Genomic DNA, 57,671 nt, shown 5'->3' with positions numbered 1-57,671 from the left:
CAGGTTCTGCAGCTCCAGCGCTTCGATACGCGCGGTGTTGAAGGCCTGGGACTTGTCGTTGATCTTGACGTTGGCGATACGCTCGCGCAGGCCAGCCAGTTGCTCGATACCCTTCTGCATGTATTCGCCGGTACGGAATACACCGAAGTAGTTCTGCATGCAGCTTTGCAGTTCGCGACGCAGGGTAGCCACGTCTTCGCCGGTGTTGCGCTCGTTGAGCTTGTTCAGACGGCTCAGGGCAACATCGATGTCGGTGTCGCTGGCGTCGAGGTATTCGATACCGTCGCTCAGTGCTTTTTCCAGGTGCAGGCCGGCGGCGCGACCGAAGACCACCAGGTCGAGCAGCGAGTTGCCGCCCAGGCGGTTGGCACCGTGAACCGATACGCACGCCACTTCACCGACCGCGAACAGGCCCGGGATGATGTGGTCGACGCCATCGGCGTCCTGGGTCATGGCCTGGCCATGGATGTTGGTGGCAACGCCGCCCATCATGTAGTGGCAGGTTGGCACAACAGGAACCGGCGCGACCACAGGGTCAACGTGAGCGAAGGTCTTGGACAGCTCACAGATGCCTGGCAGGCGGCTGTGCAGTACTTCTTCACCCAGGTGGTCAAGCTTGAGCATCACGTGGTCGCCGTTAGGGCCACAGCCGTTGCCGGCGATGATCTCTTTAACCATGGAACGGGCCACAACGTCACGACCGGCGAGGTCTTTGGCGTTAGGCGCATAACGTTCCATGAAACGCTCGCCATGCTTGTTGATCAGGTAACCGCCTTCACCGCGGCAACCTTCGGTGACCAGTACACCAGCGCCGGCGATGCCGGTCGGGTGGAACTGCCACATCTCGATGTCCTGCACCGGAACGCCTGCACGCAGAGCCATGCCGATACCGTCACCGGTATTGATCAGGGCGTTGGTGGTGGAGGAGTAGATACGGCCTGCACCGCCGGTGGCCAGAACGGTGGCCTTGGCTTTGATGTACAGGGTTTCGCCGGTTTCGATGCAGATGGCGATCACACCGACGAACGCACCTTCCTGGTTCTTCACCAGGTCAACGGCGTAGTACTCGTTGAGGAAGGTGGTGCCTGCTTTCAGGTTGCCCTGGTACAGGGTGTGCAGCAGCGCGTGACCGGTACGGTCGGAAGCGGCGCAGGTACGGGCGGCCTGGCCACCTTTACCGAAGTCCTTGGACTGACCGCCGAACGGGCGCTGGTAGATACGGCCTTGCTCGGTACGCGAGAACGGCAGACCCATGTGGTCCAGCTCGAACACGGCAGCAGGACCTTCCTGACACATGTATTCGATAGCGTCCTGGTCACCGATATAGTCGGAACCCTTGACGGTATCGTACATGTGCCAGCGCCAGTCATCGTTCGGGTCGGCCGAAGCGATGGCGCAGGTGATGCCACCCTGGGCCGATACAGTGTGCGAACGGGTCGGGAAGACCTTGGTGATCACGGCAGTCTTGTGACCGCCCTGAGCCAGCTGCAGCGCGGCGCGCATGCCGGCACCGCCGCCACCAATGATGATGGCGTCGAATGAAATCGTAGGAATGTTAGCCATGAATCAGATACCCCAGAGAATCTGCACACCCCAGACGAAGTACGCGAACATCGCGACACCACATACCGCCTGGAACAGGAAACGTACGGCAGTCGCCGACTTGCCCAGCGCCATCGGCGTCAGGTAGTCGGTGGCAATGGTCCACATGCCGACCCAGGCGTGAGCGCCCAGGGCCACAAGGGCCAGCAGACTGAAAATACGCATCGCGTTGTTGGAGAACAGAGCGTGCCACTGGGCAAACTCGATGCCCGGGTGCGCGACCAGGTATCCGATCAGGAAAATGAAATAAGCCGCGAGAACGACCGCAGAAACGCGCTGCGCCATCCAGTCATAGAGGCCCGAACGCGAGAGGTTCGTGACGTTGGTTACCATATCCAAACTCCTGCCAGCACAATCACCACCACGGAAACGGCGATGATAATTTTCGAGCCCAGTCGGCCGCCTTCCAGCGTTTCACCGATGCCCATATCCATGATCAAGTGGCGCACACCGGCTACCAAGTGATACAGCAAGGCGGACAGGAGGCCCCATGCCACGAACTTGGCCAGCGGACTGGTCAAGCATGCCTTCACCTCGGCGAAACCTTCCTCCGAACCCAGGGATTTGCCCAATGCATAAAGCATGAAGCCAAGCCCGAGGAAGAGGATGATGCCGGAAACACGGTGAAGAAATGACGTAACGCCGGTAATGGGGAGTTTGATGGTCCTTAGGTCTAGGTTTACAGGTCGTTGGCTTTTCACGGCTTTTTTCACACTGAAGAGCCCCTAGCAAGCAGGGCAAAGTTGTTGGTAAGTGTACTGGTCAGGTACCCACCACCCAGGGAGTGACGACCCCAGCAACACGGGCTTGCAAGCCCCTGGCGGTCGGGGGCCGATTATAGACAGTTAGGCTACTAATGACAACGCAGACACCTAGCCCAAATAGCGCATTGCCTTTAGCGAACAAAAGGCGTAAACGGGCGGTAATTTCGAGGAAAAACAGCGCCCAAAGCCCTTTACAACCGTGCTTTAGGCAAATTGACATTCGAATTTATCTCACTATAGTGGTGCGGGCCCTGCGTGGGGGGTCTGTCTGATGATTTCAAGCATTAATAGGAGGCCACATGGCTGACAAAAAAGCGCAGTTGGTCATCGAGGGCGCAGCCCCCGTCGAGCTGCCCATTTTAACCGGCACCGTTGGTCCCGATGTTATCGACGTTAGAGGGTTGGGGGCCACGGGTCACTTCACTTTCGACCCTGGTTTCATGGCGACCGCATCCTGCGAGTCGAAGATCACTTATATCGACGGCGACAAGGGTATCCTGCTGCACCGCGGCTATCCGATCGAGCAACTGGCCGAAAAATCCGACTACCTCGAGACTTGCTACCTGCTGCTCAACGGCGAACTGCCGAATGCCGAGCAGAAGGCTCAGTTCGTCAGCACCGTGAAGAACCACACCATGGTTCACGAGCAGTTGAAGTCCTTCTTCAACGGCTTCCGCCGCGACGCCCACCCGATGGCCGTCATGTGCGGCGTGGTTGGCGCCCTGTCGGCGTTCTACCATGACTCGCTGGACATCAATAACCCGCAGCACCGCGAAATCTCCGCGGTCCGCCTGGTCGCCAAGATGCCGACCCTGGCAGCGATGGTGTACAAGTACTCCATGGGCCAGCCCATGATGTACCCGCGCAATGACCTGTCGTACGCGGAAAACTTCCTGCACATGATGTTCAACACCCCGTGCGAGATCAAACCGATCAGCCCGGTACTGGCCAAGGCAATGGACCGGATCTTCATCCTCCACGCCGACCACGAGCAGAACGCATCGACCTCCACCGTCCGTCTGGCCGGCTCTTCGGGTGCCAACCCGTTCGCCTGTATCGCTGCCGGCATCGCTGCACTGTGGGGCCCTGCCCACGGCGGCGCCAACGAAGCGGTACTGACCATGCTCGATGAAATCGGCGATGTCTCGAACATCGACACGTTCATCGCCAAGGCCAAGGACAAGAACGATCCGTTCAAGCTGATGGGCTTCGGTCACCGCGTTTACAAAAACCGCGACCCGCGCGCCACCGTGATGAAACAGACCTGCGACGAAGTCCTGCGCGAGCTGGGCATCAAGAACGACCCGCAGCTGGAACTGGCCATGCGCCTGGAAGAGATCGCCCTCACCGATCCTTACTTCATCGAGCGCTCGCTGTACCCGAACGTCGACTTCTACTCGGGGATCATCCTCAAGGCGATCGGCATTCCAACCAGCATGTTCACCGTGATCTTCGCCCTGGCGCGGACCGTCGGCTGGATTTCGCACTGGAAAGAAATGCTCTCCAGCCCTTACAAGATCGGCCGCCCTCGCCAGCTGTACACCGGCTACGAGTCGCGCGACATCGTCAAACTGGAAGACCGCAAGTAAGCCTTTGGGCCGAACACGAAAAAAGGCTGCCCTCGGGCAGCCTTTTTTATTGCGCTCTCATCGCGGGCTGCGGTTCTGTGGGAGCGGGCTTGCCCCGCGATTACCCAACAGTTGCCTCAAGCCAGCCAACTGATGCAACTGTACTTACGGCTTCTCGGCCCGCTCTTTCAACGCCTTCAAGGTATTGAACGGCGCATCGACCACAAACTTGTTCGCCACCATCGACGGCACGCTGCCGCCCGGCTCGGTGTGCACCTGGTAAGTCACTTCGGTGCCGCCGTCTTTTGGCTGCAGCTTCCAGAACCCATCAACCTTGGCCACCCGCACAAAGCCCTTCTCTTCCGGCAGGTACGCGGGCACGCCTTGAAGCTTGCGGGTCAGGCTGCCATCAGCCGCTACGGTAGTAGTGACATGCATGACCGAATCACGCGCAGTGACCGGCCACGGGGTATTGAACTGAGTGTAGGTCCAGCTCTGGTCGCCTTCGGTTTTCAGCAGCTTTTGCGTCTTGCACTCATGAATCCAGGCGCAGGCCCCGGCAACGTCTTCCTGCAGGGCCCTGACCTTGGCCAGTGGCGCCTTGATAAAGGTAACGCCGCGATAGGCCTTGTAGTCGGAACCGGCAACCTCACTGAGATCGACCTTGATTCCGCCTTCGTTCTTGGCCTGCTTCCAGTCCTCGGCATGCGCCAGGGGCACCAGCGCCGCTCCCAGACCCAACACCAGTGCCATGTGCTTAAACGATCCCATGCTTTTGTTCCTTATTGTCGAAGATCCGCGTTTCAAGCTGCCGTCATTTGCTCCAGCCACCCCAGGATCCTGATCGCCTCGTCGCGGTCGTTGCCGCAGATCTCGGCCTCTGCCTTGAAACCACCACACACCGGCGGGCGCTCGGGCTTGCCGAACAAGCCGCAGAGGTTGGCAACCGACAAGTGCAGGCAGCGCTCACCGGCAGGTTTGCCCTTGGGCATCCCCGGTATCGGCGAGCTGATGGAGGGCGCAATGCAGCAGGCGCCACAACCTTCACGGCAATTCATGACAACAGAATCCTCGGAGTAACAAATGATGAATGAACCCGGATAGTAACCGCTTAAACAGGCGTTTGAAATTGCTCGCAGGATGAAATATCAACCTGAAAGGGGTGACTGGACAGTCAGTTTCGCCCTACTGCTTGAACTCGAACTCGATCGCCGCGCCTTCGACATCCTTGCGACTGTCGTTACGCAGTTGCAGCTGCATTTCGTTGCTGATCAGCCGGCCATTGAGCTGAAACGGGCTGTCGGAAGGCGGTTTCTCACCAAACAGGTAGGGCAGCAATGGCTTGGGCAAAGGTGCCTGCTCCTGAGTATCGGGCTTGAGCTCCTTGACCATGCCCGAGGGCAGGCTCAGGTCGAGCTTGGTCTTGGGCAATGGCGCGGGCGCCGCCTTGGCATTTTTGCGTGCGCTGCGCTGGGTGGCTTTGGTGCTTGCCTTTTTACGCACCGGCGGCGCTTTTGCCTGCTTTGGCTTGGCTGCAGGCTTGGCGCTTTTGCTAGTGGAGGTTTTGCCGGCCGGTGCGGTTTCGGCCACTGCTGCCCAGGTGCAAGCCAAGCCACCGAGCAAACACAGGGACAGCCCGATACAACGCAACGCTTTCATAGGCACCGACGATTATCCCTAAAAATGCTTATGCTCCCCGTTCCTGACACGACTGGCAAGTCTAGAAAAAAGCGCCCGAAGCCGATTCCTGGCACAGCTGGCTGGCGAGCATGCCCAGGGTCATCACCGCCCGCTCCGCCTCACGATTCCACGGGATGCCGCAGTTCAGGCGAATGCAGTGGTTGAATTGCTCGGTATTACTGAAGATCAACCCTGGGGCGATACTGATGCCCTGCTGCAGCGCACGCACGTGCAATTCCTGGGTATTGACCCGGCCTGGCAGGCTCACCCAGAGAATGAAGCCGCCGGTGGGCCGGGTCATCTGCGTACCTTCCGGGAAATGCTGTTGCACCGCCAGCTGGTAGGCGCTGAGATTTTTCCGATATTCCTGGCGGATGTAGCGCAAATGACGGTCGTAACCACCGTTCTCCAGATAGGAAGCCACCCCCATCTGCGTCACGCTGCAGGCCGAGTGGGTGGTAAAGGTCTGCAAGCGCTGGATCTCCGCCTGGTACTTGCCGGCAACCATCCAGCCGATACGCACACCGGGCGACAAGGTCTTGGAAAAGCTTGAGCAATAGATCACCCGCCCGAGCCGGTCGAAGGCCTTGAGCGCCTTGGTCTTGCCCTGTTCGAACATCAGCTCACCATAGATATCGTCTTCGATGATCTGGATGTCGAAATCCGACGCCAGGCGCAACAGCTGCTTCTGGCGATCTTCCGGAATGGTGCCGCCCAGCGGATTGCTCAGGCGCGCGGTCAGCACCAGGGCCTTGATCGACCACTGGTTGGCCGCCAACTGCAACGCTTCGAGGCTGACGCCGGTAGACGGATCACTGGGGATCTCGATGACTTTCAGGCCAAGCAGGTCGGCCAGTTGCAGCAAACCGTAGTAGGTCGGTGATTCGGCGGCGATCAGGTCGCCCGGCCGGGTCAGCACCCGCAACGACATCTGCAGGGCATCGACGCAGCCATGGGTGACCACCACTTCGCTGGGGTCGACCACCACGCCGGCATCGCGCATGCGAATGGCGATCTGCCGGCGCAACGGCTCGAAACCCGGGCTGAACATGTAACTGAACGCCCGCGGGCTATGAAAGCGGGTGACCTTGGCCAATTGCTGGTGCAACGCGCGCACCGGCAAATAGTCGACATGCGGCACCGCCGCGCCAAAGGGAAACACCCCGTCGCGCCGGGCTTCGGTCAATACCTGCTGGATGATACTGCTGCGCGTGACCAGCCCCGGGCGCTCGACCCGGGCGATGTCCGGCGTCTGTGCGGTCAACGCAGGGGTCTGGTGCACGTAATAGCCGGACTGCGGCCGCGCGCGAATCAAGCCCTGGTCTTCGAGATTGGCATAGGCCTGCAGCACCGTGGCATGGCTGACATTGAGCTGCGAGCTCATCTTGCGCACCGACGGCACCCGCTCACCTGGCTGGTACACACCGCGGCGAATATCTTCGGCCAGTTGCTGGGCGATGCGCTGGTAGAGCAACAGGTTGGTCATGATCAGTTCTCGACACGCAGGCAATGTAGTTGTTTTTGTACGGCTGTTTTCGGCCAAGAATACCGGAACAGTTGCGAAGTGTACTGGGACAGATTGCAGAATAGTCGACAATACAGTTGTGTGACAGAGGGGGCGATCTGGCATTTGTCACAACCCGGCGACCGCCCATAAAAAAACCCGGAGAGGAACACTCACCGGGTTTCTTCATCTATTACTCAACGCGCCGCGCCAAGCTTGCCCTTGTCGTCGGAAAAGACGATCTCGACCCGACGGTTCTGCGCCCTGCCCCGCTCCGAGGCATTGGCCTCGACCGGATACTGGTCGCCATAGCCCTCGACCTCGATGCGCTTTTCATCGACACCCAGGTCGATCAGCATATCGGCTACCGCCTGAGCCCGATCCCGGGACAATTTGAGGTTATCCTCAGGCGCGCCCGTGCTGTCGGTATAACCCTCGATACGGATAATGCGCTTGGGGTTGAGCTGGAGGAACTGCACCAGCTTGAGCACCGTGCGGCTGGCCGAGTTTTTAAGCTCCGCATGCCCGGTGTCGAACAGCACGTCGCCCAGGGTCATCACCAAGCCACGGTCGCTCTGCTCGGTGGCCAGGCTGACGATCTGCGCTTCCAGCCATTTGCCCTGCTGCTGCACGCTGGCAAGCTTGGCCTCACGCAACGCCAGCTGCAGGCGCTGACGCTCAAGCTCAAGCTTGGCCAGGCGTTCCTGGTTGAGCACCAGATTGCTGTGCTCGCGGGCAATATCGCTGTAGCGCTGGCTCAGGTAGGCGTAATGGCGCACATCGGCGCCGGTCCCCAGGTAACTGGACAGGCGCTCGGCACGGGCCAGCGATTCACCGGCACGAATCACGTCACGCGGCGCGCTGCGCAAAACGTTGGAATCGTCCTTGACCGTCTGGAACTTGGCCGTGGCCTCGTCCAGCGCCGTCTCGCTGCGCTGGCTGGCGCAGCCCTGCAGGCCGACCACGCCGACCAACAACAGTGCTGCCAATGGTTTGATCGAACTCACCGCTGCTCCCCCAACTGTTTACGCAGGCGATTGACCCGCGATTGCAGCAAGTCCAGCTGCTCCTTGCTCTTGACCGTCAGCACCCGCGCCTCGGCCAGGCGCGCGTCCAGCTCGGCCTGCTCGGCGCGCATGCGCGCGTCACGGTAGGATTCGCTGGTCATGTTGACTCGGGCCCGAGCCAGTTTTTCTTCGGCCTGCTTCAGCTCTGCCACTTCGTCGGTGGCACCCACCGCCTTGGCCTGCTCCAGTGCCTGCTCGGACAGGCGCAACTGTTCATTCGGGGCCGGGTCATTGGCACATCCGGCCAGGGCCAGCAGTGCCAGAGCGGCGAATAATGGATGAGTTCTCACGCAATCTTCCTACTGTTTAGGGGCATCCAGCGGCGCCTGCATCTGCGCTTTCCAGCGTTCGACATTACGTTGCAGCACCGCCTGGGACACGCCGGAGGCCGGCAATTCTGTCAGCTTTTTTGCCAGTTGTCCGCGCAACCAGGCGTCATTGCATGCCGAATTATGCGACAGCGCCAGGTACAGGCCCGGGCGATCCAGAGGCAAGCCGCGGGCAATCAGCTCGTTGTTCATGCCCAGGGCCTGAGCCATGGCCATCCCGGCGTAGCGCCCGGCCAGCACATAGTCGACCTGACCGAGCAGCAACTTCTGGAAGGCCTGGGTCAGATTCTGCGAAGGTGCCAGCTGCAACTGGCTCTTGGCGTAGGCAGTAAATTCCGGGGTCATGCGCGCTTTTTCCGAGACGCTGCCGCGATGCTCGTGCAAATCGGCCAGGGTGTTATAGACCAGCGGCGAATCGTGGCGAGTCCACACCACGTATTCGTTGCTCAGCAGCGAGGGATGGACGAAGTCGACCGTAGTCAGCTCGGACACCGCGAAGGGTGAATCGATCAGCAAATCGACACGACCGCTGCGCACCTCTTCCAGGGCCTGGCTGCGGCTGCCGCTGTCGAGGACTTCAACCTTCAGGCCCAGCTCGCTGGCTACCTGCCTGAACAGGTCGACGTTGGCGCCCATCAGGTGCTTGGGATCTTGCGGATCGCGCCACGAGTACGGCGGCGCATCGGGGCTGCCGGTGGCCACCAGCCGCTCGCACTTGCCCACCGCCCACGCTTGCAACGGCATCAGCACCGCAGCGAACACCAGCGCCGTATTTATCCGGCCACGCCATCCCATGCAACCACTCCCTACTTTCTCGCCAGAATGAAAAAGCCCGATCTGCCGGGCTGTGCAAGGCAGGCCTGCACAGCCCGAACGGACCGGGCTCTTTTATAAGTGAAGCGACTGGATTAAACCAGCTTCTCCAGCTCAGGGATGGCTTCGAACAGGTCAGCCACCAGGCCGTAGTCGGCCACCTGGAAGATCGGCGCTTCTTCGTCCTTGTTGATCGCAACGATCACTTTGGAGTCTTTCATGCCGGCCAGGTGCTGGATCGCGCCGGAAATACCGACGGCGATGTACAGCTGTGGTGCAACGATCTTGCCGGTCTGACCGACCTGCATGTCGTTGGGTACGAAACCTGCGTCGACCGCAGCGCGCGAAGCACCGACGGCAGCGCCGAGCTTGTCGGCCAGGGCGTACAGGTGCTTGAAGTTGTCACCGTTCTGCATACCGCGACCGCCGGAAACGACGATCTTGGCAGCGGTCAGCTCAGGGCGGTCGGACTTGGCCAGCTCTTCGCCAACGAAGGCCGATTTGCCTGCGTCGTGGGCAGCAGCGACAGCTTCAACGGCAGCCGAACCACCTTCAGCGGCAACGGCGTCAAAGCCGGTGGCACGGACGGTGATGACTTTGACGGCAGCGTTCGATTGCACGGTGGCAATGGCGTTACCGGCGTAGATCGGACGCTTGAAGGTGTCAGCCGATTCAACCGAGATGATCTCGGAAATCTGGTCGACGTCCAGCAGCGCGGCAACGCGCGGCAGGATGTTCTTGCCGTTGGAGGTGGCAGGAGCCAGCACGTGGCTGTAGCCCTTGCCCAGCTCGGCTACCAGCGGCGCGACGTTTTCTGGCAGCTGGTGAGCGTAGGCGGCGTTGTCGGCAACCAGGACCTTGGCAACGCCAGCGATCTTGGCCGCGGCTTCAGCGACGCCACCGACGTTCTGGCCTGCGACCAGCACATGGATGTCGCCACCGATCTTGGCGGCAGCAGCAACAGTGTTCAGGGTGGCCGGGGCAACGGCACCGTTTTCGTGTTCAGCGATAACCAGGATAGTCATTTAGATTACCTTCGCCTCGTTCTTCAGTTTCTCGACCAGTTCAGCAACCGACTTGACCTTGATACCGGCGCTGCGGGCAGCCGGCGCTTCGACTTTCAGGGTCTTGTTGGTAGAGGCGGTGGAAACGCCCAGCGTGTCTGGAGTAACGGTCTCCAGCGGCTTCTTCTTGGCCTTCATGATGTTCGGCAGCGACGCGTAGCGCGGCTCGTTCAGGCGCAGGTCGGTGGTGACGATGGCTGGCAGGTTCAGAGCAACGGTCTGCAGGCCGCCGTCGATTTCGCGGGTAACGTTGACCTTGTCGCCAGCAACCTCGACCTTGGAGGCGAAGGTGCCCTGGGCGTAACCGCTCAGTGCAGCCAGCATCTGGCCGGTCTGGTTGTTGTCGCTGTCGATGGCTTGCTTGCCAAGGATCACCAGCTGCGGTTGTTCTTTGTCGACCACTGCCTTGAGCAGCTTGGCCACAGCCAGCGAAGTCAGCTCTTCAGCCGATTCGACCAGGATGGCGCGGTCGGCACCCAGTGCCAGGGCAGTACGCAGTTGCTCCTGGGCAGTGGCCGGGCCGACGGTAACGACGACGATCTCGCTCGCAACGCCCTTCTCTTTCAGGCGCACGGCTTCTTCTACGGCAATTTCGCAGAAGGGGTTCATGGACATCTTGACGTTAGCAAGGTCGACGCCGGAGTTGTCCGCCTTGACGCGAACCTTGACGTTATAGTCGACCACTCGTTTGACAGCTACAAGAACCTTCATGGATTCCTCGTTACTCTCCGGTGAAAAGAATGTCGCCTGGGGCAAACCCGGCGATTGCGCGTGGGTACAAGGGCACCTCTAAAAACGATCACAGGTGGACGAATTTAACCCTGACCCAGCGGTCTCGTTTCGGCCTGTCAGTTGCAAAACCCGTGGGTCATTATTTGTCGTGGCGTGTAAACTCCACTACAAAGCGGGTTGTGGCGTAACTGCCCTGCTTTTCGCCTGGTTTTTAGGGGTGCTCCTGCATCCTGCGGTCAGCCTACGGCGAGCGCAAAACCGCTCGTATCTTGACCGTAACGCCCAATCCGGTCAATACGGCAAACCGGTCAGCTTCAAGCCGCGCTTCTTTGATTTTACTGGCCTGCGGCAAATTCAAACAAACGTTTGTATTGGACCCCGCGAGTGGTGTAGATATAATGCGCGGCCAAGAGAAAGCGGTGTAGTCCGTCATCGCTCGAGCTACAGCCCGAGCGTCTGAAAAATGACCGCCTGACACCCGCCAACAAAGAAAAACCGATGAGCCTTGAGTAGGAGAGAACCTGTGGAACGCGAATACATGGAATTCGACGTGGTCATTGTCGGCGCTGGCCCGGCTGGCCTGTCCGCCGCCTGCCGACTGAAGCAGAAGGCCGCCGAAGCCGGTAACGAAATCAGCGTCTGCGTGGTCGAGAAAGGCTCGGAAGTCGGCGCCCACATCCTCTCCGGTGCGGTGTTCGAACCACGCGCCCTGAACGAACTGTTCCCGGACTGGAAAGAGCTCGGCGCCCCGCTCAACACCGAAGTCAAACGCGACGACATCTATGTGCTCAAGGATGCTGGCAGCTCGATCAAGGTCCCTGACCTGTTCGTGCCCAAGACCATGCACAACGAAGGCAACTACATCATCTCTCTGGGTAACCTGTGCCGCTGGCTGGCCCAGCAGGCGGAGAACCTGGGCGTCGAGATCTACCCGGGCTTCGCCGCCCAGGAAGCCCTGTTCGACGAAAACGGCGTGGTCCGCGGGATCATCACCGGCGACCTCGGCGTCGACCGTGAAGGCAACCCGAAAGAAGGCCTGTATACCCCAGGCATGGAGCTGCGCGGCAAGTACACGCTGTTCGCCGAAGGCTGCCGTGGCCACATCGGCAAACAGCTGATCAAGCGTTTCAACCTCGACAGCGAGTCCGACGTCCAGCATTACGGCATCGGCTTGAAAGAAATCTGGGAAATCGATCCGGCCAAGCACGAACAAGGCCTGGTTGTGCACACCGCAGGCTGGCCGCTGGATGTCATGGCCAAGGAAAACACCGGTGGATCGTTCCTCTATCACCTGGAAAACAACCAGGTAGTCGTAGGTTTGATCGTCGACCTGTCCTACTCCAACGCCTACCTGTCGCCGTTTGACGAATTCCAGCGCCTGAAACACCACCCGGTGATCAGCCAGTACCTCGAAGGCGGCAAGCGCATCAGCTACGGCGCCCGCGCCCTGGCCAAAGGTGGCTTGAACTCGCTGCCGAAAATGGTCTTCGCCGGCGGCGCCCTGATCGGTTGCGACCTGGGCACCATGAACGTGGCCAAAATCAAGGGCAGCCACACCGCCATGAAATCCGGCATGCTCGCCGCCGACGCGGTGGCCGAAGCCCTGCTGGCAGGTGGTGAAGGCGGCGATCAACTCAACAGCTACGTTACAGCGTTCAAAGCCAGCTGGCTGTATGACGAGCTGTTCTCCAGCCGTAACTTCGGCCCGGCCATGCACAAGTTCGGCCCGATGCTCGGCGCGGCGTTCAACTACCTCGACCAGAACTGGTTCGGTGGCAAGCTGCCGTTCACCCTGCACGACACCAAGCCGGACTACGCCTGCCTGAAGCTGGCGGCCGACTCGAAAAAAATCGACTATCCAAAACCGGATGGCAAGCTGAGCTTCGACAAGCTGAGCTCGGTGTTCCTCTCCAGCACCAACCATGAAGAAGAGCAGCCGTGCCACCTGAAACTGGCTGACGCGAGCATCCCGATCGGCACCAACCTGCCGCTGTACGACGAACCTGCCCAGCGCTACTGCCCGGCTGGCGTGTACGAAGTAGTCAGCCAGGAAGACGGCAGCAAGCGCTTCCAGATCAACGCCCAGAACTGCGTGCACTGCAAGACCTGTGACATCAAGGACCCTTCGCAGAACATTACCTGGGTCACCCCGGAAGGCGCCGGCGGCCCGACTTACCCGAACATGTAAGTCAGCCGGCCTAAAAAAGCCCCCTCGCCGTTGTGGCCAGGGGGCTTTTTTATCGCTTGTGTCAGGCCGTTCTGACTTCTTCGAACAACTCAGGGTGGCGATCAAGTAGCTTGAGCAATTTGACCAGGGCCAAGGGAGGCTTGGTCTTGCCGTTTTCGTAACGGGAGAATGCATTGACCCCGCCGCCGAATATTTCTGCTGCTTCACGCTGATCAAGTGCCAGCTTCTTGCGTACGGCAGCAATAAATTGCGGGTCGACAGCCGCAGCATTGACCTGCCGATTGAAAGCGAGCATCGCCGCACTGACACGCCGCGACTCTGTATCACTGAGCACCCTCTCAGCGCAGGCAGGGCAGTAATCCCCGACAACATCAGTCACCCGGGTTGTCTCACCTTTGTAGGTGTACGGCAGATCGCGCCTGGCACTGACCAGCTCAGCCGCGCCACAGGCTGGACATTTCATTTTCACAACTCCTTGAAGGACACGATAAGCACAGCATCGATGACCGTCAGTTTCAGGTAGACCCGCCAGCGCCCTGACCGTCGAAAGCCTGCAATGAGGCGTGCCTTTCTCCATGAGCAAATTAACCTAATAGGTTCAATTTGGCAAATAGGTTATTCCATTTGCCCCGCTCTGGAGTCTGCCCGATCAGCGCCCAGGCAGCAGGGAACCATTGTCACAGCAGATGAACTCAGCAGCGCACCGCCTCATCCTCGAAGGGCACCGCTTCGCGTGCGCCAAAGTACAGTGCCGTAAGCAAGCCAACCACACCCATGACCAGGCAGAAGCCCACGCACACCCATGGGCTCCACGGCATCAGGGCGATCAGCAGCAATGGCGTGGTGCTCGCCCACAGGGCGTAGGCAATGTTGTAGGTAAAGGAAATGCCCGAGACGCGAATCTGCGCCGGGAACAAGCCGACCATCACCGATGGCACCACCCCCACCACGCCACAAGACAGGCCAGCAATGGCATAGGCCAGCCCGGTCCAGCCCCAGCCAGCCACCAGGCTGGCGTATAGGCCGGCGATGCCCAAGGGCAGCAGCAGGCTGTAGATCATCAAGGCCCGCCAGGCGCCGATACGGTCCACCAGCAAGCCGGCCAGCACACAACCGATATTGAGAAAAACAATGCCCATGCTGCTCAAGGCGAAGGTGTGCCCGGCACTCATGCCGAAGCGTTGCTGCATTACCGTCGGGGTGATCACCACCAGCACCACCACCGCCGAGGTCAGCACGCAGGTAAGCAGCGCTGCGGGGATCAACGCCCGACGATGCTCACGCAACACGGTGCGCAAGGGGAAAGCCGGCGGCTGCTCACGGCGCTCGCGCAAGGCCAGGAACACCGGTGTCTCGCTCAACCAGCGGCGCAGCCAGACGCCGATCACGCCGAATACGCCGCCGAGCAGGAATGGGTAGCGCCAGGCGTAATCGAGGATTTCCTGCGGGCTGAACAGCTGCGCCAGGGCCGTGGCGGTCAGGGCGCCGAGCAGGTAACCAAAGGTCAGCCCGGCCTGCAAAAAGCCCAGGGCATAGCCGCGGCGTCCGGGCGGGGCGTGCTCGGCGACGAAGGTCCAGGCGCTCGGCACCTCGCCCCCTACCGCGGCCCCCTGAAGGATGCGCAAGGCCAGCAGGATCAGCGGCGCTGCGTAGCCAATCTCGGCGTAGGTGGGCATCACCCCGATCAGCAGGCACGGCAAGGCCATCATCAGGATGCTCAGGCTGAACACCCGTTTGCGCCCCAGGTGGTCGGCAAAATGGGCCATCAGGATGCCGCCCAGCGGCCGCGCCAGATAACCGGTTACAAAAATCCCGAAGCTCTGCAGCAAACGCAGCCATTCGGGCATCTGCGGTGGGAAGAACAACTGGCTAAGGGTCAGGGCGAAGAACACGAATATGATGAAGTCGTAGATCTCCAGCGCCCCGCCCAGGGCCGCCAGGCTCAGGGTCTTGTGGTCGCTGCGCGATAGCTGCAGCGGGCGCGCAGGGTCAGTGGCCGTCATAGGGTTATCCGCAAGTGATCGAGTGCCGGTGCGACAGGCGCACCAGGGCAAACGCAAGAGGATAGCAAAAGCTACCCGGCCACACCCAGCGCGGCTTCAGGACTGGCGGCAAAACGCGGTTTGGGCCAGGTCCATCCGCCGTGGGTTGTACGCCGGCCTGGCGGTGCGCTCGGGGATGCCCGGCAAATGGCCGATCACCTGCGGCGAGTCAATGATATGCATGAAGGACTGGATGGTCTCGTTGTCCGGAACCTTGGACAGGCTGACATTCACCGCGCGGCGCTGGTTGTCGGGAATCGAGGGGATCTTCAAGTGTTGCGATTCGTACAACAAGGCGTGCTGGATCAGCGGGTTGACCCGGCAGAACCGCTCCAGATCAACGCCGGCATGGCTGGCCAGGTCGATGTTGCCCAGCAGCAGGTTGAACGGTTGCAGTGCGCTCTGCACCAGGCGCTGCAGATCCTCGAAGCTCTCGACCGGGGCTATGCGGTAATAGCCCATGCCATTGAGCATCCGTTCCAGTTGCAGCAACTGCATCGGGTGTTCGTCGGCAATCAGGATCCGCAGCGATTTGTTCGGCATCGTCATGACCAAGGCAGAGAGCGTTAGAGACGTTCCTTGACCATACTGCGCCAGATCATCAATTGCAGGCTATTGGCGGGCACTTCGCCAGAGAGAGGGTCTTTACTGATAGTTGTCGGGAAATCGCCATAAATCAAGCAAGGCCATGACGGAATTTTCACATTTTTTCGACGTTGGCCGGTTACTGCGATTCCCACTGACGCATGCGCAGCCGGCAGTGTTTCATGGCGTTAACAATATGTTTCTCCACCACACTGCGCGAGATGCCCAGGCGCTCGGCGATCTGCGGGTGCGACAGGCCGTCGAGCTTGCGCAGCAGAAAACTCTCGCGACAAGGCTGACTGAGCTCGGCCAGCGCGCGCTGCATCAGGTCCAGGCGCTGATTGAGGTCCATGCTTTGGGATGGCGCGGGGGTAAAGAAACGCTCATCGCTGTCGAGCACTTCAAGCGGCTCGGACTGGCGCAGCAAACCACGTCGATGCCCATCGATCACAAGATTCAGAGCGGTGCGATAGAGAAACGCCCGGGGATGCTCGATATCGTCTTCACCGCTGCGCTCGAGCACGCGGATATAGGCATCGTGGGCAACGTCTTCAGCCGCCTGCCGGTTACCCAGGCGGGCACAGAGAAAACTCACCAGTTCGCGATAGTAGTTTTCCAACACAACACCTGGCCGCGACATCTGCGGGGGTTCCCTGACTCGTGGTTGAGCGGATCTGAATGATGGCAGTATGCAATAATACAAATTATAATTATTCTCAGCAAGATCAGACCTTGATCCCGGTAAATTCCACGGCCCCCACCTCGTTTACCTGGGAGCCTCCCGTGTCTGCCGTGCCGCTTCGGCAGTGAGATGTCACGGGCCATTCCATCCGGCTGGAACCCTGCATGAAACGCTCACCGAATACTCGTCGCCTGCTGTTGTGTGGCCTCGGCCTGCTCAGCCTGGGCGCCCTGCTCGCCTGGAAAACCCTGCCCGCCGGTGGCGACCCGTTGAGCACCGTTACCGTGACCCGTACCGACATCGAAAGCAGCGTCACGGCCCTGGGTACCTTGCAGCCGCGGCGTTATGTGGACGTGGGTGCCCAGGCCTCCGGGCAGATCCGCAAACTGCACGTCGAGGTGGGAGATCAGGTCAAGGAAGGTCAGTTGCTGGTTGAGATCGACCCCTCCACGCAGCAGGCAAAGCTTGATGCCGGGCGTTTCTCGATCGACAACCTCAAGGCCCAGCTGGATGAGCAGAAGGCTCAGTACCAACTGGCCGAGCAGCAGTACAAGCGCCAACGCAACCTGGCCGCCGGCGGCGCCACCCGCGAGGAAGACGTGCAAAGCGCCCAGGCCCAGCTGAAGGTCACCCAGGCGCGCATCGACATGTACCGCGCACAGATTCGCCAGGCCCAAGCGAGCCTGCGCAGCGACGAGGCTGAGCTGGGTTACACGCGCATCTATGCACCGATGGCCGGCACCGTGGTCGCCGTCGATGCCCGCGAAGGCCAGACCCTTAACGCCCAACAGCAAACCCCGCTGATCCTGCGTATCGCCAAGTTGTCGCCAATGACCGTCTGGGCCCAGGTGTCCGAGGCCGATATTGGCCATGTCAAACCGGGCATGAGCGCCTACTTCACCACCCTGGCCGGCGGCAAGCGGCGCTGGACCAGCAGTGTGCGGCAAATTCTGCCGGTGCCGCCCAAACCCCTCGATCAATCCAGCCAGGGCGGTGGCAGCCCGGCCAGCGCCAGTGGTAGCGGCGCCAGCAGCAAAGTGGTGCTCTATACCGTACTGCTGGATGTCGATAACCCGGACAACGCCCTGATGGCAGAGATGACCACCCAGGTGTTCTTCGTTGCCGGGCGTGCCAGCAAGGTGCTCACCGTACCGGTGGCAGCCCTGGATGATCATGCCGACGGCAATGACCTGCGCATTGCCCAGGTACTCGACAGCAAGGGCAAGGTCAACCAGCGCCAGGTCCGCACCGGCCTCAGCGACCGCCTGCGGGTGCAAGTGCTCGACGGCCTTGCCGAAGGCGAGCGCCTGCTGATCGGCGCACCTGCCGCAAGCGGGGGTTGAATGTCCACGCCCCTGATCGAACTGCGCGACATCCGCAAATCCTATGGCGGCGTCGATACGCCCAAGGTCGAGGTGGTCCGCGGCATCAGCCTGGCCATCCATCCCGGCGAGTTCGTCGCCATTGTCGGCGCTTCCGGCTCCGGCAAGTCGACGCTGATGAACATCCTCGGCTGCCTTGATCGTCCGACCTCAGGCAACTACTACTTCGCCGGCAAGGACGTCGCCGACCTCGACAGCGACGAGCTGGCCTGGTTGCGCCGTGAAGCCTTCGGCTTCGTGTTCCAGGGCTATCACCTGATCGCCTCGGGTTCGGCCCAGGAAAACGTCGAGATGCCGGCCATCTATGCCGGTACCCCCGCCGCCGAACGCCATGCCCGCGCCGCCGCCTTGCTCGAACGCCTGGGCCTTTCCAGCCGCACCGGCAACCGCCCGCACCAGTTGTCTGGCGGCCAGCAACAGCGGGTGTCGATCGCCCGCGCCTTGATGAACGGCGGACACATCATCCTCGCCGACGAACCGACCGGGGCACTGGACAGCCAGAGCGGCGCCGAAGTCATGGCCCTGCTCGACGAACTGGCCAGCCAGGGCCATGTGGTAATCCTGATTACCCACGACCGCGAAGTCGCGGCGCGGGCCAAGCGGGTCATCGAGATTCGTGACGGCCTGGTGCTCAGTGATTCGGCAGAGCAATCTGCTGCTCCCGCCGCCAGCGCTCCCGGCCTGCAAGCCGAAGACCTGCGCCAGCGCCTGAACCTCGGCGCCACCGCCAGCGGCGCCTGGAAAGGCGAGCTGGTCGAAGCCCTGCAGGCGGCCTGGCGGATCATGTGGATCAACCGTTTCCGCACCGCCCTGACCCTGCTCGGGATCGTCATCGGCGTGGCCTCGGTAGTGGTCATGCTGGCCGTCGGCGAAGGCAGCAAGCGCCAGGTCATGGCGCAGATGGCAGCCTTCGGCTCGAACATCCTGTACCTGAGCGGAAGCGCCCCGACACTGCGTGAACCGGCCGGGGTCATCACCCTCGACGATGTCGCCGCGGTATCCAGCCTGCCGCAGGTGAAGATGATCATGCCGGTGATCGGCAACTCGCTGATGGTGCGCTACGGCAACAATAACCAGCAGTTCTATGTGGGTGGCAACAACACCTACTTCAGCGAAATCTTCAATTGGCCGGTGGTCGAAGGCAGCTTCTTCACCGAGGCCGATGAACAGAGCGCGGCAGCCGTGGCGGTCATCGGCCAGAAGGTGCGGGAGAAACTATTTGGAGCCGGTAACGACCCCATCGGCCAGTACATCCTGGTCGAAAACGTGCCCTTCCAGGTGGTCGGCATTCTCGCCGGCAAAGGCGCAAGCTCGGGCGACCAGGACAGCGACGAGCGCATCGTGGTGCCCTACTCGGCCGCCGCCATCCGCCTGTTCGGCAGCCGCAACCCGGAGTACGTGACCATCGCCGCCGCCGACTCACGGCGCGTGGCCGACACGGAAGCGGCCATCGACCACCTGATGCGCAAGCTTCACAACGGCAAGCACGACTATGAACTGACCAACGACGCGGCGCTGATCCAGGCCGAAGCGCGCACGCAGAATACCCTGTCGCTGATGCTCGGCTCGATCGCCGCGATCTCGCTGCTGGTCGGCGGGATCGGGGTGATGAACATCATGCTGATGACAGTGCGCGAGCGCACCCGCGAGATCGGCATCCGCATGGCCACCGGCGCCCGCCAGCGCGACATCCTGCGCCAGTTCCTCAGTGAGGCGGTGCTGCTGTCGATGGTCGGCGGGGTCACCGGCATTGCCCTGGCCCTGTTGATTGGCGGCGTGTTGCTGCTGGCCGATATTGCCGTGGCCTTCTCCTTGCCTGCCGTGCTTGGCGCCTTTGCCTGCGCGGTGGTCACCGGCGTGGTGTTCGGCTTCATGCCCGCGCGCAAAGCCGCCCGCCTCGACCCGGTCAAAGCCCTTACCAGCGAATAATCCATGAAACTGCCCAGCCGTCTCAGTGTCCTGTCGATCAGTTTGGTGCTTGCCGCCTGTACCTCAACCCCCTCTGCACCTTCGAGTGGCCTGCAGGCGCCAGCGCAGTGGCAGGGCCAGGCAGCCAGCACCCCGCTGCCCCACGAGAACTGGTGGCAGCAGTTCTCCAGCCCCGCGCTCGATCAACTGATCGAACACGCCCGGCGCAACAGCTTCGATCTGGCCGCTGCCGCCGCGCGTATTCGCCAGGCTCAGGCCTCGGCGGTCATTGCCGGCGCGCCGTTGCTGCCTGAACTCAAGTTCGGCCTGGATGCCAGACGCCAACGCCTGCTGCATGGCAACGGCTTCGACCAACTCGATGCCAGCAGCCGCGAACGCACCAGCACCTCGTTCGGCACCCGCTTGAGCGCCAGCTACGAAGTGGATTTCTGGGGCGGTAAAACGGCCGCACGCGACAGCGCCCTGTTCAACCTGGAGGCTAGCCGCTTCGATCGCCAGACCGTCGAGCTGACCTTGCTCAGCGGCGTTGCCAACAGCTACCTGCAGAGCCTGGCCCTGCGTGAGCAGGTGCGTATTGCCCGCCTCAACCTGAGCAACGCCGAGGATGTCCTGCACCTGGTCGAAACCCGCTATCAGTCTGGCTCGGCCACCGCCCTGGAACTGGCCCAGCAACGCAGCCTGGTCGCCGGCCAGCAGCGCCAGGTGCCGTTGTTCGAGCAGCAGTTGCAAGAGGCGCGCATCACCCTGGCAACCTTGCTCGGCGAGCCGGTGCAGGCGCTGCCCGCCCTTGAAGAATCAATTACCCGCCTGAACTGGCCGCAGATCGGCAGCGGCGTGCCCAGCGAGCTGCTCAGCCGCCGTCCCGACATTGCCACCGCCGAAGCCAGCCTGGCCGCCGCCCAGGCAGACGTGCAGGTTGCCCGCGCGGCGATGCTGCCGAGCCTGACCCTGGGCGCCGACCTGGGCTCGGGTGCCGACACCTTTACCCAGGTGCTGCGCAGCCCCTACTACACCCTGAGTGCCGGGCTGGCTGCGCCGATCTTCAACAACGGCCGCCTGCGCGCCGAGCGCGACAAGGCCCGCGCCAAGCAGGACGAACTACTGGAGAATTACCGCAGCAGCATCATCAACGGCTTTGCCGATGTCGAGAAGGCGCTCAATGGCATCAGCGGTGTTGACCAGCAGCGCCAGTCGCAGGATGAGGAAGTGCAGCAGGCGCAGATCGCTTTCACCCTCTCCGAGCGCCGCTACCAGGCCGGTGCCGAGACCCTGCTGACCGTACTGGAAACCCAGCGCACCCTGTACCAGGCGCAAGACCAGCAGGTGCAACTGCGCCTGGCCCGCCTGCAAGGCAGCGTGGCGCTGTACAAGGCATTGGGCGGCGGATGGCAGGTGGTTCGCTAGATCATTGACTGCCTGCACAAAACCCGTGGGGGCCGGCCTTGCCGACAATGGCCCGCACAGCAGGCCCAATACAGCCAATCAGCTCACAATCCCGCGCAACGACAAATGCCGCGCATACCAGGGCCGCTGCGGCACCCGGCGCACCAGGTCGCCGATCTTGTCGTCTTCACCAAAGGTAATGCGCAGAGCCAGCTTCATGATCTCGACATCCATTTCCACCGATTTGCCCGGGAACATCCCCGGCGTGGTGCTGCAGCCATGGGTCACCGGCCCCAGCCACGGGTCGTCGACCTCGACCCAGCGCCCCGGGGCGAACCACTGCACGCCATTGACCTCAAGACGCCGAACCTGCCCCGGGTTGTAGCGCTCATGGGCGCGGTACCAATCCTCGATGCGATCATCGATCCAGCCATGGAACCCCCAGAACACCGGGTTGACGTGAGACGAGAACGGATCGCCGAGAAAGTCGTTTTCCGCCTCGTACCAGCGCCCGGCAAAATCGGCCGGGTCCCGGGCAAACGGCACTGGCGCACCGTTGACCGGATCACGTGGCACCGAGGCCCAGCACATGTGCAGCCAATCGTGCAGGTTCATTTCCAGCTCCGAACCGAACGCACCGAGGGTCAGCTTCGACAGGTACAGCGGGTCCTGGTACTGCGATTCCCAGACCTGGAAATTACTGCAGAAGGTCTCGCCGGCCTTGATCGCCGAGACCCATACGCCATAAGCCTCGTCGCCCGGTGCCCGCCAACCGGGCGGTACACAGTAACCGTCATGGTTGTCGTAATAGCGGGCAAAACCCTGGCGGTCGTGTTCGACGCTGGGTTGCGGCAAAGGGAAATGCGGCCACGACGGCAGGTCCTGCATCGACCGCGCCGTACCGAGCATATGCCGGTGCATGAACAGAAAATCCACCCCCGAACCATTGCGATGCTTGCGCGGGCCGCGGGCATCACGCTCCTTGTCACGCGGGCCGGGTTGCCAGCCCAGGCCACGCAAGGCACCGTGTTTTTCTTCAGACAGCCGATGCCATTTGTCACGGGTCGCGTGCCAGAGCTGATGGAACAAGCGGTGTTCGGCGCTGATCAGCCAGGCTTGCAACTGCGGTGTATAGGGCAGCCGCTCACGGGCTTCAGGAAACAGGCGTTTGACGGCAACGAAGTGACTGTCGGCCAAGGGCAAGGCCATCGAGCGATCCAGCGGTTGCAAGCGGCCACTGAGGGTAGCGCTGCCAGCGTTGCCAAAACTGCCCCAGACTTCATCCAGGCTCGCGGTACATTCATAACCCGGCCCGCCCTGGGTGCTCATCAGCCGCCAGCGCACCGTGGCGGTGGACGCCCCGACCAGGTCGCCAAGCACTCGGTAGGCGGCCGGGGCGTCGCTGCGCAGAACCAGTTCGGTATCGACAAAACCACGCAGGCCACGGCCTTTGGCGGCGACGTCGAGGTACATCTGCAAGCCTTCCACAGGCAGCCCGGCGAGCTCGCCATCGGCACCGCTCAAACGCAAATCCCAGACGCCGCGCAATTGATCGGCCAGGTGCTGGCCAGCGGCATCCGCGAGCTCAACGCTGGCCTCGCCGGGGGTGACGATGTCGTCCTGTGGATCGTGGGTCAGTTGCTTGTGCGCGTAATAGGCGGCTGGCACGGTCGCGCCCGCCACCGCCAGGCCCGCTATGAATCCTCGTCGCGAAATCGTCATCGTCCTACCCGTATCAGCCATGAAGCAGGCTTTATCCAAGCTAGGACGTTTCCTGGAGGGGGAAATTTAACCACTGCCGCCCTGTGCTAATTCGATCGGCGGCTATTTCGTTTTCAAGGAACCTCCCTTGGAAAAGGTACCGCCCATGTCAGCCTCCACCTCCCTGACCAACGCCCTGGGCAACGGTCTGCGCAAGCTGGTCGGCAAACCTGCCAGAACCAGTGCCTACGGAGTGTTCGATGTGCAGCTCAAAGCCATCATTGCCCTCAGCCCGTCCCTCAGCCGCTTCGTGTTCAGCGGTGAGGATGTCGGGCAGATGCGTACCCTGGCTGCCGACCAGCGCATCAAGATCTTCTTTCCCTCTGCCGATGGCCAATACCCGAACCTGCCCAAGCAAGGTTCCTGGCAGCAAGCGCGTCGCGGCCTGAGCGCCGAGCAGAGCCCGCCGATGCGTACCTACACCATCCGCGACCTGCGCCGCGAGGCACTGGAAGTGGATGTCGACTTCGTCCTGCACGGCGTCAACGGCCCGGCATCGACCTGGGCGACCCAGGCACGCATCGGCGATCGCCTGCAGATGGTCGCCCCGAACCTGGCCTTCGACGCCGCCCCCGGCGGCTACGAATGGCGCCCCCCGAAGAACCTGCGCAACCTGCTGCTGATCGGCGATGAAACCGCCCTGCCAGCAATTGCCGGCATCCTCGAGCAGATGGCCGCAGACCTGCCCGAAGTCCCGGTACAGGCGTTCATCGAAGTCCCCTGCGAAGCCGATTGCCTCGACCTGACCTGCAGCCGCGCCACCGAACTGAACTGGCTGCCGCGCGAAGTGCTGCACTGCACCCACGGCGAAGCGATGATCCATGCCATCCGCGAGCTGGCGCGCCTGCCGGCAGCCGCAGCGGGCACAGGTGCGAAGGTCGCCCTGGAGGAGGTCGATATCGACCGGCAGATCCTCTGGGAACTGGCTCAACCCGGCAACGGCGACTTCTATGCCTGGATCGCCGGCGAGTCGGCAGCGGTGATGAATATCCGTCGCTACCTGATCACCGAGCGCGGGCTGGATCGCAGCGCCCTGACGCTGATGGGCTACTGGCGCGCGGGTCGCAGCTTCGACTGAAGCGCAAAAAAAGGTTCTTCACGGAATCCCGGGGGCTATGATTCTTGGGTTGGGTTGCGGGCTTATCCATTCGGTGTGGCGCCGCTGTTGGCCCCTTCCGCCCTTACGGCGGGTCCCTTTTGTTCTTGGTGTAGAGACCGGACACATGGTGGACACATGTGCGGGGACATGGTTGACACATTATGGACCGTAGTCAGGCTTGTTCACGTCGATAGTCCACAGGTGCTGATTGCAGAAATAGATTTCAAATAGGTCCTCGCCATCGGGGCTGGGACGTATCGCAATGTGTTGCCCGCCCAAGCCTTTCGCGGCCCTGAAGTAGCGAAGTTACGGGCGGCGCCTGCACTGACGTATCTGCGAAAGCAGATGTTGGCGAAGCCATGCTGACGCAGGAGCGGGACAAGCCCGCTGATAAAACGAGCACCAACTTGTTTGGTCTTGATCTTGATGTTCATGCACGTACTTCCAGGCGCCGCGAAAAGCGACTTCAGGAGGCCGAGCGTAGGTGCCTGTAGGGGCGGTGCGCAGCACCTTCGGCGGCAGCCGAAGACGCGAGATGTAGACTTGCGAAGCAAGTCGTAGGCCGCGATGCCCCGGAGGGTGCCGTAGCGAGGGGACCCGAAGCGCAGCGTAGGGCCGTATGCAGGAGCAAGCGGTTTTGCCTACTTCTTCCCAAGAGAAAAGTAGGCCGCCGTAAAGGCGGAAGGGGCCAGCAGCAGCCCCACATTGAATGGATAAACTCGCAGCCTCAACATCCCAGCCCGGGATTCCGTGAAGAACCAAAAAAAGCCCGGTGCAGTGCACCGGGCTTGTGCATGCCAAGGCTGCCTACAGGCTGGCCACCGCCGCAGCAACCGCCCGAGCAAAGCGCGCCGCCACCTCATCAACCTGCTCGGCAGTAATGATCAGCGGTGGCAGGAAACGCACCACGGCGCCCTGACGCCCGCCCAGTTCCAGAATCAGCCCACGCTTCAGGCATTCGCGCTGCACCAGCGGTGCCAGACGCGGGCAGACCGGCGGATGCCCCTGGGCATCGAGCTGCCCTTGCGGATCAACCAGCTCGACCCCCAGCATCAGGCCACGGCCACGGATATCCCCCAACTGCGCGAAGTCCTCCTGCAAGTGGCGCAGATGGCCGGCGAGGCGTTCGCCCATGGCCTGAGCATGGCTGCACAGGTCGTGTGACTTGAGGTAGTTGATCACCGCCGAGCCTGCGGCCATGGCCATCTGGTTGCCACGGAAAGTACCGGCGTGCGCCCCCGGCTGCCAGGTGTCCAGCCACTGGCGATAAACCACCACCGCCAACGGCAGGCTGCCGCCAATGGCCTTGGACAACACCACCACATCCGGAGTGATGCCTGCATGCTCGAAGGCAAACATTTTGCCGGTGCGGGCAAAACCACTCTGGATCTCGTCGACGATCAGCGCCACACCGGCCTTCTCGGTAATGCGCCGCACACCGCGCAGCCATTCGATGTCCGCCGGGATCACCCCGCCTTCACCCTGGACCACTTCGACGATCACCGCCGCCGGCAGTTGCACGCCGCTCTCCGGGTCGCTGAGCAGGTTTTCCAGGTAGTGCAGGTTGACCTTCACGCCCTCTTCGCCGCCCAGCCCGAAAGGGCAGCGATAGTCATAAGGGTACGGCAGGAACTGCACGCCATTGGCCAGCAAGGCGGCCAGCGGCTTCTTCGGCCCCAGGCTGCCCATCAGGCTCAGGGCGCCCTGGGACATGCCGTGGTAGCCGCCCTGGAACGACAGCACGGTGTTACGCCCGGTAGCGGTGCGCACCAGTTTCAACGCCGCTTCCACCGCGTCGGTGCCGGTCGGCCCGCAAAACTGGATCTTCGCTTCGCCGCGCAGTTGCTCGGGCAGCAGGCTGAACAGGTCCTGGACGAACTGGTCCTTGACCGGCGTGGTCAGGTCCAGGGTGTGCAGCGGCAGTTCATCGGCCAGCACCTGCTGGATCGCTTCGATCACCAGCGGATGGTTATGCCCCAGCGCCAGGGTCCCGGCGCCAGCCAGACAGTCGATGAACTGACGCCCTTCTACGTCTTCGACATAGATGCCACGGGCGCGCTTGAGCGCCAGCGGAATGCGCCGCGGGTAACTGCGGGCATTGGATTCCTGCAGGCTCTGGCGGGCCAGCAACGGCGACTCATTGAATGCATAAAGTGTTTCAGCAGCGTCTGCGGTGGAAGACACCGGCAGCGCCTGGGCAAGGCTGATAGCGACTGACATCTGGGAAACCCTCGCAAGCAAGCGGATGTGCCCGTCACGCGCCTGTTGCCAGAGGAGTGCGGGTTGTTATCGCTTGAAAAACGCTTCAGCGCCCTGCGGATTTAGCCGATGCCCATCAACGCTGCGGATTTTTTCAACTGCCGCTTTGCACTGACCGGTTACGACGGGTTTGCACGCAACGGAATGTGCAACAACACCCGCAAGCCATCGCTGCGGCTGTCAAAGCGCAAGCTGCCGGCACAGCGCTGGACGATCGCCTGGACAATCGCCAGGCCCAGCCCGCATCCGCCGCTCTGGCTATGGCGCCAGAAGCGCTCGGTCAGGTGCTCGATGTCCTGTTCGGGAATACCGGGGCCGTGATCGCGCACCAAAAATGCCACCCGGTCCTGTTCCATCTGCACTGCCAGCTCCACCGGTTCGCTGCCACGGGTATGACGCAGGGCGTTGTCGAGCAGGTTGCGCAGGGCCGTGACCGCCAGTGGCGTGGGCATCCCGAGGTAGAGCTGGGCGGCGCCGGGCGCCAACTGCAGATCGATGCGCCCGGCGTTGTCGACCCCGGTGTCCAGGATTGCCTGGCGGGCGATCTGCTCGGCGTTGCACTGCAGGCCGTCTTCAAACGACAGTCGGCCTTCCACCCGGGCCAGCAGCAACAGTTGTTCAAGAGTCCGGTGCAGACGATCGGCGCCCTGCTCGGCGTGTTCAAGGGCCTGCTCGCGCACCTCGCCATCGGTCATCCGTGCCACCTGCAGGTGGGTTTTGATCGCGGTCAGCGGGCTGCGCAGCTCATGGGCGGCATCATCGGTCAGGCGCCGTTCGCGCTCGATGGTCTGGCCAATGCGCAAAAACAGCTGGTTCTGGGTTTCCAGCAAAGGTTGCAGCTCACTGGGCAGGCCGCGCACCTGCAAGGGCTCAAGGGAATCCGGGCTGCGCCGGCGCAAGGCATCGCGCATCCGGTTGAGCGGCGCCAGCCCCTTGCCAACACCCATCCACAGCAAGCCGAGGCTGCCGAGCAAGGCCATCAGCACCGGTGCCGAGGCCGCCAGCAGGATCGAACGGTTGAGGGCCTCGCGCTCCTGATGGCGGTCGGCGGTGGTAATGCGCACATCGCCATGGGCATAGGTGAAACTGCGCCAGCGGGCGCCGTCGATGGTCTGGTCGCGAAACCCGCTGCGCTGGTCGTCGAGGGGCTGCTCATTATTATGGCTGCGGGCAAGAATCTCGCCGCGCAGCGAGCTGACCTGGCAGGCCATGCCGTCGACGCTCAACTGGTCGGCGCTCAGGCGCGTGCCCTCGCCCTTGCTCGACAGCGGTTGCGGCAACTGGTCGACCAGGCCGGCAACCATGCGTGCCGATGCCACCAGGCGCTGGTCGAGGGAGAACATCATCTGCATGCGCAGGTCGCGCAGCATCCACGCCGCGGCCAACACCCAGATGACGATGAAGGCAGTGCCCAGGATCAGGGTCAGGCGCAAACGCAAGGTCATGCTTGCGGCTCCTCCGGCAGTTGCGCCGGGCCCAGGCGATAACCCAGGCCGCGCACGGTTTCGACGATACCGTTGCCCAGTTTGCGCCGCAGGTGGTGGATATGCACGTTCAGGGCGTTGCTCTCGACCTCGTCGCCAAAGCCATAGACGCTGTCCTTGAGCTGTTCGCTGGAGAGCACCCGGCCACGGTTGTGCAGCAACGCCTGCAACAGCGCCTGCTCGCGCCGCGACAGGTCGACCGGGCGGCCACCCAGGCAGGTTTCGCGACTGCTGGGGTCGTAGCTTAGCGGGCCATGCTCGATGATGTTCACCGCTCGCCCGGCGGCGCGGCGCAGCAAGGTGTGCAGACGTGCGGCCAGTTCACGCAGGTCGAACGGCTTGAGCAGGTAATCGTCGCCACCGGCCTGCAGGCCCTCGACCCGGTCAGTGACCGCATCGCGGGCGGTGAGGATCAGCACCGGCAGCTCATGGCCCTGCTGGCGCAGGCGCTGCAGCAGCTTGAGGCCGTCTTCGTCGGGCAGGCCGAGGTCGAGGACCATGACGTCGAACGCCGCGGCCTGGAGCATGGCCTGGGCCGCGCCGGCGCTGGCCACCCGGTCGACGGTCATGCCCTGGGCGCCCAGGCCGGCGCTGATGCCGCTGGCGATCAGGTCATCATCCTCGCAGAGCAGTACGTGCATGGTCGGGTCTCGGTCATGAAAGGCTTTATTCAAGCCCAGGCGGATTAACCCAGGATTATGCCGCGCCAGGCCACAGCCGTCGCGGCCTTGGCGACAGCCGTCAGCCATCGGGTTAACTTTCGGTTAATCGGGCTGGGCGAAGCTTGGCCCTTCATCGCATTGCCAAGGCGTCGACATGCGCGTTTTTCTGTTTGCCCTGATGTTCCTGCTAAGCGGCCTGAGCCAGGCCAACCCGTTTGCCCAGAGCGATTTTTTGCCGGTCAACAAGGCCTTCGTGTTCAGCAGCGAACGCCTGGAATCGGGGCAAATGCGCCTGCACTGGCAGATCACCGATGGCTACTACCTGTACCAGAAACGCCTGAAATTCGACGGCCTGGTCCCCGAGCAGCAACCGCAACTGCCACCCGCCCTGCCCCACAGCGATGAGTACTTTGGTGAAACCCAGGTCTACCGTGGCGAGCTGGAGCTGATCCTGCCCGCCAGCGCCAGCGGCGAACTGCGCATGGGCTGGCAGGGCTGCGCCGACGCCGGGCTGTGCTACCCGCCACAAACCAGTGTGGTCAGCCTGGGTGGTACAAGCGCCGCCGCGCAGGCCAGCGACCAAGCCCTGGCCGGCGGCCTGCAACAGTCGACCCTGGCCTGGAACCTGCTGGCCTTCCTCGGCCTGGGCCTGCTGCTGGCCTTCACCCCGTGCTCGTTGCCGATGCTGCCGATTCTTGCAGGTCTGGTACTGGGCAGTGGTGCCAGTGCCCGCCGCGGCTGGTTGCTGGCCAGCGTCTATGTGCTGAGCATGGCCCTGGTCTACGCCGCCCTGGGCGTGGTTGCCGCATTGCTGGGCGCAAGCTTTCAGGCCTGGCTGCAGCAACCCTGGCTGCTGGGCACCCTGGCCGGGCTGTTCGTGCTGCTGGCCCTGCCGATGTTCGGCGCCTTCGAGCTGCAACTGCCGGTGTGGATTCGCGACCGCCTGGAGCGTGCCGGGAATGGCACCCGCGGCGGCAACCTGTACGGCGCGGCGTTGCTCGGGGCCTTGTCGGGCCTGCTGATGGGCCCGTGCATGACCGCACCGCTGGCCGGCGCCCTGCTGTACATCGCCCAGAGCGGCAATGCCGTGCATGGCGGCCTGGTACTGTTCACCCTCGGCCTGGGCATGGGCCTGCCGTTGCTGTTGCTGGTCACCCTCGGCAACCGCTACCTGCCGCGCCCGGGCGCCTGGATGAACCGGGTCAAGGGCCTGTTCGGCTTCGTCTTCCTGGCCATGGCCCTGTATACCCTGCGTGCGGTGCTGGAGCCTTCGCTGTGGCTGGGCCTGGCCGGTGCCTGGCTAATCGCCCTGGCCTGGGCTGCGTGGCCGGCCTTGCAAGCTATGCGGGCGCTTCGGGCACTGTCGCTGCTGCTGGGCTTGTGGGGCAGCCTGTTGGTCGTCGGCGCGGCAGCCGGTGGCAACGACCCCTGGCAGCCGCTGCAACCGTTCACCGCCGCCAGCGCGCCAATGGGCCTTGCCGTGCCGCATGATGCCTTCACCACCGTCAGCCAGCCGGCCGAACTGCAGCGCGAGCTGGAGGCGGCCAAGGCCCAGGGCCAGTGGGTGATGCTCGACTACTATGCTGACTGGTGCGTGTCGTGCAAGGTCATGGAGAAACAGGTGTTCGCCCGCGCCGACGTACTGGCGGCGCTTGGCGGCGTGCGCCTGCTGCGCCTGGATGTGACCGCCGACGCACCGTCCAGTCGCGAGTTGCTGCAGCGCTACCAGGTCCCGGGCCCGCCCAGCCTGATCTGGATCGGCCCGGAGGGCAACGAGCGCCGGGCCCGGCGCATCACCGGTGAAATCGATGCGGCGAACTTCCTCCAACACTGGGCCGCTACCCGGAGCCAAGGATGATGCTGACCGTCGCACTCGGGCCACTGACCATGGCCCTGAACCACCTGCTGCTGATCTGCGCCCTGGCCCTGGCCAGCCTTGTTGGCTGGCGCGTCGCCAAGCGCGGCGGCGACAACCCCGAGTCGGTGCTGTTCGGCCTGTTCCTGCTCGGCCTGCTCAGTGCACGCCTGGGCTTTGTCATCCAGTACTGGGCGATGTACCGCGAAGATTTGCTGCAGGTCATCGACCTGCGCGATGGCGGCTTTCTGCTCTGGCCAGGCCTGCTGGCGGTAGCCATCGGCGCCTTCTGCCTCGGCTATCGCCGCCCGGCCCTGCGCCGGCCGCTGGGCTGGGGCCTGCTCAGCGGTGGCCTGTTCTGGCTGCTCGGCAGCCTGGCCAGCCACCTGTATGACCAGGGCACTCAACTGCCGGAAATGAGCTTGCGCAAGGCCAGTGGCCAGTCCGTCGAGCTCACCGACTACCGCGGCAAGCCACTGGTGATCAACCTCTGGGCTACCTGGTGCCCGCCGTGCCGGCGCGAGATGCCGGTGCTGCAACAGGCCCAGGGTGATTACCCGGACATCACCTTCCTGTTCGTCAACCAGGGCGAGGCGCCACAGACCGTGGTCACCTTCCTCGCCACCACCGGCCTTAACCTGTCCCACGTGCTGTTCGACAGCGGCGGCCAGCTGGCGCAGAAGGTCGGCTCCATGGCCTTGCCCACCACCTTGTTCTACAACGCCGAGGGTCGCCTGGTCGGCAGCCATCTTGGCGAGCTGTCGCGGGCCAGCCTCAGCCATGCCCTGCAATCTTTCGAGCACGCGCCCGCGCCTGCCGCCCCATCCCCCACAAGGAACGTCGCATGCGATCTCTGCTGAAACTGCCCCTCACCCTGGCCGTGGGCCTGATGACCAGCCAGCTGGCGCTGGCTGAAACACTCCCCAAGGCCATCCAGCAACTGGAGGCCAAAGGCGCAAAAATCAAAGGCAGCTTCGACGCCCCCGATGGCCTGCGTGGCTACGCGGCCGAATACCAGAACCGCGGCCTGGCGCTGTACCTGACCGCCGATGGCAAGCATGTGCTGGTGGGCAGCCTGTTCGACGAGCAAGGCAAGGACCTGAGCCAGGCGCCGCTGGAAAAACTGGTGTACGCCCCCATGGCCAAGGAGGTCTGGGCAAAGATGGAGAAAACCGCCTGGATCGCCGACGGCAAGGCCGATGCACCACGCATCGTCTACCTGTTCAGCGACCCCAATTGCCCGTACTGCAACATGTTCTGGCAGCAGGCGCGGCCCTGGGTCGAATCGGGCAAGGTGCAGTTGCGGCACATCATGGTCGGTATCATCCGCGAAGACAGCCCGGGCAAATCGGCCGCCCTGCTGGCCAGCAAGGATCCGGCCAAGGCCCTGGCGCAACATGAAAAGGCCGGCAAGGCCAGTACCCTCAAGGCCCTGGACAAGGTTCCCGAAGCGGTACAAGCCAAGCTCGACGCCAACCTCGCGGTCATGGAAGAACTCGGTTTGTCAGCAACCCCGGCGATCTTCTACCTCGACGACCAGCAGCAACTGCAAACCCAACAGGGCGCACCGCGACCGGAGCTGCTGGGCAAGATCCTCGGCAAGCGTTGAGCACGCGATTGATGTAACAACAGGGCGGTCACGGCGTCTTGAGGATACCTGCCTCATCCCACCACAGGACCTCGCCATGACCCGCCCTGCCTACCTTGACCGCTTCATCCGCTCCTCCCTGGACATCCAGCTGCTGCGCTGGAGCCTGATCCTGATTTTCTTCGGCTTTGGCTATGCCAAGTGGTTCGATTACGAAGCCCAGGCCCTGATCCCGCTGATCGACAACAGCCCGTTGCTGTCCTGGCTGCACCTGGCCTTTGGCATCCACGGCGCCAGCTATGCGCTGGGCGTGGCGGAATGGGCGATTGGCGCGGCGTTGCTGGCCGGCATCTGGCAACCACGGCTGGCGGTGATCGGCGCCCTGGGCTCGGTGCTCACCTACGCCACCACCCTGACCCTGATCGTTACCACTCCGGGCGGCTGGGAGAACAGTGCTGGCGGGTTCCCGGCCATGGGCGGGGCGACGTCCTTCCTGATCAAGGACGCCGTGCTGCTGGCCGCTTCAGTCGCCTTGCTCAAGCACGACCTGCAGCGCAACAGCCCCACCCCGGCCTGAAGCCCTACAGCGCTTCCAGTTCAGCCATCAGGTCACTGAGACGGTCGACCTTGTCATCGCTCAGCTCACTGGCCTTCAGGCTGTCGACATAGGTCGCCAGCTCCTCGACCGTGCTGCACTCGAACATCGCCCGCAGCGGCACGTTCAGTTGCAGCACCTTTTGCACCCGCGAGGCGATCTGGGTGGCCAGCAGCGAATGCCCGCCCAACTCGAAGAAGTTGTCGCGCACCCCGACCCGCTCGGCCTTGAGCACCTCGGCCCAGATCCCGGCCAGGGTGCTCTCCAGTTCGCTGCGCGGCGCCAGGTAGGCCTGGCTGTGCTGGGCGCCGATGTCGATGGCCGGCAAGGCCTTGCGGTCGAGCTTGCCGTTGGCATTGAGCGGCAGTTGCTGGAGCCAGGCCCAGTGCAGCGGCACCATGTACTCCGGCAACTCGGCACGCAGGCGCTGCTTGACTTGCTCCAGCAGCACGCTGGTATCGACACCCGCAGTACTGGCCACCAGATAGCCGACCAGGTGCTTGCCATTGACCCCGTCCTGCACACCGACCGCCGCATCGCGAATCTCGCTTTGCTCATGCAGGCGCGCTTCGATCTCGCCCAGCTCGATGCGGTAGCCGCGGATCTTCACCTGATGGTCGATACGGCCGACGTATTCGAGCACGCCGTCAGGCCGCCGGCGCGCCAGGTCGCCGCTGCGATACAGGCGCTCGCCCGGTGCGCCGAACGGGTGCGGGATGAACGCTTGCGCAGTGCGCAGCGGGTCGCCGACATAACCACGGCCGACACCGGTACCGGCCACACACAACTCACCGACGGCGCCCAGCGGCACCAGTTGCTGATCGTCGCCTATCAGGTACAGGCGGTTGTTGTCGGTCGGCGTACCGATTGGCAGGTAACTGCCACGGGTCGAGGCAGCATCGACGCGGAAGAACGCCACGTCATCGGAACACTCGGCCGGGCCATAGGCATTGACCAGGCCGATGTGCGGGTAGCGCTGCAGCCACTGCCAAGCCAGCTCCGGCGGCATCGCCTCACCGGTCGGCAGCATCCAGCGCAAGCCATCGAGCTGTTGCTGCTCGCTGGCGAGCATGCCCTGGATCAGCGACGGCACGCTTTCCAGTACGGTAATGCCGGTAGCCTGCACGTGTTCCAGCAACCCTTGCGGGTCGTGGGCAATGGCGTTCGGCACGATGGCTACCTGGGCCCCGAACAGCGGTGCGGCGAGGAACTGCCAGACCGAGATATCGAAACTTTGCGAGGCGGTCTGGGCAATCACATCCTGCTCGTCCAGTTGCAGGTACGGCACCTTGCTCAACTGGTTGTTGAGCATGCCGCGCTGCTCGACCATCACCCCCTTGGGCAGGCCGGTGGAGCCTGAGGTATAGATCACATAGGCAAGGTTGTCCGGCCCGCTGTAGATACCTGGATTAGCATCCGGCCCGGCGGCTGCCTGGACCTGCTCCCAGACCAGCAACTTCGGCCGCCCGGCACAGCTGAGCTCATCAAGCAGAGCACGGCCCTGCTCGGCACAGGCTGCGCTGCACACCAGCACCGGGGTACGACTGAGTTCGATGATCCGCTGCAAGCGTGCACCCGGCAGGCCAGGGTCCAGCGGCAGGTAACCGGCGCCGGCCTTGAAGCTGCCGACGATCATGCCCAGCAGCGGCAGGTCGCGTTCAGCCAGCAGCGCCACTGGCTGGTCGATTGCCACGCCGGCGGCCACCAGCGCATGGCCCAGGCGGTTGGCCTGGCGGTTGAGCTCGAGGTAACTCAGAGAGTGTTCCAGGCAGCGCGCAGCAGTGCGTTGTGGATGCGCGGCAACCCGCGCCTCAAACAGTTCGACGTAGCTTTGCTCAAGGCTGTAGGCCTGCTCGCTGCGGTTGCAGTCGTCGAGCAAGAAGCTGCGCTCGGCTTCACCGAGTAATGGCAACTCGCTGACCTCGCCCTGGAAGCCGTCGGCCAGGGCCAGCAGCAGGCGTTTGAACTCGGCCAGCAAGCGCTCGACCGTGGCAGTGTCGAAGTAGCGCTGGTCGAACGACAAATGCAGGCCCAGGTCATCGCCCGGGTAGCAGACCGCGGTCAACGGGAAGTTGGTGTGGGTGCGCCCGGAATCGGAACTGGCGTTGAGGCTTTGCGCGCGATCGAGTACGGCAACCTCCACCGGCGCGTTCTCGAACACGAACAGGCTGTCAAACAGCGGCTGGCCCTTGGGCAGTTCGCTGCATTCCTGGATGCTCACCAGCGGCAGGTACTCGTACTCGCGCAGTTCCATGTTGCGTTCCAGCAGGTCTTGCAGCCACTGGCGCACGCTGCAGCGCTCGCCCGCGGCCGGCAGTTTTACCCGCAGGGCGATACTGTTGATGAACAGCCCGACCGTACGCTGCATCTGCGGCATGCTCACCGGCCGGCCCGCCACGGTGACGCCGAAGACCACGTCGCGCTCGCCGCTGTAGCGGCTCAGCACCAGCGCCCAGGCGGCTTGGGCAAAGGTGTTGATGGTCAGCTGATGAGCCTGGGCCAGCTCGCGCAAGCGGGCGCCATCGGTGGCATCGAGGCGCGTGTAGCAATCGCCGACGACCATTCCGGCATTTTCCACCGCATGGTCACGCAGCAATGGCCGGTCGCTGGGCACCGCGGTGCTGCGCTCGAAACCTTCGAGGTTGTTGCGCCACCACTGACGCGCCTCGTCCAGGTCCTGGTGCTGCAGCCAGCTGATGTAGTCGCGGTAGCGCGGCGGCACCGGCAGTTGCGCCTGACGGCCCTCGCCCAGGGCCAGGTAGATCTCGAAGAAGTCATTCATCAGCAGCGAACGGCACCAGGCATCGATGAGGATGTGGTGGTTGCTCATCATGAACCAGTAGCGGTCCTCGCCCACCCGCACCAGGCGCAGGTGGAACGGCGCCTGCTGGAGCAGGTCGAAACCGGCCTCGCGCTCGTGCTTGTGCAATGCCTGCAGGCGCGCTTCCTGTTCAGCTTCAGGGATACCCGACCAGTCTTGATAGTCGACCGCCGTCGCCCCCGGTTTGTGAATGATCTGTAGCATGGCCTCGCCGGCGTTCCAGCAGAACGAGGCGCGCAAGGCTTCGTGACGCCCGACCACCGCTTGCCAGGCCTGGGCAAAGCGCTGCGGGTCCAGCGCGCTGTTGATCCGGTAGCGGTCCTGCATGTAGTAGATGCCGGTGCCCGGCTCCAGCAGGGTATGCAGCAGCAGGCCCTCCTGCATCGGCGTCAGCGGATAGACGTCGTCGATTTGTGCAGCGGCGACCGGCAAGGCATCGATCTGCTCCTGGCTCAATTGCGCCAGCGGGAAGTCCGATGGCGTGAAGCTGCCAGTGCCCGGCGCCAGGCAATGCTCGATCAGGGCAATCAGTTCGAGCCGGTAGGCTTCGACCAGGGTTTCGATGGTTTCCTGGTCATAGCGCTCACGGCTGAAGGTCCAGCGCAACTGCAACTCACCACCGTACACCTGGCCATCGACGCTCAGCCAGTTGGGCAGCGGCGCCTCCAGCGCATGGGCAAGCCCGACGCTTTCATCCACCGGCTGGTACAGCGCGCCGGCCTGGAACTGCTGGTCGAACTGGCCCAGGTAGTTGAAGGTGATCCGCGCCTGGGGCAACGCGGCCATGGCTTCGCGCACCGGCGCATCGGCCAGGTAGCGCAGCACACCGTAGCCCAGGCCCTTGTGCGGCACCGTGCGCAATTGCTCCTTGATGGCCTTGATCGAAGCGCCCTGCCCAGCCGCCTCTTCGACGTTATGCGGGCTCAAGCTCAGCGGATAGGCACTGGTGAACCAGCCGACGCTGCGGGTCAGGTCCATGTCTTCGAACAGGTTCTCCCGACCATGGCCTTCCAGTTGCACCAACACCGAGCTGTCGCCGCTCCAGCGGCACAGCACGCGAGCCAGGGCGGTCAGCAGCAGGTCGTTGACCTGGGTGTGATAAGCAGCGGGCGCTTCCTGCAGCAATTGCCGGGTATGGGTCGCGTCCAACTGTACGCTGAGGGTCTGCGCCTGCTGGTGCAGGTTCGCCCCCTGCGGGTGATCGCAGGGCAGTTCGCGGCTGGCGCGGCTCAGTTGCGCTTGCCACCAGCGTTGCTCGTCACGCAGCGAGTCGCTGCCGGCATAAGCCAGCAGGCGCGCCGCCCAGTCGCTCATGGCGCGGGTCTTGGCCGCCAGCGGCTGACCGCGGTACAGCGCTTGCAGGTCTTCCAGCAACACCCGCCACGACACACCATCGACCACCAGATGATGGATCGCCAGCAACAGGCGCTGGCGGCCCTCGCCGTCTTCGACCAGCAAGGCGCGCAGCAGCGGCCCGTCTGCCAGGTCGAGGCTGCGCTGGACATCGCTGTACAGCGCCTGGCAGTCGCCCAGGTCGGCTACCGAGGCCTGCCAGAGCAACTCGCGCTGGTCGGCCTGGGCGTATTCACCGTGCCACTGACCACCTGCCTGGGTGAAGCGCAGGCGCAAGGCATCATGCTGCTGCAGCAACTGCTGCAAGGCCTGCTCCAGGGGCTTGACGTGCACACGCTCGGCGGGTGCCAGCAATACCGCCTGGTTCCAGTGCTGAGGGTGCGGCACATCGCTGTCGAAGAACCAGTGCTGGATCGGCGTCAACGCCGCGCGGCCGCTCAGCGGGCCCTGATCGATCTGGCTGGTTTCGCTGCGGCTGACCACGGTCGCCAGGGTCTGGATGGTCTGGTGCTGGAACAGATCGCGCGGGGTGAAATGCAGCCCCGCCTGACGCCCACGGCTGACCACCTGGATCGACAGGATCGAGTCACCGCCCAGTTCGAAGAAGTTGTCCTGCAGGCCGACCTGCTGAACGTTCAGTACCTCGCGCCAGATCGTCGCCAGTTGCTGTTCCAGCTCGCTGCGCGGCGCTTCATAACGTTGGCGGCCCTGCTCCAGGTCCGGCGCCGGCAAGGCGCGGCGGTCGAGCTTGCCATTGCCCATCAGCGGCAGCTGTTCAAGCAGCACCAGGTGAGTCGGCACCATGTAGTCCGGCAGCTGCAGGCGCAGCTGCGCCTTCAGTGCATCACGCAGCGCGGCCTGTTCGGTGGCATCCGCCAGGGCCTGGTCGCAGACAAGATAACCCGCCAGTTGTTTGCCCCCAGGCATGTCCAGGGCCAGCACCACGGCTTCGCGCACCGCCGGGTGTTCGAGCAGGCGGGTTTCGATCTCGCCCAGCTCGATACGAAAGCCGCGAATCTTCACCTGATGGTCGATTCGACCGACATACTCCACCAGCCCGTCAGCACCCTGGCGCACCAGGTCGCCGGTGCGGTACAGGCGCCCGCCATTGGCGCTGAACGGATCGGCAACAAAACGCTCGGCGCTCAAGCCCGGGCGCTCATGGTAACCCTGGGCCAGGCCTGCGCCACCGACGTACAGCTCGCCAATGCCGCCTTGCGGCAACAGGGCCAGGTCGGCATCGAGGATGTACGCGGTGCGCGCACCGACCACGCTGCCGATCGGCACGCTAGCGGCGCCGGCTTCCAGTTGCGCGGGGGCCAGGCACGCCAGGGGCATGACCACGGTTTCGGTCGGGCCATAGGCGTTGAAAAACTGCTGCGGGGTAAAGGCCTGGCGAATGCGCTGCAGGTGCTCGCCGGTCAGTGCTTCACCGCCGGTGATCACCAGGCGCACCGGCAGCGCTTCGTTGCGGCTGGCCAGCCATTGCGCCAGCTGGCTGCCGTAACTTGGGGTAAAGCCAAGGATCGATACCTGCTGCTCGCGGATCAGCGTGCAGATCTCTTGCGCGCCCCACTGCCCCTGGGCACGCAGCACTACCCGCGCGCCACAGAGCAGCGGCACCAGCAGGCGCTCACTGGCCGCGTCGAAATTGATCGAATAAAAATGCAGCTCACAGTCGTCGCTGCGCATGCCGAAGCGCTCGATCACCGCCTGGCAGTGCATGGCGATTTCACCATGGCTGACCACCACGCCTTTGGGCTTGCCGGTGGAGCCGGAGGTGTAGATCAGGTAGGCCTGATGGGCCGGCAGGGTCAGCGACGGCAAGGCTTCGCGGCTATACGCGGCGAGGCCGTCACGGTCGTCTTCCAGGCACCAGCGGCCGACCTTGGCCGGCAACTCGCCAAGGGCTTCGAACAGTGCCCGCTGGCCCAGCAACAGGGCGATGCCGCTGTCCTCGATCATGTAGTGCAGGCGCTCCAGCGGGTACTCAGGGTCGAGCGGCACATAGGCGCCGCCGGCCTTGAGGATCGCCAGCAAGCCCACCACCAGTTCCAGCGAACGCTCCAGGGCCAGGCCGACACGCACCTGCGGGCCGACGCCGCGCTCGCGCAGCACCCGGGCCAACTGGTTAGCGCGAGCATCGAGCTCGGCATAGCTCAGGTGCTGACCGGCAAAGGTCAGGGCCAGGGCCTCGGGCTGGCGCGCAGCTTGTTCGCTGAACAGCTGCTCAAGGGTCTGATCCAGCGCCAGGCTGTTGTCACCCTTGAGCGAGTCGCACAACGCCTGTTGCTCGACCGCCGCCAGCAACGGCAACTCGCCCAGGCGCTGCTCGGGATCACCCAGCAGCGCCACCAGCAGGTTCTGCCAGTGGCCGGCCATTTGTGCGATGCGTGGTTCGTCGAACAGGTCGCGGCTGTAAGTCAGGCAGCAACCCAGGCGGCGGTCGAGGTCGGTGACTTCCAGGTTGAGGTCGAACTTGGTCGCACGGGCGTCGTTGACCAGGTACTCGACCTGCATGCCGGCAAGCTCGCGGCTTTGCTGGAACTCCCAGCGCTGGACGTTGCACATCACCTGGAACAGCGGGTTGTAGGCACTGCTGCGGGGCGGCTGCAGGGCCTCGACCAATTGATCGAAAGGCAGGTCCTGATGGGATTGGCCATCGATCACGGTCTGGCGTACCTGCTCGATCAGTTCGCTAACGCGCATCTGCCCGTCGAGCTGGCAACGCAGCACCTGGGTGTTGAGAAAGGCGCCGATCAGGCCTTCGCTTTCCGGACGAATGCGGTTGGCCACCGGCGCGCCGATGCGCAGGTCGCGCTGGCCGCTGTAGCGGTACAGCAGCGCAGCCAGGGTGGCGGTCATGGTCATGAACAGGGTCAGACCGCGCTCGGCATTGAAGGCACGCACCCGCGCCGCCAGCTCCGGGCTCAGGTCGAAACGATAGAGCTCGCCACGGTGGCTTTGCACCGCCGGACGCGGGCGGTCGGCAGGCAGTTCCAGCACCGGGTGCTCATCGCCCAGCTTGGCCTGCCAGTAATCGAGCTGGCGCTGACGCTCGCCGCTCTCCAGCCACTGGCGCTGCCATGCGCTGTAGTCCAGGTACTGCACCGGCAAGGGCTGCAGCGGCGATTCGCGCTCGTCGACAAAGGCCTCGTACAGCTCGCCCAGCTCCCGGGCAAAGATGTCCATGGCCCAGCCTTCGGTGACGATGTGGTGCAACGTCAGGACGAAATAATGCTCACGCTCGCCGGCCTTGACCAGGCAGGCGCGCAGCAGCGGCCCGCGCTCCAGGTCAAACGGCTGGTGCGCCTGCTCATCGGCAAAGGCCTGCAGGCGTTGCTGGCGGTCCACCACGCCAACACTGGAAAAATCCAGCCAGCTCATCTGCAGGTTGCTGTCTTCGGCCACGCACTGGTACGGCACGCCGTCGATGCTCGGGAAGGTGGTGCGCAGGGTTTCGTGGCGCACGATCAGCGCCTGCAACGCCTGCTCGAAGCGGCTGACATCCAGCACCCCGCTCAGGCGCGCCATGCCGCCGACGTTATAGGCCGGGCTGTCGGGTTCCATCTGCCAGAGGAACCACATACGCTGCTGGGAGTAGGACAGCGGCACCGCCTGGCGACGGTCGATGCGCTGGATTTCGCCCTGCAGGTTGCGCGCGCCACTGTGCTGGATCGCCTCTACCGCGGCGGCAAAGGTACCCAGCTCGCTGGCCTCGAACAGCGTGCGCAGCGGCAACTCGACGTTGCAGGCCTGGCGGGTGCGGGAAATGATCTGGGTGGCCAGCAACGAGTGGCCGCCGAGGGCGAAGAAGTCATCCTGCAAGCCAATCCGCGGGATGCCCAGCACCTCGCGCCAGATCTCGGCGATCTGCTGCTGCAGGGCACTGCCCGGCTCGATGTGTTCACGCGATTGCCATTGCGGCTCGGGCAAGGCCTTGCGCTCGATCTTGCCGCTCGGGCCCAGCGGCATCTGCGCCAGGTAAACCAGTTGCGCCGGGACCATATAGGCAGGCAATTGCTCGGCCAGGGCGGCCAGCATCTGCCCGCTCGCGTCGATACCGCTGTAGTAGCCGACCAGTTGCGGGCCAGCAGGGGTGTCGCGAATCATCACCAGCGCCTGCTCGACGCCGGGCTGCTTAAGCAGGCAAGCCTCGACCTCTTCGGGCTCGACCCGAAAACCGCGCAGCTTGACCTGCTGATCAAGGCGGCCCAGGTACTCCAGCGCCCCCAGGTCAGCCAGCCAGCGCGCCCGGTCACCACTGCGGTACAGGCGCTGGCCGTCGCCATCGGGCTGCGGCACGAAACGCTCGGCGGTCAGTCCCGCGCGTCCCAGGTAACCCCGGGCCAGACCGACGCCGCCCAGGTACAGTTCACCCGGCACGCCGGGTGAGGTAAGTTCGAGTTCATCGTCGAGCACCCTACACAGTACGTTAGCCAGCGGCCGGCCGATCGGCGAACGCGTACCGTCGGCAGCGCTGCACGGCCAGTGGGTAACGTTGATGGCGGTTTCGGTCGGGCCGTAACGGTTGTGCAGGGCCACCTGCGGCAATACCTGCAGCACCCGCTCACGCAGGCTGGCCGACAGCGCCTCACCGCCAGAGAACAACCGGCGCAGGCTGCTGCACTGTGCCGCCAACGGCTCCTGGACAAACACCTGGAGCAAGGCCGGGACGAAATGCAAGGTGGTCACGCCATGCTCGCGCACCAGCTCGGCGATGCGCTGCGGGTCACGGTGCTCGCCGGGGCCGGCCAGCACCAGTTGGCAACCGTTGACCAGCGGCCAGAAGCATTCCCACACCGACACGTCGAAACTGATCGGCGCCTTCTGCATCAGCACGTCGCTGTCATTGAGTTGATAGCTGTCCTGCATCCACTGCAGGCGCTCGGCAAGTGCCGCGTGGGTATTGCCGACGCCCTTGGGCTGGCCGGTGGAGCCGGAGGTGTAGATCACATAGGCAAGGTTGTCGCCGTGCAGGTGCAGGCCCGGTGGCTGGCACGGCCAGCTGTCGAGCTTGAGGCGGTCCATGGCGATGGCGCTGACATCCGCGGGCAGGCTCAGGCGCTCGAGCACGTCGCTGTGGCTCAGCAGCAGGCTGGCACCACTGTCGGCGAGCATGTAGGCCAGGCGCTCTGCAGGGTAATCGACATCCAGCGGCACATAGGCGCCCCCGGCCTTGAGGATGGCCAGCAGGCCGATCAGCAGTTGCGGCGAACGCTCGGCGGCGATAGCCACGCACACATCCGGGCCAACGCCCTTGTCGCGCAGGTAATGGGCCAGGCGGTTGGCCTGCTGATGCAGGCTGGCGTAATCGAGGCTGCCGCCCTGCCACACCAGGGCGGTGCGTTCCGGAGTCTGGCGGGCTTGTTCGTTGAGCTGCTCAACTAACCACTGTTGTGCCGGCGCTGCTGTCGCCTGGCCCCAGGCGAGCAATTGCGCACGGCCATCGGCGTCCAGCAGTTGCAGCGCACCGATGGCGACCTGCGGTTGCGCGCAGACTTGCTCCAGCAAGCCGACCAGTTGGGCGCTGATGCGCGCCACGGTCGCGGCATCGAACAGCTCGTCGGCATAGTCGAACGACAGGCTCAGGCGGCCCTGATGGTCTTCTTCACTGTGCAGTTGCAGGTCGAACTTGGCCTCGCGGCTGTGCCACGGCAGCTCATCGGCCAGCAGCCCGGGAAGGCGACGCAGGGCGCTGAGGTCGCGCTGCTGATGGTTGAACATGACCTGGAACAGGCCCTGCTCGCGCACTTGTGGGAAGGCTTCGAGCAGTTGCTCGAACGGCAGGTCCTGATGCACCTGGGCCTCCAGGCTGCGCTCGCGCACCTGGGCCAACAGCTGGTTGAACGGCAGGCGTGAGTCAAGCTCGGCGCGCAGCACCTGGGTGTTGATGAAAAAGCCCACCAGGCCCTGGGTTTCCAGGCGCGGGCGGTTGGCGTTGGGCACCCCGACACGGATGTCGGTCTGCCCGCTGTAGCGGTGCAGCAGGCTCTGAAAGCCGGCCAGCAACACCATGAACAGCGTTGCGTCATGATCACGGGCCAGGCTGCGCAAGGCTTCGGCCAGGGTCGGCTGCAGGCGCACGCTCAGGCGCGCGGCGGCGTTGCTTTGGCGATTGGCGCGCGGGTGGTCGGTGGCCAGGTCCAGCACCGCGTGCTGCTCACCAAGCCGTTCCTTCCAGTACGCCAGTTGCCGGGCACTTTCACCCTCGGCAAGCCACTGGCGCTGCCAACTGCCGTAGTCGGCGTAGCCCAGGCTCAAGGCCGGCAGCCGGGCCTGCTGGCCCTGGCAATGGGCGGCGTACAGGCGCGAGAACTCATCAATGAGGATATTCATCGACCAACCATCGGCGATGATGTGGTGCAGCGTCACCCACAGCTGATGGTCTTCGCTGTCCAGCCGCACCAGGGTCACGCGCAGCAGCGGGCCTTGTTGCAGGTCGAAGGGCTGCATGGCTTCAGCTTCGCGCTGCGCCAATACGTCCTGGCTGCTGGCGGCAGACAGGTCCAGGCGCTGCAGGTTAAACACCTGGCTCAGCAGGATGCGCTGCAAGGCCTGGCCGTCTTCCTCGGCAAACACCGTGCGCAAGGCTTCGTGCCGCGCGACCAGGGCCTGGAAGCTGGCCTGCAGCGCCGCTTCGTCCAGCTCGCCGCGCAGGCGCAGGGCGCCGGGAATGTTGTACGCCGCACTGTACGGCTGCAGTTGCCAGGTCAGCCACAGGCGGTTTTGTGCCAGTGACTGCGGCAGCGCCTGGGCGCGGTCGAGACGGCTGATGGCGCCACGGGCGACACCGCCATCGTGTTGCAACGCCGCCACTGCCGCGCTGAAGCCGGCCAGGGTCGGCGCTTCGAACAGCACCCGCACACCCAGTTCAATGCCCAACTCATCGGCCAGGTGCGCGCAGGCCTGGGTGGCGGCGATGGAGTTGCCGCCAAGCAGGAAGAAGTGATCGTCTGCGGCGATCTGCTCAAGGCCCAGCAATTGGCCCCACAGGCGGGCAACCCGGGCTTGCATACTGGTCGCCGCAACCGCCTGATCAGCCACCGCTGCTGCTTGCGGGTCGGGGAAACGCGCGTAGCAATCGAGACTGCCATCGTCCATGCGCAAGCGGCAGGCCGAGCGCTGCAGCTTGCCGCTGGAGGTCTTCGGCAAGGCGCCAGGGTTGAGCAGCAGGACCACCGCCGGCGCCTGCTGGCAGGCATCGGCGATCACCTGGCGCAGGGTCTTGATCAAGCTCGCAGGGGTGATGATTTTCTGTACGTTGCGGCTGACCTCGACGGCCACGCCGATGCCCTCCTCGCCGCAGTCATCGACCGCGAACACCGCCACCCGGCCTTTGCGCAGCACCTCGACTTCACGCTCCAGGGTCTTTTCCAGGTCCTGCGGGTAGAGGTTGTGGCCGCGTACGATCAGCAAGTCCTTGAGCCGACCGGTGACGAACAGCTCGCCATCGCGCAAGAAGCCCAGGTCACCGGTGCGCAACCAGGTCCGCCCGCCCTGCTCGACAAAGGTGCGCGCCGAGGCTTCGGGGTTGCGCCAGTAGCCCTTGGCGATGCTCGGGCCGGTGGCCCAGATTTCACCGACCTGGTTGTCGGCCAGCGGTGCCAGCGCGTGTGGCTCGACGATCTGCACCGCATGCAGCGGCTGGCTGCGCCCGCAACTCATCTGCACCGTGCCCCGACCCGCTTCGGCGCTGTTGCGCGCCAGCGCCTGGCGATCAAGCTCCAGTGCGCCAATACCTTGGCCGCGGGTGCTGCCGCTGACGAACAGCGTGGCTTCGGCCAGGCCGTAGCTGGCAAAAAAATTCTCCGGCACAAAGCCGCAAGCGGCGAACTTGTCGGCGAAGGCCTGCAGGCTGTCCTGGCGGATCGGCTCGGAGCCGGAATAGGCCACCCGCCATTTACTCAGGTCGAGGCTGGCCATTGCCGCGGCGCTGACCCGTTCGCTGCACAAGCGATAGGCAAAGTCCGGCCCGCCGCTGATGGTGCCGCCGTGATCGCTGATCGCCTGCAGCCAGCGCTGCGGCCGGGCAAGAAAATACGCCGGGGCCATCAATACGCAGGGCACGCCACTGAAGATCGGTTGCAGCAGGCCGCCGATCAGGCCCATGTCGTGGTACAGCGGCAGCCAGCTGACGATCACGTCATCAGGGTTCACATCGATGCCGAAGCCCTCGCGGATCAGCACTTCGTTGGCTACCAGGTTGCCATGGCTGACCTGCACGCCCTTGGGCAATGCGGTGGAGCCGGAGGTGTACTGCAAAAAGGCGATGTCGTCGCCCTGCAGGGGCGGCGCCTGCCAGCCTGCGGCCAGTTCAGCGGCCAGGCTGTCGACTGCCAGCAGTTGTGGCGCGCCGGGCCCGGCCAACACTTCGAGAGCCTGCAGGCTGTCGTGCAGGGCGCTGGTGGTCAGCAGCAGGCGCGGCTCGGCATCGTCGATGATCGACAGCAGGCGCTCCTGGTGGTGACGGCGCGATGACTCTGGCGGATAGGCCGGTACGGCGATCACCCCGGCATACAGGCAAGCAAAGAACGCTGCGACGTAATCCGGGCCACTGGGGAACAGCAGGATGGCGCGGTCCCCCACCTCGGTGCGTGCCTGCAAAGCCGCGGCGATGGTCCGCGCCCGCTGATCGAGGTCGTGATAGGAAAGCAAGGCTTGATCACGCGGGTCTTCGGCCAGAAAGCGCAAGGCAACCCGGTCGGGTGTGCGCGCAGCACGTTGAACCAGCGCCTGGACCAGCGTAACCGGGAGTTCGAAGGCGTCCGTCATGAGGGGTTCCTGCCAGAGTCTGTACGTGAAATCAGGTCTCGGCCAGCGCAGGGCGGGCACACTGGCACCGCGTTGCGCCTTGCCGGAGCCGAGGATGTACAGAGAGGAACGGATGGCCGGAGGAAATAATTAAGACGTGCGCAGCCGGTCGGGCCGGGTGAAAAAATCTGGAGTTTGAAGCCGGTCACAAAGTAAAAGCTTAGAACCAAAAAGCATAGAGACTTATTAACTTTCGCATTTGACAATAATTATCATTACGAATAGTTTGTCGCACGTCGTAGGAAGCCTCCGAAACTGGAGCGCTCCACTTCCCTCTTAGAGATAAGGTGATTTCCATGGCGGAACAACTATCCACAAGTAAGTGCGATTCACCGTTACTCCAGGCGTTTGTCGACAACCGCAGCATCCTCGTGAAGATTGCCGCGCGCATTACCGGCTGTCGCTCCCGGGCCGAAGACGTGGTCCAGGATGCCTTCTTCCGGCTCAGCGCAGCGCCGCAGATCACCTCCTCGTTCAAGGCCCAGCTCAGCTACCTGTTCCAGATCGTGCGCAACCTGGCCATCGACCACTACCGCAAGCAGGCCATGGAGCTCAAATACTCCGGCAGCGAAGAGGAAGGCCTGAACGTCGTTATCCAGGGGGCTTCGCCAGAAACCACGCATATCAACTTCGCCACCCTGGAACACATTGCCGAGGCGCTCAACGACCTGCCCCAGCGCACCCGCTACGCCTTCGAAATGTACCGCCTGCACGGTGTGCCACAAAAAGACATCGCCAAGGAACTGGGCGTCTCGCCGACCCTGGTCAACTTCATGATTCGCGATGCCCTGGTGCATTGTCGCAAGGTCTCAAGCCAGAGGGCTTGAGAGCGACAAGCTGCAAGCTTCAAGCGGCAAGTGGGTGGTGATGCCGCTTGCCGCGCTTGAGGGTCAAAGCAACCTGCAACCTTCGAAGAACCGCTCCCGCCCCAGAATCATCAATGCCGCACGCTTGTGCGGAAAGTCGAACTCCTTCTCGCAATGAAAACACTGCTCGTGCATGTAGCCGATCATCTTGCCGTTGTCGGCACGTGGCTCGGCCACTACTCGCTGGGTGCGCGGATCGTCCAGGAACAGGTAGTGGACCAGCGCTGACAACCAGCTGGCGACCTTGTGCGGGCCACGATGCTGCTCCTCCCCCACCAGCATGTGGATGCCGCGATCGTAGTCGTCCACCGCATAGAATGGCGCGATGCGGTCTTCCTTGGCCCAGTAGGCTTCGAAGTAGGCGAACGGCTGGTCGTCGAAGCTACCGATCAGGGTCAGGCTGTGCGGATCGGCTTCGAGCTTGCTCAGGTAGTCGCGGTGCTGTTCGAGGCTGCCGCCCTCCTGCCAGAAGTTGAGCACCCGCGGGTTGTTCTGCCAGCGGTTGAAACGCTCCAGGTCCTGATCGATTTCCAGGGTACGTAACGAGATCCAGGCGCCGAGCCGGGCATCGAAGCGCCGATACACCTCGCCACGCGGTTTTGGTGCGCGGCGGGGATGGCGCTTGCCGTTACTGAGCTGCATCTGCTGCGGGTACACGCCTGCGAAGGGCTGGCCGAGCCAGGGTTGTGGCAATTGCCAGAACAGGCTGCGTTCGCACAGGTACTGGCCCGGGCTCGGTGTGCTGACCAGCAAGCCGCTGTTCAGGGCGTCCTGCGGCGCTTCATGCAGCTGCCAGGTCAGGCGCTGACAACCAGGGTCGCGTGCAAACAACCAGTAACAGACAGCCCACAGGGCTTGCTGCGCGCGGTCGCGCGCGTAGTCTTCAAGCTGCACCTGCAAGGTCTCGCCCCGCTGCAGGCGCACCCGCACCAACGGGCTGCCTTCAAGTACCAGGCTCAGGTGGCAATCACCTTCATCGGCGCTGAGGCTGCGCCAGCGCGGCAAGGACAAAGTCGGCGAAGCGGAATCGAATGGCATGATCGAGGCTCACGGAAGGAATGATCGGCTCACCCTTGTGAACGTAGCCTGTGCAGGCAAATTTAGTCGCCCTTGGGCGTGCTGACGCTGATGCGATAGGGCTGGAAGATTTTCAGCATCGCGCCGTTGTCGCGCAGCGACTGCAACAACCTGGCAAACGCCGGCGCGCTGATCGGCGCACCCGGACGCAGCAGTGCGTAGTGATGGTAGACCTGGTCGACCCGGTCGGAGGCCAATAGCTGGTCGGCGCTTTGCGGGTTACGGACGAGAAAATCGCTCAGGTAAGAACGGGTCACCAGGGCGATATCGGCGCGGCCACGCTGAACCATCAGCAGGTTGCTGTCATGGGAATAGGTCAGGGTCGCGTTGTAGGTGTCGGCCAGGTACTTGGGGTCGGGATTGAAACTGGCGAAGGCGTAGTGATAGCCGCTGTACAACGCCAGGCGCTTGCCCTTGAGGTCGTTGAAGTAGTGCTGGTCGCGGCCGGACTGGCGGTGGGTGACGAAGACTTCGGCGTCTTCCAGGCCCATGTCGACACTTTCATGGGGGATCTGCTGCCAGCCCCATTCGGGGTTCTCGAAGATCGCCATGTCGGTGCGCCCCTGCTGGAAGTCGCCAAAACGACGCGGGATCGAGGTCGGCACAAGGACGAAGCGATAACGTTGCTGGGTGTTGTTGAGCGCCTCGATCAATTGCGGCAACAGGCCGGTATCGGCGCCCTGCTCGGGCCGTACGGTATAGGGTGGAAAATGCGCTGCGCCGACCTTCACCTCGATTTCCTCTGCTGCCCAGGCTGAGGGCGACAGCCAGGTCGCGGCAAGCATGAACAGCAAGGGCACGGCCTGTGGCATGGGCGTCGAACTCAAAGCAACACACTCTTTGCGGATTTGAACCGGAATCCGCCTAAGCTAGGCGTTTTCCGGGCGTTGCACAACTGTCGGTTATGCCAAGCGCAGCAGGCAAAACGCCAGGGGATACCCGCCGCGCCCGAGTTTGGCTACGCTCTATCGAGTCTTGTATGGGAGCCTACTATGGGCCATTGGCTGGTGATCGACCTTGAAGCAACCACAGACGATGGCGGCTGGCCGGTCACGGATATGGAAATCATCGAAATCGGCGCGACCCTGGTGGATCGCCAGGGCCGTGAAGTCGGGCATTTCCAGCGTTTCGTGCGCCCGCGCCGGCGTCCGCAACTGACGCCGTTCTGCCGTGAACTGACGCACATCAGCCAGGCCAACGTCGACTCTGCGGCCACCTTCACCGAGGTCTGGGCGCAGTTCGAGCGCTGGCTCGGCCATCATGCCAAGCACCTGCAAGGCTGGGTCAGCTGGGGCGACTACGACCGCAAGCAACTGCTGCAGGAGTGGCAGCAGTACCAGCTCGCCAGCCTGCTGCAGACCCTGCCGCACATCAACCTCAAGCAACGCTTCGCCAAGGCCCGCCAGTTGCAGCGCCCGCTGGGCCTCAATGGCGCGTTGCAACTGGCCGGCCTGCAGTTCAGCGGACAGCAGCACCGCGCCCTGGAAGACGCGCGCAACACTGCCCGCCTGCTGCCCCTGACCCTGCCGGCCAATGGCACCTGAAAGCGGATGACGACGCTGCGGGCCTTGGGCATACTGGCCTGCCTTTTTAGCCCCTGTTCAGGAGTCGCCCATGTTTAAAGTCAACGAGTACTTTGATGGCACGGTCAAGTCGATCGCCTTCGGCACCGCTGAAGGTCCGGCCACGGTTGGCGTAATGGCCCCGGGTGAATACGAGTTCGGCACTGCCCAGCGCGAAATCATGCACGTGGTCTCGGGCGCGTTGACGGTCAAACTGCCAGACAGCGACAACTGGGAAACTTTCAGCGCCGGCAGCCAGTTCAATGTCCCGGCCAACAGCAAGTTCCAGCTCAAGGTGGCGGTCGATACGGCTTACCTGTGCGAGTATCGCGGTTAAGCCGCTGTAGGAGCGGGCTTGCCCCGCGATCAGCGAGTGGCCACACCGCCGTAATCGCGGGCAAGCCCGCTCCTACCATCAGTGCAAAAAACCTGTGATCCTCTGCGCCGCCGTCGCCAGATGATCGGCATGGCTGAACCCCGAAGCCTTCAGCGGCTTCAGGTCATGATCCCCCGCCTGCAGCCAGCACAGCTCGATCGCTGAAGACAGCGCATAACCTTCCACCGTCTGCCGGTTGCCCAGGGCATCGCGCTCGCCCTGAACAATCAGGGTCGGTGTCTGCAATCCGGCCAAATGCGCCACCCGTGGTTTTTCCGGCTTGCCCGCGGCATAGAACGGATAGCCCAGGCACACCAGCGCATCAGCGCCCAACTCATCGGCCACGAGACTGGCCATGCGCCCGCCCATGGACTTGCCACCGATCGCCAGCGTCCCAGTGACCAATGGTCGCACCTGGCTGTACACCTCACGCCAGCATTCGAGCAGTTTGGCCTGGGGATTTGGCGGCCTTTTGCCACCATCGATGCGTCGCTGGGCCATGTAGGGGAACTCGAAGCGCAGCACCCCCAGGCCTTGCTCCGCCAGCCTTTGCGCGATTTCCTCCATGAACCCGCTGTCCATCGGCGCACCCGCGCCATGGGCCAGGATCAGGCACCCCGAATGCTGGCCATCCCCCTGATTTTGCGGGGCATTCCACAGCCAGCCGCGGCTTTTGACCAGCCGCGCCCATTGATCCCCGTCAATACCGGCCAGTTGCCCATTACTCATGCTTGCCTCGCTGTTTAGTCTGCCTATAACCGTGGATGGGAACCCATACATGAACACAACCAGCAGTACCGCCTACAACTACAAGGTGGTCCGCCAATTCGCCATTATGACGGTGGTGTGGGGAATCGTCGGGATGGGGCTCGGCGTTTTTCTCGCCGCGCAACTCGTCTGGCCTTCGCTCAACTTCGACCTCCCCTGGACCAGCTTCGGCCGCCTGCGACCCTTGCACACCAACGCGGTGATCTTCGCCTTCGGTGGTTGCGCACTGTTCGCCGCTTCCTACTATTCGGTCCAGCGTACCTGCCAGACCACCCTGTTCTCGCCACGCCTGGCGGCTTTCACCTTCTGGGCCTGGCAATTGGTGATCCTGCTGGCTGCCATCAGCCTGCCGCTGGGTTATACCAGCTCCAAGGAGTACGCCGAACTGGAATGGCCGATCGACATCCTGATCACCATTGTCTGGGTGGCCTACGCCGTGGTGTTCTTCGGCACCCTGATGAAGCGCACCACCAAGCACATTTATGTGGGTAACTGGTTCTTCGGTGCGTTCATCATCACTGTGGCGATTCTGCACATCGTCAACAACCTGGAAATTCCGGTCAGCCTGACCAAGTCCTACTCGCTGTACGGTGGCGCCACCGACGCCATGGTCCAGTGGTGGTACGGCCACAACGCCGTAGGCTTCTTCCTGACCGCAGGCTTCCTGGGCATGATGTATTACTTCGTGCCGAAACAGGCCGAGCGTCCGGTGTATTCCTATCGCCTGTCGATCGTGCACTTCTGGGCGCTGATCACCCTGTACATCTGGGCAGGTCCGCATCATTTGCACTACACCGCCCTGCCCGACTGGGCGCAGTCGCTGGGCATGATCATGTCGCTGATCCTCCTGGCGCCAAGCTGGGGCGGCATGATCAACGGCATGATGACCCTCTCGGGTGCCTGGCATAAGCTGCGCAGCGACCCGATCCTGCGTTTCCTCGTGGTATCGCTGGCGTTCTACGGCATGTCGACCTTCGAAGGCCCGATGATGGCGATCAAGACCGTCAACGCCCTGTCGCACTACACCGACTGGACCATCGGCCACGTACACGCCGGCGCCCTTGGCTGGGTTGCGATGATCTCGATCGGCGCCCTGTACCACATGATCCCGAAAGTGTTTGGCCGCGAGCAGATGTACAGCCTCGGCCTGATCAACGCGCACTTCTGGCTGGCGACCATCGGCACCGTGCTCTACATCGCCTCGATGTGGGTCAACGGCATCGCCCAGGGCCTGATGTGGCGCGCAGTCAACGAAGACGGCACGCTGACCTACTCCTTCGTCGAAACCCTGGTGGCCAGCCACCCAGGCTTCATCGTGCGCTTCGTCGGCGGGGCGATCTTCCTCACCGGAATGTTGCTGATGGCCTACAACACCTGGCGCACCGTACGTGCCCCGGTGGCCGCGACCGCCCCTGCCGCTGCGCAGCTGGCCTGAGGAGACCCTGATGAAACACGAAGTAATCGAGAAGAACGTCTTCCTGCTGGTGCTGTTGATGGTGTTTGCCGTCAGCATCGGCGGCCTGACCCAGATCGTTCCGCTGTTCTTCCAGGACGTCACCAACAAGCCGGTGGAAGGCATGAAGCCCTACACCGCGCTGCAACTGGAAGGCCGCGACATCTACATCCGTGAAGGCTGCGTGCAGTGCCACTCGCAGATGATCCGTCCGTTCCGCGCCGAAACCGAACGCTACGGCCACTACTCGGTCGCCGGTGAAAGCGTCTGGGACCACCCGTTCCTCTGGGGTTCCAAGCGCACCGGCCCGGACCTGGCCCGCGTCGGTGGCCGCTACTCCGACGACTGGCACCGTGCTCACCTGTACAACCCGCGCAACGTCGTGCCCGAGTCGAAGATGCCGGCCTACCCATGGCTGGTCGCCAACCCGGTCGACAGCAGCCACACCGAGACCAAGTTGAGCACCATGCGCACCCTCGGCGTGCCGTACACCGATGCCGACATCAGTGGCGCGGTGGAATCGCTCAAGGGCAAGACCGAAATGGACGCGCTGGTTGCCTACCTGCAGGTGCTCGGCACCGCGATCAAGAACAAGAGGTAAGGGCCATGGACTTCACACTGGATATCGGCCAATTGCGCGGCCTGGGCACCCTGCTGGTGGCCATCGCCTTCATTGGCCTGTCGCTGTGGGTGTTCAACGGCCGGCGTGACCGTGAATTCGCCGAAGCCAGCCTGCTGCCGTTTGCCGACGACCGCCTGGCACCTGCCGCCAACGAACCCGAACCGAGGAGTAACGGGCAATGACCACCTTCTGGAGTACGTACATCTGCGTACTGACCATCGGTAGCCTGATCGGCCTGACCTGGCTGCTGCTGGGCACCCGCAAGGGCGAAACCAAAGGCACCACCGACCAGACCATGGGCCACAGCTTCGACGGCATCGAGGAGTACGACAACCCGCTGCCCAAGTGGTGGTTCTGGCTGTTCGTCGCCACCCTGGTGTTTTCGGTCGGCTACCTGATCCTCTATCCGGGCCTGGGCAACTGGAAAGGCATCCTGCCGGGCTATGAGGACGGCTGGACGCAGACCAACGAATGGCAAAAGGAAATGAACAAGGCCGACGCCAAGTTCGGACCGATCTTCGCCAAGTTCGCCGCCATGCCGGTGGAAGAAGTGGCCAAGGATCCGCAGGCGCTGAAAATGGGCGGCCGTCTGTTCGCCTCCAACTGCGCCGTTTGCCACGGTTCCGACGCCAAGGGTGCCTACGGCTTCCCTAACCTCACCGACAAGGACTGGCGCTGGGGTGGCGAGCCGGAAACCATCAAGGCCTCCATCATGGGCGGCCGTCACGGGGTAATGCCGGCCTGGGCCGACGTGATTGGCGAGCAAGGCGTTGCCGACGTTGCCGCCTTCGTGCTGAACAACCTCGATGGCCGCAGCCTGCCGCAGGAAGCCAAGGCGGATCCGGCCAACGGCGAGAAGCTGTTTGCCGCCAACTGCGTGGCCTGCCACGGCCCTGAAGGCAAAGGCACTCCGGCCATGGGCGCACCGGACCTGACCCACCCGACCGCGTTCATCTACGGCTCAAGCTTCGCCCAACTGCAGCAGACCATCCGCTACGGCCGCCAGGGTCAGATGCCTGCCCAGGAAGCGATCCAGGGCAACGACAAGGTCCACTTGCTGGCCGCCTATGTCTACAGCCTGTCCCAGGAGCAACCTGCACAAGGCGAAAGCCTGTCTGCCAAGTAAAACGATTGAGTAACTGAGCCTTGACTCAAACCGCCGCATCGGCACCCGATGCGGCGGTTCCCTTCGCCCCTTGCGACCAAGTGTCGCACCCCGCCCTGCCCCCGCCTTGCACCCCCCTCGATCACAACTAAGCTTGTTGCCACAGCGACTGAAACAGCCGGTGTGTTTGCACCTTTTTGGGGCATTTTTCGCCAGCGGTTCTGCGCAAAGGCTGATGGGGCCGACTCAAGCGCCGATCGGCGAGTGATGAACGGTACTGCGCACGCGCTCATCGAAAGCCTTTGCCATAGACGAAAAACCAAATTTTGGTACACATATTAGATATTTAATTGTGTACAATTTGCCCGCCACAAAGGCTCGAAACCGCCGTGGAACAGGCTTTGGCAAGGATCGGCGCGGGCGCCATCGCGTTGCAATAACCACACGGTTTATACATACTTGCGCCGATTTTTACCCTATAAAAACACCCAAACCGTGGAACCTTAGAATGAGCACAGCAATCAGTCCGACTGCTTATAACTATAAGGTCGTCCGCCAGTTCGCCATCATGACGGTGGTCTGGGGGATCCTTGGCATGGGGCTTGGTGTCTTCATCGCCTCGCAACTGGTCTGGCCCCAGCTGAACCTGGACCTGCCGTGGACGAGCTTCGGACGCCTTCGCCCATTGCACACCAACCTGGTGATCTTCGCCTTCGGTGGTTGTGCACTGTTTGCCACTTCCTACTATGTCGTGCAGCGAACCTGCCAGACGCGACTGATTTCCGACAGCCTCGCGGCCTTCACCTTCTGGGGTTGGCAAGCGGTCATCGTCGGTGCGCTCATAACCTTGCCGCTGGGCTACACCACGACCAAGGAATACGCCGAGCTGGAATGGCCGATCGCCATTTTGCTGGCCATTGTCTGGGTCACCTACGGCGTGGTGTTCTTCGGCACCATCGTCAAGCGCAAGACCAAGCACATCTATGTCGGTAACTGGTTCTACGGCGCCTTCATCGTGGTTACCGCGATGCTGCACATCGTCAACCACGCCTCGTTGCCGGTCAGCCTGTTCAAGTCCTACTCGGCGTACTCGGGTGCTACCGATGCGATGATCCAGTGGTGGTACGGCCACAACGCCGTAGGTTTCTTCCTGACCACGGGCTTTCTCGGCATGATGTACTACTTCGTGCCGAAACAGGCCGAGCGCCCGATCTACTCCTATCGCCTGTCGATCGTGCACTTCTGGGCGCTGATCACCCTGTACATCTGGGCAGGCCCCCACCACCTGCACTACACCGCCCTGCCGGACTGGGCGCAGTCGCTGGGCATGGCCATGTCGATCATCCTCCTGGCGCCAAGCTGGGGCGGCATGATCAACGGCATGATGACCCTCTCGGGCGCCTGGCATAAGCTGCGTACCGACCCGATCCTGCGCTTCCTCGTGGTTTCGCTGGCGTTCTACGGCATGTCGACCTTCGAAGGCCCGATGATGGCGATCAAGACCGTCAACTCGCTGTCGCACTACACCGACTGGACCGTCGGCCACGTACACGCCGGCGCCCTCGGCTGGGTAGCGATGATTTCGATCGGCGCCCTGTACCACATGATTCCGAAGGTCTACGGCCGCGAGCAGATGCACAGCACCGGCCTGATCAACGCGCACTTCTGGCTGGCGACCATCGGTACCGTGCTGTACATCTCCTCGATGTGGGTCAACGGCATCACCCAGGGCCTGATGTGGCGTGCAATCAACGACGACGGCACCCTCACCTACTCCTTCGTCGAAGCCCTGCAGGCCAGCCACCCGGGCTTTATCGTCCGCGCCCTGGGCGGTGCGTTCTTCGCCTCCGGCATGCTGCTGATGGCGTACAACGTTTTCCGAACCGTGCGCGCCTCGAAGCCGGCCGAAGCTGAAGCCGCCGCTCAGATCGCTGTAGTTGGAGCTCACTGATGAAGCATGAAGTAGTCGAGAAGAATATCGGCCTGCTGGCCTTCTTCATGGTCATCGCCGTGAGCATCGGCGGCCTGACCCAGATCGTCCCGCTGTTCTTCCAGGACGTCACCAACAAGCCGGTCGAGGGTATGAAGCCGCGTACCGCGCTTGAGCTCGAAGGCCGCGACATCTATATCCGCGAAGGCTGCGTGCAGTGCCACTCGCAGATGATCCGGCCGTTCCGTGCCGAAACCGAACGCTATGGCCACTACTCGGTCGCCGGTGAAAGCGTCTGGGACCACCCGTTCCTCTGGGGTTCCAAGCGTACCGGCCCGGACCTGGCCCGCGTCGGCGGTCGTTACTCCGACGACTGGCACCGTGCTCACCTGTACAACCCGCGCAACGTCGTGCCCGAGTCGAAGATGCCGGCCTACCCATGGTTGGTGGAGAACAAGCTCGATGGCAAGGACACGGTGAAGAAGATGGAAGTCCTGCGCACCCTCGGCACGCCGTACACCGATGAAGACATCGCCGGTGCCCGCGACGCGGTCAAGGGCAAGACTGAAATGGACGCCCTGGTTGCCTACCTGCAAGGCCTGGGCACCATCATCAAAAGCAAACGGTGACATTGATGGATATCGGGATGATTCGTGGCCTGGGCACCGTCGTGGTGATGGTGGCCTTTATCGGCCTGGCGTTGTGGGTGTTCAGTTCTCGGCGCAAGTCCGAGTTCGACGAAGCGACCATGCTGCCCTTCGCGGATGATCCCGAAGCCAGCAAGCACGTCGAGCAAGCGCAAGCGAAAGCGTCTAGGAGTAACAACGAATGACTACCTTCTGGAGTCTGTACGTCACCGTTTTGAGTCTGGGCACCATCTTCGCCCTGACCTGGCTGCTGCTGTCCACCCGCAAGGGCCAGCGCAGCGAAACCACTGAAGAAACCGTGGGCCACGCCTACGACGGCATCGAGGAGTACGACAACCCGCTGCCAAAATGGTGGTTCATGCTGTTCGTCGGCACCATCGTTTTCGCCCTTGGCTACCTGGTGCTGTACCCGGGCCTGGGTAACTGGAAAGGCATCCTGCCGGGCTACCAGTACCTGGACAACGACAAGAAAACCGAGTTTGCCAACGGCCAGGCCGGCTGGACCGGCGTGCACGAGTGGGAAAAGGAAATGGCCCGCTCGGACGCCAAGTTCGGGCCGATCTTCGCCAAATTCGCGTCGATGCCTATTGAAGAAGTGGCCAAGGACCCACAAGCGCTGAAGATGGGCGGGCGCCTGTTCGCCTCCAACTGCGCGGTGTGCCATGGCTCCGACGCCAAGGGCTCCTACGGCTTCCCTAACCTCACCGACAACGACTGGCGTTGGGGCGGCGAACCGGAAACCATCAAGGCCACCATCATGGGCGGTCGTCACGGGGTGATGCCGGCCTGGGCAGAAGTCATCGGCGAACAAGGTGTTGCCGACGTTGCTGCCTACGTGCTGACCAACCTCGATGGCCGCACCCTGCCCAAGGATGCCAAAGCGGATCCGGCCAACGGCCAGAAGTTGTTTGCCGCCAACTGCGTGGCCTGCCACGGCCCTGAAGGCAAGGGCACCCCGGCCATGGGCGCGCCCAACCTGACCCACCCGACCGCGTTCATCTACGGTTCGAGCTTCGCCCAACTGCAGCAGACCATCCGTTACGGCCGCCAGGGCCAGATGCCTGCCCAGGAAGCAATCCAGGGCAACGACAAGGTCCACCTGCTGGCCGCCTATGTCTACAGCCTGTCGCACCAGCCTGAGAAAACCGCTGAAGCGCAGTAATTCGCCCAGCTGGCAAAAGCCCCGTCAGTGAAACTGCCGGGGCTTTTTTATAGACCCTGCCCCGACCCATGACCTGTGTCAATTGACACGGGCCAATACACTATTAACCGCGATTCCCCAACGCGGCCAAAGGTCGCACCCCTCCCCCCTGGCGGCAGGACAGGCGTATCATGCGCCCTAGAGCAGCAAGCTTTCGACTGCGGCCGGCAGGTACTGGCCGCGGCACTTCTCCACTGCCGTGGGACTCAATGATGAGCAAGCAGATTCCGGTACATGACGTCACCCCGCCTGCCAGTAAAGACACCAGCAGCGTCGATCTCTACGCCTCCCGAGAAAAAATCTACACCCGCGCCTTCACCGGCGTGTTCCGCAATTTGCGCATGGTCGGCGGCGCCGTCCTGTTCCTGCTGTACTTTGGTACGGTATGGCTGAACTGGGGTGGCCACCAGGCCGTCTGGTGGAACCTGCCGGAGCGCAAGTTCTACATTTTCGGCACCA

47 protein-coding genes (2 of these 47 cut by a window edge) are annotated in these 57,671 nt (G+C 63.2%); 22 read left to right on the top strand and 25 right to left on the bottom strand.

Annotated elements, in window-relative coordinates; genetic code table 11:
- The 3 genes in view from sdhA to sdhC are tightly spaced (at most 3 nt apart) and all read right to left on the bottom strand, a layout consistent with a single transcriptional unit that may run on beyond the window.
- Positions 1-1,563 carry the 5' portion of a succinate dehydrogenase flavoprotein subunit gene (gene sdhA / locus LOY54_RS08665; protein ID WP_045200538.1) on the bottom strand. The gene continues 210 nt to the left of window position 1, outside the view, so 1,563 of the gene's 1,773 nt are visible here — the first part of the coding sequence; it begins with the start codon at positions 1,561-1,563; its stop codon lies beyond the left edge, outside the window.
- A gap of 3 nt (positions 1,564-1,566) precedes the next feature.
- Complete coding sequence (gene sdhD, locus LOY54_RS08660; RefSeq protein ID WP_028945358.1) at positions 1,567-1,935, bottom strand: succinate dehydrogenase, hydrophobic membrane anchor protein; 369 nt, start codon at positions 1,933-1,935, stop codon at positions 1,567-1,569.
- Positions 1,929-2,315 carry a succinate dehydrogenase, cytochrome b556 subunit gene (gene sdhC, locus LOY54_RS08655; RefSeq protein WP_174242293.1) on the bottom strand — a complete coding sequence of 129 codons (387 nt, stop codon included), beginning with the start codon at positions 2,313-2,315 and terminating at the stop codon, positions 1,929-1,931. Before sdhC ends, sdhD begins: the two co-directional genes overlap by 7 nt.
- A gap of 350 nt (positions 2,316-2,665) precedes the next feature.
- On the opposite strand from sdhC, the gene gltA reads away from it, so the two are divergent.
- Entirely contained in the window at positions 2,666-3,955 is a 1,290-nt protein-coding gene (gene gltA, locus LOY54_RS08650) for a citrate synthase (protein WP_258610163.1), read from the top strand.
- A 144-nt stretch (positions 3,956-4,099) separates the two neighbouring features.
- On the opposite strand, the gene LOY54_RS08645 is transcribed toward gltA, so the two are convergent.
- The 9 genes from LOY54_RS08645 to LOY54_RS08605 all read right to left on the bottom strand — a co-directional run bounded on the left by LOY54_RS08645 (position 4,100) and on the right by LOY54_RS08605 (position 11,102).
- The gene (locus LOY54_RS08645; protein ID WP_258610162.1) at positions 4,100-4,705 is read right to left on the bottom strand and encodes an START domain-containing protein; all 606 of its coding nucleotides are present in this window, start codon (positions 4,703-4,705) and stop codon (positions 4,100-4,102) included.
- 32 nt (positions 4,706-4,737) lie between these two features.
- Entirely contained in the window at positions 4,738-4,992 is a 255-nt protein-coding gene (locus tag LOY54_RS08640) for a YkgJ family cysteine cluster protein (protein WP_045200534.1), read from the bottom strand.
- Positions 4,993-5,119: 127 nt separating this feature from the next.
- Entirely contained in the window at positions 5,120-5,437 is a 318-nt protein-coding gene (locus LOY54_RS08635) for a translation initiation factor 2 (RefSeq protein WP_309475546.1), read from the bottom strand.
- A 217-nt stretch (positions 5,438-5,654) separates the two neighbouring features.
- Entirely contained in the window at positions 5,655-7,100 is a 1,446-nt protein-coding gene (locus tag LOY54_RS08630; protein WP_258610160.1) for a PLP-dependent aminotransferase family protein, read from the bottom strand.
- A 215-nt stretch (positions 7,101-7,315) separates the two neighbouring features.
- Positions 7,316-8,125, bottom strand: a complete 810-nt coding sequence (locus tag LOY54_RS08625) for an OmpA family protein (protein ID WP_045200527.1) — start codon at positions 8,123-8,125, stop codon at positions 7,316-7,318.
- A complete protein-coding gene (locus LOY54_RS08620) occupies positions 8,122-8,475 on the bottom strand; it encodes a DUF4398 domain-containing protein (protein ID WP_045200525.1) in 354 nt (117 codons plus the stop codon). The genes LOY54_RS08625 and LOY54_RS08620 overlap by 4 nt, the downstream gene beginning before the upstream one ends.
- A gap of 9 nt (positions 8,476-8,484) precedes the next feature.
- Entirely contained in the window at positions 8,485-9,309 is an 825-nt protein-coding gene (locus tag LOY54_RS08615; RefSeq protein ID WP_258610159.1) for an ABC transporter substrate-binding protein, read from the bottom strand.
- A gap of 113 nt (positions 9,310-9,422) precedes the next feature.
- Positions 9,423-10,352, bottom strand: coding sequence for an electron transfer flavoprotein subunit alpha/FixB family protein (locus LOY54_RS08610; protein ID WP_045200521.1), 930 nt, complete (start codon positions 10,350-10,352; stop codon positions 9,423-9,425).
- Positions 10,353-11,102, bottom strand: a complete 750-nt coding sequence (locus LOY54_RS08605) for an electron transfer flavoprotein subunit beta/FixA family protein (protein ID WP_258610158.1) — start codon at positions 11,100-11,102, stop codon at positions 10,353-10,355.
- Positions 11,103-11,646: 544 nt separating this feature from the next.
- On the opposite strand from LOY54_RS08605, the gene LOY54_RS08600 reads away from it, so the two are divergent.
- A complete protein-coding gene (locus tag LOY54_RS08600; RefSeq protein WP_045200520.1) occupies positions 11,647-13,311 on the top strand; it encodes an electron transfer flavoprotein-ubiquinone oxidoreductase in 1,665 nt (554 codons plus the stop codon).
- Between the two features lie 61 nt (positions 13,312-13,372).
- Here LOY54_RS08600 and LOY54_RS08595 read toward each other — a convergent pair whose 3' ends face one another.
- The 4 genes from LOY54_RS08595 to LOY54_RS08580 form a co-directional block, all read right to left on the bottom strand.
- Positions 13,373-13,774 carry a type II toxin-antitoxin system MqsA family antitoxin gene (locus tag LOY54_RS08595; protein ID WP_258610157.1) on the bottom strand — a complete coding sequence of 134 codons (402 nt, stop codon included), beginning with the start codon at positions 13,772-13,774 and terminating at the stop codon, positions 13,373-13,375.
- A gap of 229 nt (positions 13,775-14,003) precedes the next feature.
- Complete coding sequence (locus LOY54_RS08590) at positions 14,004-15,314, bottom strand: MFS transporter (protein WP_045200515.1); 1,311 nt, start codon at positions 15,312-15,314, stop codon at positions 14,004-14,006.
- Between the two features lie 96 nt (positions 15,315-15,410).
- On the bottom strand, positions 15,411-15,896 hold the full coding sequence (locus tag LOY54_RS08585) for a hypothetical protein (RefSeq protein WP_045200513.1): 486 nt from the start codon (positions 15,894-15,896) through the stop codon (positions 15,411-15,413).
- A gap of 181 nt (positions 15,897-16,077) precedes the next feature.
- Positions 16,078-16,557, bottom strand: a complete 480-nt coding sequence (locus LOY54_RS08580) for a sigma-70 family RNA polymerase sigma factor (RefSeq protein ID WP_045200511.1) — start codon at positions 16,555-16,557, stop codon at positions 16,078-16,080.
- 227 nt (positions 16,558-16,784) lie between these two features.
- On the opposite strand from LOY54_RS08580, the gene LOY54_RS08575 reads away from it, so the two are divergent.
- Genes LOY54_RS08575 through LOY54_RS08565 form a run of 3 tightly spaced genes read left to right on the top strand, consistent with a single transcriptional unit; the run spans position 16,785 to position 21,335 of the window.
- Positions 16,785-17,963, top strand: coding sequence for an efflux RND transporter periplasmic adaptor subunit (locus LOY54_RS08575; RefSeq protein WP_258610156.1), 1,179 nt, complete (start codon positions 16,785-16,787; stop codon positions 17,961-17,963).
- Positions 17,964-19,931, top strand: coding sequence for a MacB family efflux pump subunit (locus tag LOY54_RS08570; RefSeq protein WP_258610155.1), 1,968 nt, complete (start codon positions 17,964-17,966; stop codon positions 19,929-19,931).
- Positions 19,932-19,934: 3 nt separating this feature from the next.
- Positions 19,935-21,335, top strand: coding sequence for an efflux transporter outer membrane subunit (locus tag LOY54_RS08565; RefSeq protein ID WP_258610154.1), 1,401 nt, complete (start codon positions 19,935-19,937; stop codon positions 21,333-21,335).
- A 78-nt stretch (positions 21,336-21,413) separates the two neighbouring features.
- Here the strand turns inward: LOY54_RS08565 and LOY54_RS08560 are convergent, their stop codons facing one another.
- Complete coding sequence (locus tag LOY54_RS08560) at positions 21,414-23,036, bottom strand: twin-arginine translocation signal domain-containing protein (RefSeq protein ID WP_258610153.1); 1,623 nt, start codon at positions 23,034-23,036, stop codon at positions 21,414-21,416.
- A gap of 145 nt (positions 23,037-23,181) precedes the next feature.
- Here LOY54_RS08560 and LOY54_RS08555 point away from each other — a divergent pair, with 145 nt between their 5' ends.
- On the top strand, positions 23,182-24,153 hold the full coding sequence (locus LOY54_RS08555; protein WP_258610152.1) for a siderophore-interacting protein: 972 nt from the start codon (positions 23,182-23,184) through the stop codon (positions 24,151-24,153).
- 203 nt (positions 24,154-24,356) lie between these two features.
- Here LOY54_RS08555 and LOY54_RS08550 read toward each other — a convergent pair whose 3' ends face one another.
- From LOY54_RS08550 to LOY54_RS08535, 4 genes are all read right to left on the bottom strand, one after another.
- Positions 24,357-24,608 carry a hypothetical protein gene (locus LOY54_RS08550; protein WP_258610151.1) on the bottom strand — a complete coding sequence of 84 codons (252 nt, stop codon included), beginning with the start codon at positions 24,606-24,608 and terminating at the stop codon, positions 24,357-24,359.
- Positions 24,609-24,981: 373 nt separating this feature from the next.
- The gene (locus tag LOY54_RS08545; RefSeq protein ID WP_258610150.1) at positions 24,982-26,394 is read right to left on the bottom strand and encodes an aspartate aminotransferase family protein; all 1,413 of its coding nucleotides are present in this window, start codon (positions 26,392-26,394) and stop codon (positions 24,982-24,984) included.
- A 158-nt stretch (positions 26,395-26,552) separates the two neighbouring features.
- Positions 26,553-27,878 (bottom strand): ATP-binding protein, encoded by a 1,326-nt coding sequence (locus LOY54_RS08540; RefSeq protein ID WP_045200499.1) that lies wholly within the window; start codon positions 27,876-27,878, stop codon positions 26,553-26,555.
- Positions 27,875-28,558 carry a response regulator transcription factor gene (locus tag LOY54_RS08535; protein ID WP_045200496.1) on the bottom strand — a complete coding sequence of 228 codons (684 nt, stop codon included), beginning with the start codon at positions 28,556-28,558 and terminating at the stop codon, positions 27,875-27,877. Before LOY54_RS08535 ends, LOY54_RS08540 begins: the two co-directional genes overlap by 4 nt.
- Positions 28,559-28,733: 175 nt before the next feature.
- Here LOY54_RS08535 and dsbD point away from each other — a divergent pair, with 175 nt between their 5' ends.
- The 4 genes from dsbD to LOY54_RS08515 all read left to right on the top strand — a co-directional run bounded on the left by dsbD (position 28,734) and on the right by LOY54_RS08515 (position 32,599).
- A complete protein-coding gene (gene dsbD, locus LOY54_RS08530) occupies positions 28,734-30,437 on the top strand; it encodes a protein-disulfide reductase DsbD (RefSeq protein WP_258610149.1) in 1,704 nt (567 codons plus the stop codon).
- Positions 30,437-31,294, top strand: a complete 858-nt coding sequence (locus LOY54_RS08525; protein WP_045200576.1) for a TlpA disulfide reductase family protein — start codon at positions 30,437-30,439, stop codon at positions 31,292-31,294. The genes dsbD and LOY54_RS08525 overlap by 1 nt, the downstream gene beginning before the upstream one ends.
- The gene (dsbG, locus tag LOY54_RS08520; RefSeq protein WP_045200491.1) at positions 31,279-32,043 is read left to right on the top strand and encodes a thiol:disulfide interchange protein DsbG; all 765 of its coding nucleotides are present in this window, start codon (positions 31,279-31,281) and stop codon (positions 32,041-32,043) included. The genes LOY54_RS08525 and dsbG overlap by 16 nt, the downstream gene beginning before the upstream one ends.
- Before the next feature lie 76 nt (positions 32,044-32,119).
- Positions 32,120-32,599 carry a YkgB family protein gene (locus LOY54_RS08515; protein WP_045200489.1) on the top strand — a complete coding sequence of 160 codons (480 nt, stop codon included), beginning with the start codon at positions 32,120-32,122 and terminating at the stop codon, positions 32,597-32,599.
- Positions 32,600-32,603: 4 nt separating this feature from the next.
- On the opposite strand, the gene LOY54_RS08510 is transcribed toward LOY54_RS08515, so the two are convergent.
- A complete protein-coding gene (locus tag LOY54_RS08510; RefSeq protein WP_258610148.1) occupies positions 32,604-45,566 on the bottom strand; it encodes a non-ribosomal peptide synthetase in 12,963 nt (4,320 codons plus the stop codon).
- Between the two features lie 335 nt (positions 45,567-45,901).
- On the opposite strand from LOY54_RS08510, the gene LOY54_RS08505 reads away from it, so the two are divergent.
- On the top strand, positions 45,902-46,432 hold the full coding sequence (locus LOY54_RS08505; RefSeq protein ID WP_258610147.1) for an RNA polymerase factor sigma-70: 531 nt from the start codon (positions 45,902-45,904) through the stop codon (positions 46,430-46,432).
- Positions 46,433-46,495: 63 nt separating this feature from the next.
- On the opposite strand, the gene LOY54_RS08500 is transcribed toward LOY54_RS08505, so the two are convergent.
- Positions 46,496-47,509 (bottom strand): GNAT family N-acetyltransferase, encoded by a 1,014-nt coding sequence (locus tag LOY54_RS08500; protein WP_258610146.1) that lies wholly within the window; start codon positions 47,507-47,509, stop codon positions 46,496-46,498.
- Positions 47,510-47,571: 62 nt separating this feature from the next.
- A complete protein-coding gene (locus tag LOY54_RS08495) occupies positions 47,572-48,333 on the bottom strand; it encodes an ABC transporter substrate-binding protein (protein ID WP_045200574.1) in 762 nt (253 codons plus the stop codon).
- Positions 48,334-48,540: 207 nt separating this feature from the next.
- Between LOY54_RS08495 and LOY54_RS08490 the strand changes: the two genes are divergently transcribed.
- Together LOY54_RS08490 and LOY54_RS08485 are read left to right on the top strand one after the other, a co-directional pair.
- The gene (locus LOY54_RS08490) at positions 48,541-49,092 is read left to right on the top strand and encodes an exonuclease domain-containing protein (protein WP_258610145.1); all 552 of its coding nucleotides are present in this window, start codon (positions 48,541-48,543) and stop codon (positions 49,090-49,092) included.
- A 70-nt stretch (positions 49,093-49,162) separates the two neighbouring features.
- A complete protein-coding gene (locus tag LOY54_RS08485) occupies positions 49,163-49,447 on the top strand; it encodes a pyrimidine/purine nucleoside phosphorylase (protein ID WP_010225980.1) in 285 nt (94 codons plus the stop codon).
- 78 nt (positions 49,448-49,525) lie between these two features.
- Here the strand turns inward: LOY54_RS08485 and LOY54_RS08480 are convergent, their stop codons facing one another.
- Positions 49,526-50,215, bottom strand: coding sequence for an alpha/beta family hydrolase (locus tag LOY54_RS08480; RefSeq protein WP_093385412.1), 690 nt, complete (start codon positions 50,213-50,215; stop codon positions 49,526-49,528).
- A 49-nt stretch (positions 50,216-50,264) separates the two neighbouring features.
- Here LOY54_RS08480 and ccoN (LOY54_RS08475) point away from each other — a divergent pair, with 49 nt between their 5' ends.
- From ccoN (LOY54_RS08475) to ccoG, 9 genes are all read left to right on the top strand, one after another.
- Complete coding sequence (ccoN, locus tag LOY54_RS08475) at positions 50,265-51,689, top strand: cytochrome-c oxidase, cbb3-type subunit I (RefSeq protein WP_038996264.1); 1,425 nt, start codon at positions 50,265-50,267, stop codon at positions 51,687-51,689.
- A gap of 10 nt (positions 51,690-51,699) precedes the next feature.
- Positions 51,700-52,308, top strand: coding sequence for a cytochrome-c oxidase, cbb3-type subunit II (ccoO, locus tag LOY54_RS08470; RefSeq protein WP_038996265.1), 609 nt, complete (start codon positions 51,700-51,702; stop codon positions 52,306-52,308).
- Positions 52,309-52,313: 5 nt separating this feature from the next.
- A complete protein-coding gene (locus LOY54_RS08465; protein WP_010225988.1) occupies positions 52,314-52,511 on the top strand; it encodes a CcoQ/FixQ family Cbb3-type cytochrome c oxidase assembly chaperone in 198 nt (65 codons plus the stop codon).
- Positions 52,508-53,455 (top strand): cytochrome-c oxidase, cbb3-type subunit III, encoded by a 948-nt coding sequence (ccoP, locus tag LOY54_RS08460; protein WP_258610144.1) that lies wholly within the window; start codon positions 52,508-52,510, stop codon positions 53,453-53,455. Before LOY54_RS08465 ends, ccoP (LOY54_RS08460) begins: the two co-directional genes overlap by 4 nt.
- Before the next feature lie 487 nt (positions 53,456-53,942).
- The gene (gene ccoN / locus LOY54_RS08455; RefSeq protein WP_038993873.1) at positions 53,943-55,385 is read left to right on the top strand and encodes a cytochrome-c oxidase, cbb3-type subunit I; all 1,443 of its coding nucleotides are present in this window, start codon (positions 53,943-53,945) and stop codon (positions 55,383-55,385) included.
- Positions 55,385-55,993, top strand: a complete 609-nt coding sequence (ccoO, locus tag LOY54_RS08450) for a cytochrome-c oxidase, cbb3-type subunit II (protein WP_036994387.1) — start codon at positions 55,385-55,387, stop codon at positions 55,991-55,993. Before ccoN (LOY54_RS08455) ends, ccoO (LOY54_RS08450) begins: the two co-directional genes overlap by 1 nt.
- 5 nt (positions 55,994-55,998) lie before the next feature.
- Positions 55,999-56,196 carry a CcoQ/FixQ family Cbb3-type cytochrome c oxidase assembly chaperone gene (locus LOY54_RS08445; RefSeq protein ID WP_010225992.1) on the top strand — a complete coding sequence of 66 codons (198 nt, stop codon included), beginning with the start codon at positions 55,999-56,001 and terminating at the stop codon, positions 56,194-56,196.
- Entirely contained in the window at positions 56,193-57,173 is a 981-nt protein-coding gene (gene ccoP, locus LOY54_RS08440) for a cytochrome-c oxidase, cbb3-type subunit III (protein WP_045200473.1), read from the top strand. Before LOY54_RS08445 ends, ccoP (LOY54_RS08440) begins: the two co-directional genes overlap by 4 nt.
- Before the next feature lie 251 nt (positions 57,174-57,424).
- Positions 57,425-57,671: the 5' end (the start) of a cytochrome c oxidase accessory protein CcoG gene (ccoG, locus tag LOY54_RS08435; protein ID WP_045200470.1), read on the top strand. Its footprint extends 1,169 nt past the window's final position; only the first 247 of its 1,416 coding nucleotides appear in the window; it begins with the start codon at positions 57,425-57,427; its stop codon lies off the right edge, out of view.

Origin of the sequence: Pseudomonas sp. B21-032 (assembly GCF_024748965.1) — a bacterium.
Classification (GTDB): domain Bacteria; phylum Pseudomonadota; class Gammaproteobacteria; order Pseudomonadales; family Pseudomonadaceae; genus Aquipseudomonas.
This window is presented reverse-complemented; position numbering and strand designations above follow the sequence as displayed.

Coding starts and splice junctions, on each gene's coding strand:
- LOY54_RS08500 (WP_258610146.1), bottom strand. CDS start 47,509: ATGCCATTCGATTCCGCTTCGCCGACTTTGTCCTTGCCGCGCTGGCGC.
- LOY54_RS08495 (WP_045200574.1), bottom strand. CDS start 48,333: ATGCTTGCCGCGACCTGGCTGTCGCCCTCAGCCTGGGCAGCAGAGGAA.
- LOY54_RS08585 (WP_045200513.1), bottom strand. CDS start 15,896: ATGCCGAACAAATCGCTGCGGATCCTGATTGCCGACGAACACCCGATG.
- LOY54_RS08480 (WP_093385412.1), bottom strand. CDS start 50,215: ATGAGTAATGGGCAACTGGCCGGTATTGACGGGGATCAATGGGCGCGG.
- LOY54_RS08590 (WP_045200515.1), bottom strand. CDS start 15,314: ATGACGGCCACTGACCCTGCGCGCCCGCTGCAGCTATCGCGCAGCGAC.
- ccoP (WP_258610144.1), top strand. CDS start 52,508: ATGACCACCTTCTGGAGTACGTACATCTGCGTACTGACCATCGGTAGC.
- LOY54_RS08555 (WP_258610152.1), top strand. CDS start 23,182: ATGTCAGCCTCCACCTCCCTGACCAACGCCCTGGGCAACGGTCTGCGC.
- ccoN (WP_038993873.1), top strand. CDS start 53,943: ATGAGCACAGCAATCAGTCCGACTGCTTATAACTATAAGGTCGTCCGC.
- LOY54_RS08525 (WP_045200576.1), top strand. CDS start 30,437: ATGCTGACCGTCGCACTCGGGCCACTGACCATGGCCCTGAACCACCTG.
- LOY54_RS08540 (WP_045200499.1), bottom strand. CDS start 27,878: ATGACCTTGCGTTTGCGCCTGACCCTGATCCTGGGCACTGCCTTCATC.
- LOY54_RS08570 (WP_258610155.1), top strand. CDS start 17,964: ATGTCCACGCCCCTGATCGAACTGCGCGACATCCGCAAATCCTATGGC.
- LOY54_RS08490 (WP_258610145.1), top strand. CDS start 48,541: ATGGGCCATTGGCTGGTGATCGACCTTGAAGCAACCACAGACGATGGC.
- LOY54_RS08465 (WP_010225988.1), top strand. CDS start 52,314: ATGGACTTCACACTGGATATCGGCCAATTGCGCGGCCTGGGCACCCTG.
- LOY54_RS08645 (WP_258610162.1), bottom strand. CDS start 4,705: ATGGGATCGTTTAAGCACATGGCACTGGTGTTGGGTCTGGGAGCGGCG.
- ccoN (WP_038996264.1), top strand. CDS start 50,265: ATGAACACAACCAGCAGTACCGCCTACAACTACAAGGTGGTCCGCCAA.
- LOY54_RS08595 (WP_258610157.1), bottom strand. CDS start 13,774: ATGAAATGTCCAGCCTGTGGCGCGGCTGAGCTGGTCAGTGCCAGGCGC.
- dsbG (WP_045200491.1), top strand. CDS start 31,279: ATGCGATCTCTGCTGAAACTGCCCCTCACCCTGGCCGTGGGCCTGATG.
- LOY54_RS08545 (WP_258610150.1), bottom strand. CDS start 26,394: ATGTCAGTCGCTATCAGCCTTGCCCAGGCGCTGCCGGTGTCTTCCACC.
- LOY54_RS08610 (WP_045200521.1), bottom strand. CDS start 10,352: ATGACTATCCTGGTTATCGCTGAACACGAAAACGGTGCCGTTGCCCCG.
- ccoP (WP_045200473.1), top strand. CDS start 56,193: ATGACTACCTTCTGGAGTCTGTACGTCACCGTTTTGAGTCTGGGCACC.
- LOY54_RS08510 (WP_258610148.1), bottom strand. CDS start 45,566: ATGACGGACGCCTTCGAACTCCCGGTTACGCTGGTCCAGGCGCTGGTT.
- LOY54_RS08485 (WP_010225980.1), top strand. CDS start 49,163: ATGTTTAAAGTCAACGAGTACTTTGATGGCACGGTCAAGTCGATCGCC.
- LOY54_RS08640 (WP_045200534.1), bottom strand. CDS start 4,992: ATGAATTGCCGTGAAGGTTGTGGCGCCTGCTGCATTGCGCCCTCCATC.
- LOY54_RS08550 (WP_258610151.1), bottom strand. CDS start 24,608: ATGAACATCAAGATCAAGACCAAACAAGTTGGTGCTCGTTTTATCAGC.
- gltA (WP_258610163.1), top strand. CDS start 2,666: ATGGCTGACAAAAAAGCGCAGTTGGTCATCGAGGGCGCAGCCCCCGTC.
- dsbD (WP_258610149.1), top strand. CDS start 28,734: ATGCGCGTTTTTCTGTTTGCCCTGATGTTCCTGCTAAGCGGCCTGAGC.
- ccoO (WP_038996265.1), top strand. CDS start 51,700: ATGAAACACGAAGTAATCGAGAAGAACGTCTTCCTGCTGGTGCTGTTG.
- LOY54_RS08615 (WP_258610159.1), bottom strand. CDS start 9,309: ATGGGATGGCGTGGCCGGATAAATACGGCGCTGGTGTTCGCTGCGGTG.
- LOY54_RS08535 (WP_045200496.1), bottom strand. CDS start 28,558: ATGCACGTACTGCTCTGCGAGGATGATGACCTGATCGCCAGCGGCATC.
- LOY54_RS08630 (WP_258610160.1), bottom strand. CDS start 7,100: ATGACCAACCTGTTGCTCTACCAGCGCATCGCCCAGCAACTGGCCGAA.
- LOY54_RS08605 (WP_258610158.1), bottom strand. CDS start 11,102: ATGAAGGTTCTTGTAGCTGTCAAACGAGTGGTCGACTATAACGTCAAG.
- ccoO (WP_036994387.1), top strand. CDS start 55,385: ATGAAGCATGAAGTAGTCGAGAAGAATATCGGCCTGCTGGCCTTCTTC.
- LOY54_RS08445 (WP_010225992.1), top strand. CDS start 55,999: ATGGATATCGGGATGATTCGTGGCCTGGGCACCGTCGTGGTGATGGTG.
- LOY54_RS08560 (WP_258610153.1), bottom strand. CDS start 23,036: ATGACGATTTCGCGACGAGGATTCATAGCGGGCCTGGCGGTGGCGGGC.
- LOY54_RS08515 (WP_045200489.1), top strand. CDS start 32,120: ATGACCCGCCCTGCCTACCTTGACCGCTTCATCCGCTCCTCCCTGGAC.
- LOY54_RS08565 (WP_258610154.1), top strand. CDS start 19,935: ATGAAACTGCCCAGCCGTCTCAGTGTCCTGTCGATCAGTTTGGTGCTT.
- LOY54_RS08505 (WP_258610147.1), top strand. CDS start 45,902: ATGGCGGAACAACTATCCACAAGTAAGTGCGATTCACCGTTACTCCAG.
- sdhD (WP_028945358.1), bottom strand. CDS start 1,935: ATGGTAACCAACGTCACGAACCTCTCGCGTTCGGGCCTCTATGACTGG.
- LOY54_RS08575 (WP_258610156.1), top strand. CDS start 16,785: ATGAAACGCTCACCGAATACTCGTCGCCTGCTGTTGTGTGGCCTCGGC.